Genomic DNA, 46,284 nt, shown 5'->3' with positions numbered 1-46,284 from the left:
GCCGGGATGGCCACCGGCGAGGGCGCATACGAGGGTGCGCAACGTGCCCCCGTACCGGCGGCCGAGGGGGTCGGCGTCGTACTCCTGGAACGGCTGAGCGACGCCCGCCGCAACAACCACCGGGTGTACGCGGTGCTGCGCGGCACGGCGGTCAACCAGGACGGCGCGAGCAACGGCCTGACCGCCCCCAACGGGCCGTCACAGCAACGCGTCATCACCCAGGCCCTCGAGGACGCCCGGCTGCGGGCCCGGGACGTCGACGCCGTGGAGGGGCACGGCACGGGCACCACGCTTGGCGACCCGATCGAGATCGACGCGTTGCAGGCGGTGTACGGACAGGACCGTCCGGCCGGGCGCCCGCTGCGGCTCGGCTCGTTGAAGTCCAACATCGGGCACAGCCAGGCCGCGGCCGGTATCGGCGGCCTGATCAAGATGGTGCAGGCCCTGCGGCACCAGGTACTGCCGCGCACCCTGCACGTGGACCGGCCCACGGACAAGGCGAACTGGTCCGGGGGCGGTGTCCGGCTCCTCACCGAGGCGCGGCCCTGGCCGCGCACCGGCGACCGTGCCCGCCGGGCCGGGGTCTCGGCCTTCGGCGTCGGCGGCACCAACGCCCACGTGATCGTCGAGGAGGCACCGGAAGAGGCGCGGCCCGGCCCCGTACCTGAGCCGACGGGGCCGACCGGGCCGACCGGCCCGGTGCCGTGGCTCCTCTCGGCGAAGTCACCGGCCGCGCTGCGCGCGCAGGCCGAGCGGCTGCACAAGGAGCTGACCGCCCGCGGCGAGCTCGCTCCGGTGCGGGTGGGCGCCGCGCTCGCGCTGACCCGCGCCCGCTTCGAGCACCGGGCGGCCGTCACCGGCAGCACCCTCGACGAACTCCTCAGCGGGCTACGGGCGTTGGTTCGCGGCGAGAGCGACGACACGACGCGCGGCACCAGCGACAGCGGCGGCACCGCCCGTACGACCCGTACGGCCCGTACGACCATCGGCCAGGCGCGCACCGGCCGTACCGTCTTCGTCTTCCCCGGCCAGGGCTCCCAGTGGCTCGGCATGGGCCGCGAACTCGCCGCCGCGCACCCCGTGTTCGCCGCCGAGCTCAAGGCCTGCGCGGACGCGCTCGCGCCGCACACCGACTGGTCGCTCGACGACGTGCTGCGCGGCGCCCCGGACGCGCCGCCCCTGGACCGGGTGGACGTCGTACAGCCCGCCCTGTTCGCGGTGATGGTGTCCCTGGCCGCCCTGTGGCGCCACCACGGGGTGCACCCCGACGCCGTCATCGGCCACTCGCAGGGCGAGATCGCCGCCGCGTACGTCGCCGGGGGCCTGTCGCTCGAGGACGCCGCCCGCATCGTGGCGCTGCGCAGCCGCGAGATCGCCGCCATGGCGGGCGGGGGCGGGATGGTGTCCGTCACCGCGACTCCCGAGCGCCTGCGCCCGATTCTGGAGCCTCTGGCCGAGCGGATCTCGGTCGCCGCGGTCAACGGCCCCGCGTCCACGGTGGTGTCCGGCGACTCCGATGCCCTGGCCGAACTCCTCGAGGCGTGCGCGCGGGACGACATCTGGGCCCGGCGCATACCCGTCGACTACGCATCGCACTCCCCGCACGTCGAGCAGCTGCGGGAGCGCCTGACCGAGGTCCTCGCCCCGGTCGCACCGCGCACCGGCGCCATCCGCTTCCACTCGACGGTCACCGCGGCCGAGTTCGACACGGCCGGACTCGACGCCGGGTACTGGCACCGCAACCTGCGTCGGCCGGTGCGCTTCGAGGAGACGGTGCGCGGCCTGCTCGACTCCGGCTGCACCGCCTTCGTCGAGATCAGCCCGCACCCGGTGCTCACCGTCGCCGTGGAGCAGATCGTGGAGCAGATCCCGGCGGCCCTCGTCGGCCCCGGCGGCGTACCCCCGGCGGTCATCGGCTCCTTGGAACGCGGCGACGACGTACGGCGCTTCACCGCTGCGCTCGCCGAGGCGGACACGCGGGGCGTGCCGGTGGCGTGGGACACCGTGTTCGACGCGGCCGACGCGCGCGGCGTCGAGCTGCCCACGTACCCCTTCCAGACGCGGCGCTACTGGCCCGCTCCGCGCCCGGACACCGGCATCGGCACCGGCAGCGGCCTGCGCCCCACGGGGCATCCGCTGCTCACCGCGCAGACCGAACTCGCCGACGGCGAGGGCCGGTTGTTCACCGGGCGCCTCGACCGGCAGACCCACGCCTGGCTGGACGACCACGCCGTGTACGGCACGGTCCTGGTGCCGGGCACCGCCTTCGTCGACCTGGCCGCGCTCGCGGCCGCGCACACCGGCTGCGGCACCGTCGAGGAGCTGACGCTCCAGGAACCCCTTGCGCTCGGCGCGGAGGACCGGGTCGACGTACAGCTGACGGTCCGGGCCATGGGGGAGGGCGGCCGGTACGGGTTCTCGGTGCACTCGCGCCCGGCCGAGGACGGCGACCCACAGGCGGCCCACGACGGACAGTGGACCTGCCACGCCACCGGGTCCCTGGCCCCGGCCCCCACCGTCCAGACCTCTCCCCAGCCCTCTCCTGTCAACGCCCCCTTCCCGTACGCCTCCTGGCCGCCCCCGGAGTCCACTCCCCTGGACCTCGGCGGGCTCTACGACCGGCTCGGGGAGCGCGGCTTCGGCTATGGCCCCGGTTTCCGGGGGCTGCGCGCCGCCTGGCGGCACGGCGACAGCGTCCTCGCCGAGGTCGAGCTTCCCGAGACGGTCGACCGCGCGGGCTTCGGCATCCATCCGGCGCTCCTCGACGCCGCCTTCCACGCCCGGCTCACCGAACTCACCGGACCACGGGGCGGACCGGACACGGCCTGGCTGCCCTTCACCTGGTCCGGAGTGCGCCTCGCGCAGTCCGGCAGCACCCGGCTCCGGGTCCGGCTCAGCACGCTCGGCGAGGGCACCTTCCGGATGACGGCCACCGACGAGCGGGGCACCCCGGTGGTCTCGGTCGACTCGGTCGTGGCCCGTCCGGTGGACCCGTCGGCCCTGGCCTCGGCCCGTACGGTCGGCGACTCCCTGTACCGCCTCGAGTGGACCGCGGTGCCGGACCCCGCGGCCGCCGCGGCGCCGTCGACCTGGGCGGTGCTCGGCGGGGACGGGCACGGCCTGCCGGACGCCAAGACGCATCAGGGCCTGCCGGACGCCAAGACGTACCCGGACCTGATCGCGCTGACCCAAGCGCTCGACGCGGGCGCCCCCGTCCCGGACGCCGTCCTCGTGCCCGGCCCAGCGGCGGGCGGCGTCCTCGACGCGGAGACGATACGCGCCCGGGCCCGGCAGGACCTGGAGCTGCTGCGGAGCTGGCTCGCCGACGAGCGCCTGGCCGCCGCCCGCCTCGTGTTCCTGAGCCGGTGGACCGTGGCCACCGAGGCGGACGCGGTCGCGGACCCGGCGATGGCACCGCTGTGGGGCCTGGTGCGCAGCGCGCAGTCCGAGCACCCGGGCCGGTTCGTGCTCGTGGACCTGGAGAACTCCGGTACCGAACTGCTGCCCGCCGCCCTCGCCACGGGCGAGCCCCAACTGGCCGTCCGCGACGGCGTCCTGTACGCACCGCGCCTGGTCCGGGCCCGCGACGCCGGAGGCGGCCCCCTCGCCTTCGACCCGGACGGCACCGTCCTGATCACCGGAGGCACCAGCGGCATCGGCTCCTGGACCGCGCGCCACCTGGTGGCCACGCACGGCGCCCGGCACCTGCTGCTCGTCAGCCGACAGGGGCGTGCGGCAGCGGGCGCGGCGGAGCTCGAGCGCGAACTCACCGCGCTCGGCGCCGAGATCACCGTCGCCGCCTGTGACGCCGCCGATCCGGAGGAGATGAAGGCGCTCCTGGAGTCCGTACCCGCGGCGCACCCCCTCACCGCGGTGATCCACTCCGCGGGCGTGCTCGACGACGGCCTGATCGAATCGCTCACGCCCGAGCGCCTGGACCGCGTCCTGCGGCCCAAGGTCGACGCGGCGCTCCTGCTGCACCGGCTCACCGAGGATCTGCCGCTCTCCTCCTTCGTCCTGTACTCCTCCGTCGCCGGTACGTTCGGCGGCCCCGCACAGGGCAACTACGCGGCGGCCAACACCTTCCTGGACACGCTCGCCCAGTGGCGGCGCGCCCAGGGCCTGCCCGCCGTATCGCTCGCCTGGGGCCTGTGGGAGCAGGAGAGCGACATGACCCGGCACCTCGGCGGCGCGGACGTGGCCCGCCTCGGCCGCTCGGGACTCGCGCCGCTGGCCACCGAGGAGGGGCTGCGCCTCTTCGACGCGGTGCACGGCGCGGGCCCGGCGCTGCTCGTTCCGGCCCGGCTCGACCTGGGGATGCTGCGGGCCCAGGCGCGCGAGAGCACCCTTCCCGCGGTGCTGCGGTCCCTCGTCCCCGCCGCGGGACCGGCTCAGGCGCCGGGCGAAGACCTGGCAGCCCGTCTGACGGCCCTCGACGAGGAGCAGCGGGAGGCGCTGCTCCTGGAGACGGTCCTGGCCAAGGCGGCCACCGTCCTCGGGTTCGAGAGCGCCGACGCGGTGGACCCCGGCCTGCCGTTCAAGGACCTGGGCCTCGACTCGCTCGGCGCGGTGCGGCTGCGCAACCTGCTGAGCCGGGCCACCGGCCTCGCCCTGCCCTCCACGCTGGTGTTCAGCCACCCCACCGCCGCCGACCTGTCCGGACATCTGCGCTCCCTGCTCCCGTCGAGCGGCCTCCCGTCGCGCGACCCGGACCGCGAGGACGTACGTACGGCAGCGGATGACGTACGTACGACGGCGGGCGTCCTGGCGGAGCTTGACCGGATCGCCGCACAGCTGCCGTCGATCGCCGAGGCCGAAAGCGCCGAAAGCGCCGACATCGGCGAGCGGCTGCGGTCCCTGCTCGCCCTGCTCGGCGACGACGGGACCGGGCCCGGCGCCGGAACCGACGGGCTGGCCGACCGGATCGGCTCGGCCACCGCCGAAGAGGTCTTCGACCTGATCGACAACGATCTAGGAGTGCGTTGAGCCATGCCGGACGACAGAACTCTGCGGTACCTCAAGCGCGTCACCGCCGAACTGCAGTACACCCGCGAGCAGTTGAGCAAGGCGGAGCGGCGCGGCCAGGACCCGATCGCGGTGGTGGGCATGGGCTGCCGCTACCCGGGCGCGGTGGCCTCCGCCGCCGACCTGTGGGACGTGGTGGCCACGTGCCGTGACGTGGTGTCGGACCTGCCGCGCGACCGTGGCTGGGACCTGGAGGCGTTGTACGACGCGGACCCCGACCGCCCGGGGACGGCCTACGCCCGCGCGGGCGGATTCCTGGACGGCGTCGCCGAGTTCGACGCGGACTTCTTCGGCATCGGGCGCACCGAGGCGACGGCCATGGACCCGCAGCAGCGCCTGCTGCTGCAGACGGTGTGGGAGACCCTGGAAGACGCGGGCGTCGACCCGGCGGCACTGCGGTCCTCGGCCACCGGCGTCTATGTGGGCACCAGTGGCCAGGACTACGAGGTCCTCGCCCGCTCCGGGGGCGGTGACCTCGAGGGCTACTGGGGGACCGGCACCGCGGGCAGCGTCCTCGCCGGACGGGTCGCGTACGCCTTCGGCTTCGAGGGCCCCACCCTGACCATCGACACGGCCTGCTCGGCGTCGCTGACGGCCGTGCATCTGGCGGCTCAGGGGCTGCGGCAGGGGGAGTGCTCGCTGGCTCTCGCCGGTGGTGTAACTGTCATGTCCACGACCGGGGTGCTCACGGAGTTCAGCCGACAGCGCGGCCTGTCCCCGGACGGCCGCTGCCGGGCGTACGCCCAGGCCGCCGAGGGCACCGGCTGGGCCGAGGGGGTCGGCGTCGTACTCCTGGAACGCCTCAGCGACGCCCGCCGCAACAACCACCGGGTGTACGCCCTGATCCCGGGCACGGCGATCAACCAGGACGGCGCCAGCAACGGCCTGACCGCCCCCAACGGCCTTGCGCAGCAACGGGTCATCACCCAGGCGCTGCACAACGCCCGGCTGCGGGCGCGGGACGTGGACGCCGTGGAGGGGCACGGCACGGGCACCACGCTTGGCGACCCGATCGAGATCGACGCGTTGCAGGCGGTGTACGGCCAGGACCGTCCGGCCGGGCGCCCGCTGCGGCTCGGCTCGTTGAAGTCCAACATCGGGCACAGCCAGGCCGCGGCCGGTATCGGCGGCCTGATCAAGATGGTGCAGGCCCTGCGGCACCAGGTGCTGCCGCGGACGCTGCACGTGGACCGCCCAACCGACAAGGCCGACTGGTCCTCGGGCGGCATCGAGCTCCTTACCGAGCCGGTCCCCTGGCCGCGCACCGAAGGCCGCACCCGGCGGGCCGCCGTCTCGGCGTTCGGCATCAGCGGCAGCAACGCCCACGTGATCGTGGAGGAGGCCCCGGCGGAGGACGCGACGGAGGCTCCGGCACAGGCCCCGGAAGAGGCGTCGCGGCCCGGCCCCGCACCCGAGCCGACCGGCCTCCCGGTGCCGTGGGTCCTCTCGGCGAAGTCACCGGCCGCGCTCGACGCACAGGCCGCACGGCTGCACGCCTGGCTCGAAGACCGCCCGCACGCCACCCCCACCGAAGTGGGCGCCGCGCTCGCCCTGACCCGGTCCCGCTTCGAGCACCGTGCGGTGGTCATGGGCCGTACCCGCCCCGAACTGCTCGACGGCCTTGCGTCGCTCGGCCGTGGCGAGCTGCCCCTTGGCGTCGTTCGCGGCACGGCCCCGCGCCGCGCCAAGGCGGCCTTCCTCTTCACCGGGCAGGGCGCCCAGCGGCCCGGCGCGGGGCGTGAACTCGCCGCCGCCCACCCCGAGTTCGACCGGCTCCTCGACGAGGTGTGCGCCGAGCTCGACCGCCATCTCGACCGGCCGCTGCGCCCGGTGCTGTTCGCCGCCGACGGCACCGAGGAGGCGGAGCTCCTGCACCGTACGGACTTCACCCAGCCCGCCCTGTTCGCCCTCGAAGTCGCTCTGTACCGCCTGGTCGACTCCTGGGGGTTCCGCCCGGACTTCCTGATCGGGCACTCCGTGGGCGAGCTCGCGGCCGTGCACGCCGCCGGAGCCCTGTCCCTGGCGGACGCCAGCGCCCTGGTCGCCGCCCGCGGCCGGCTCATGCAGGCGCTGCCCGCCGCGGGCGCGATGGCGGTGGTCGAGGCGACGGAGGAAGAGGTACGCGAGAGCCTGCGCCACGGCGGTGCCGAACTCGCCGTAGCGGCTGTGAACGGACCGGAATCCACGGTCGTGTCCGGGCCGCGCGAGGAGCTCCTCGACTGGCAGCGGCAGTGGCGCGAACGCGGCCGCCGCACCCGCCGCCTCCGGGTGAGCCACGCCTTCCACTCGCCGCTGGTGCGGCCCATGGTGGACGAACTCGCCGCCCTGGCCGCGAAGCTGGAGTTCCGCGCCCCGGCCGTGCCCGTGATCTCCAACGTCACCGGCGCGACCGCCGATGCCGCCACCCTCGCCAACCCCGATTACTGGGCCGCCCAGGCCGAACAGCCGGTCCGCTTCCACGACTCCGTACGTCACGTGGAGCGCGCGGGAGCCACCGCCTACCTGGAACTGGGGCCCGACGGCGTCCTCACCGGCATGGCCGAGCACTGCCTGGAGGACCCGGCCAAGGCCGTACTCGCCACGGCCCTGCACCGCCGCGGTCCGGAGCCCGAGACCCTGCTCACGGCCCTCGCCGAGCTGCACGCCCACGGCGCGGGCGGCGACCTCGCCGGGCTCTTCGAGCCCTCGGCGGCGCGCCGGGTGCCCCTGCCGACCTACCCGTTCCAGGGGCGCCGCTACTGGGTCGAGGGCCCGGGCGTACGGCAGACGCCACAGGCCCGGCCGCAGCCCGAGCCGCAATCCGAACCGGAGCCCGAGCCGCAGTCCGAGCCGCAGGCGTCCGGACGGCTCGGCCCCGCGGACGCGCTGACCCTGGTCCGGACCCAGACGAGCCTCGTGCTCGGCGAAGCGGCGGACGCGGACCTCGACGAGCAGGCGACCCTGCGGGAGCTCGGCGTCACCTCGCTCGCCGCCGTACGGCTGCAGCGCCGCCTGTCCGTCGCCACCGGCCTCGAACTGCCCGCGACCCTCCTGGTCGACCACCCCACCCCGGCCGCGCTCGCCGAGCACCTGCGGCACCTGCTCGCCGACCGTTCCTCCGACTGCCGCGCGACGCCTGGCACGCACGCTCGCGGCGTTGCCGAACCGCCCACGTGGCTCCGCCACGAGGACGCTCCGGCGCCTTGCGATCGCACGCACCAGACGCCGCGCGGCCGCCCTTCGAGCGACGGCGGGAGCGTGACGACAGGCCCTGGCCAGTCCGCCGCCGAAGGCACGTACACCCGGTTCCTTCGCGACGCCCACGCCCGGGGCGAACTGCCCGCTGCCGTCCCGCAGTTGAGCGAGGCCGCCCGGCGCCTGCCCTCCTTCACCTCCGCCCCGACACGGCCCGACGAACAGCCGGAGGCCGTCCTCGTTTCTGATGGCTCCGCTGGATCCGCTGGCTCCGATGCGTCCGATGGGTCTGGTGGCTCCGGCGGTTCCGGTGGCTCCGAGGCGCCCGTCGTCGTCTGCGTCCCGTCCTTCCTGGCCGGGTCCGGGCCCCACCAGTACGCGCGGTTCGCCGCGGGGTTCGCGCGCAGGTCACGGATGTGGGCGCTCAACCTGCCCGGGTTCGGCCCGGCGCAGCCGCTGCCCGCGACCTGGCGCGCGGCCGTCGACAGCCTCGCCGCCGTCGCCGTGCGGGTGGCCGACGGCGCCCCCGTGCTCCTGGTCGGCCATTCGATCGGCGGGGCGCTCGCCCACGCCGTGGCCGCCTGCCTGGAACGCGCCGGGCACCGGGTCGCCGGTGTCGTGCTCATCGACACCTACGAGCCCGAAACCGGCCCGGCCGCCCAGGTGTTCGGCTGGGCGATGGGCAGCATCCTCGCCCGCGAGAGCGCCGGTGTCGACCTCCACGACGGCAACGTCCTGGCCATGGGCGGCTATCTCGGCCTGCTCGACGGATGGCGCCCCGACCCCGTGCGGGCCCCCACGCTGCTCCTCACCGCGAAAGACCGGCCCGACGCCCCGGGCAGCGCCGCCTGGCCGCTGTGGCGCACGGCGCACCGCGTCACCACGATCCCCGGCGACCACTTCTCGATCCTCGAAGAGCACGCCACCGACACCGCGCGGGCCATCGAGGACTGGCTCGGACCTGGACACGGACCTGGACTCGGACTTGGAAAGGAAACGCCATGCAGCCCGTCGGCATAGTCGACTTCGGGAGCCACCTGCCCGAAACCGTGGTGGGGCCCGAGTTCTTCCTGGACGAGGAAGCGCCGGTGGACCCGCTGGCGGACTCGCCCCTGTTCCGGGTGCCGCCCACCCGCCACCACGCGGCCCGCGACGACAGCGCGGCAGAGATGATCGAAAAGGCGGCCCGGCCGATCTTCGAACGGCTCGGCCGGGAGCCGTACGGCAACGTCGACATCCTCATCACCAACGTGCTGCTTCCGGACGAGCTGTTCACCGGCATCGGCGCACAGGCCGCGCACCGGCTCGGCATCGACCCCGAGTGGATCGTGGACCTCCACAACGGCGGCTGCGCCTCCTTCATGTACATGGTGCGGCTGGCTCAGAAGATCATGGCCGACGGGGCGGCGCGCACCGCCCTGATCGCCAATGTGCAGAACATCGCGGGCCGGATGTTCACGCAGTCCGAGGTCCGCACGCGCTCGCACGCGTCGATCCCCGGGGACGGCTGCGGCGTGGCCTACCTGGCGGCCGACGCCCCCTCGCCGGTGCTCGGGGTGCGTACCCGCAGCATTCCCGAGTACGCCTTCGACCTCGGCCTGAAGACCCCCGACGGACGCAAGTTCTGGGAGCCCGGCACCGGCCAGATGGACATCGAGTTCGACCCGACGAAGACCACCGAGATCCTCGAGCGCGGCAACTCCCTGGTGCCCGAACTGGTCCGGGAACTCTGCGTGGACATCGACGAACGCCCCGCCGACATCGACGTACTCGTCACCAACCAGCCCAACCGGATCTTCCTGAAGAACTGGCGCGAGGCCCTGGACCTCAAGCCCGAACGCCACCTCGACACCTTCGACCGCTTCGGCAACCTCTACGGCGCGGCCGTCCCCATCACCCTCGACCAGGCGGCCCGCGCCGGCGAGCTGCGCGAGGGCGACCTCGTGATGATGTCCGGGTTCGCGCACGCCGGGGACTTCGCCGCCGCGGCGGCCGTGCGCTGGGGAGGCACCCCATGAGCCCCAAGTCCTCGCCCCCGACCGAGGACTTCGACGTAGTGATCGTCGGCGCCCGCTGCGCCGGGTCCTCGCTCGCGGCCCTCCTCGCGGCCCGCGGCCTCAGGGTGGTCGTGGTCGACAAGAGCGCCACGATCGGCCACACGCTGTCCTCGAACATCCTGCAGGCCGATTCCCTGTCGTTCCTGGAGCGATTGGGGGCGATGGAGCGGCTGCGGGCGGCCGGGGCGCGCACCATGAGCCATATCGACATCCGCCTTGAGGACTTCCACTGCCGTACGGCCCTGCCCCAGGAGCCCGGCGACGTGGGCGGGGCGGCCTGCATCCGGCGCGAACTCCTCGACCCCGTCCTCGTGGAGACGGCCGCACGGCACGGCGCCGAGATCCGCCTCGGCACCAAGGCGGTCGGCCTCGTCGAGGAGCACGGCCGCGTGGCGGGCGTCCGGGTCGTGCACGGCGAGCGCGAGACCGTCCTGCGGGCCCGCCTCGTGGTGGGCGCGGACGGCCGGAACTCCCGGGTCGCCGAGGCCACCGGCGCCCGCCGCTACCACGTCGTACCCGGCGAACGCAGCTACTACTGGACCTACTTCGAGGGCGCGGACCCGGGCCACGACCCGGCCTTCGTCTTCCACCGCTTCGGCGACCGGCACATGCTGGGCGGCCCCGCCGACAACGGCCTCTACATCCTGGGCGCCTCGCCGCAGCGGCACGAGCGGGCCCGGTTCCGCGAGGACCTCGAAGCCAACCTGCGCGCCCACGTGGACCACTGCCCCCCGATCGCCGAGGCCCTCGCGGGCGCCCACCGGGCCACCAGGATCTACGGCATCCGCAGCTTCTTCGGATACTTCCGGGAGGCCGCCGGGCCCGGCTGGGTGCTGCTCGGCGACGCCGGGCACTTCAAGGACCCGGCGGGCGGGCGCGGCATCGGCGACGCCTTCCACCAGGCGGAGCACCTGGCCCCGCGCATCGAGCGGGCCCTCGACCGCTCCACCGCCGAACTCGACCGTATGACAAGGGAGTTCGTGCGCTGGCGGGACCGCACCTACGCCGAGTACTACGGGCTCGCCGCCGACCTGGGCGTGGCCGGTCCGATCTCCGGCCTGGTCCCCGAGGCCGTACGGAGACTGCACGCCAAGGGCGGGATGGACGAGCTGCTCAACCTGCTCAGCCACCGCTCGTCCGTCCTGGGCGTCCTCAGCCCGGCCCGCGTCCTGCGCGCCACCGGAAGCCTCCTGCGGCACGGCACCGCCCCGCGCACCGCGGTCCTCGGCGAGCTCCGGACGCTCGCCGCCACGGAGATCGCCCGCCGCCGCGCCATGCGCAGGCCCGTCCACCAGAGCGGCCCGGTGCGACCCGCCGTACAACCGGACCTTCCCGAACCGGAGTTGAGCCGATGACCCACAGCCTGCCCACCGCCTTCCCGCCACCGCGACCACCGGACGGCGTCGCCCCGGAGGTCGCCCTGGAGGCCGCCCTGGAGTACGAGCAGACCGTGCCGCGCGCCCTGGCCCACCGCAGTCAGGTCGGCGAGGTCTTCGTCACCGACTCGGCGCAGCTCTCGCCCACGGAGTTCTGTCTCGCCTTCCAGGTCCCCAGGGCCCACCTGCTCTGGTCCGACCAACTGCGCGGCCACCACGACCCGTTGGCCGCCGCCGAGGCCGCCCGGCAGTCCATCTTCGTGCTCCTGCACCGCTACATCGGGGTGCCCGTCGGGCTGCCCTTCAGCCTGCAGCGCGTCGCCCTGCGGGTCGGCGATCCCGCGGCGTACGCCCATGACGGCACCGGGCTGCTGCAGGGCCAGGTGCGCTACCGCGTCGTGAGCCGTGAGGACCGCGGCGGCGACGTGGTGAGCATGGCCCTGGAGGGGACCGTCACCGTCGGCGGCCGTACGGCGCTGACGCTGGACACGGACCTCGCCTTCATGACGCAGGAGGACTACGACGTCCTCCGCTCCTTCCAGCGCGCCCAGAAGCCGGTGGACACCGCCCGCCCGACCGCCGCCCCCGCCCTCGCCCCCGCCCTGGTGGGCCGGGCCGACCCGCGGAACGTTGTGATCGCGGCGGCGGCGGACGAGGCGGCGGACGAGGCGACGGACGGTGACGGTACGGCTCGCTACCTGCTCGCCATCGACCGCACCCACCCCGCCTTCTTCGACCACGATTACGACCACGTCCCCGGCCCGCTCATGGTCGAAGGCATGCGGCAGGCCGCCGTGGCCGCGGCCTGCCGGAGCGGGGCCCTCCGCTCCCCGGACGCCCTCGCGGTCGGCTGCGAGGCGGCCTTCCTCGACTTCGCAGAGTTCGAGGCAGACCTCACCTACGAGGCCACGCCGGGACGTCCCGACGCCGAAGGGCGGATCCAAGTCGCCGTCGCCCTGCGGCAGTTCGGACAGGACGTCGTCCGGGGCCGCATCGAGCTCCTTCCCGACCCTCAGGCGACCCGCGTACCCGGAGAGTGAACATGGCTGGCGCACGAACAGCACAATGGACAGCACGACGGACCGGAAGCGAGCCGCGGATCGCCGTCGTCGGCTCGGGCATATCCGGCCTGAACGCGGCCCTCCGTCTGGCGCTGCTCGGCTACTCCGTCGAGGTCGTCGAGGCGGCCGACACCCTCGGTGGCCGCTTCGGCGTGGACCGCCTCGGCGACCGGCAGGTCATGACCGGCGGAAAGAACATCGGCCGCCGCTACACGGAGTTCCGCCGCTTCACCGCCGAACTCGGCGTCGACGCGTACGACTCGTTCGGCTACAACGCCTCCCGCCTGAAGAACGGCAAGATCCTCACCCTGGACAGCGAGCGCCGCGGCCGGACCCTCGCGAACATCCGGAAGATGGGCTCGACCCGGGACTTCGCCCGCCTGGCGGCGATGGCCGCCCGCATCCGGCTCGACGACACCAACCGCTTCCTCGGCTCGCGCTACTTCTCCGCGCTGTCCCGGCGGCACGACCACGCCCCGCTCAGCTCCTTCTTCGGGCCCGAGCTGACGGACATGCTGATCCGGCCCATGGTGATCCGTAACAACGGCGCCGAACCCGACGAGGTCAACCCCGGCACCTTCGGCACCAACCTGGCGATGCTGATGGACCACTACGACCAGCTTGCCGACGGCATCCAGCCCGCGCTCGACGCCTTCGCCAAGCGCGTCCCCGTACGCCTGGGCACGCGCGTCGAATCCCTGGTCATCCGCGGGGGAGAGGTCGCCGGACTGCGCCTCACCCGCAACGGGGCGCCCGCCGAGGACGTCGCATACGACGGTGTCGTCATCGCCACGCCCGCCTACGCCACCGCCGACATCCTGCGCGGCACCCACCCCGCGCTCGCCCGCAGCCTCTCGGGCGTCCGCTACTTCCCGTCCACCGTCGTCCTCGTCGAATACGACCGGAACATGTTCAACGAAGAGGTACGCGCCCTCGCCATGGACGACGGGCCGTGCAGCAACGCCGGTTCGTACGGCAAGAACGAGCGGCACATCGTCCGCTACACCTACAGCGGACGCAGGGGGCGGCTCACCGACCTGAGCCCCGCCGCCATCGACCGCCTGACCAGCGACACCGAAGCGACCCTGCGCCGCCACCTGGGGGCGCCGCGCGCCGAACGCGTCCACACCCTCGTCAAGCACTGGCAGGCCGCGTACAGCGGATACGTCCCCTACCACGCCCAGTTCCTCGCGGAGGTCCGCCACGGCGTCGCCGCCGTCCCCGGGCTCGAACTCGCCGGGGACTACATCCAGGGCGTCGCCATCGAAGCGTGCGCCAGGACGGGCGGCGCCGCGGCCGTCCGCCTCGCGGCCCACCTCGGCGCCCCCGCCGCGGCGACGTCGGCCCTGTCCGGCACTCTGCCGGTGGCGTCGTCGGGAGCCGTCTCATGAGCGCTGCCCGTCCCTCGGCTGCCCGTCCCTCGGCCGTCGTCACCGGTGCCTCGTCCGGCATCGGCGCCTGGCTCGCCCGCGGCCTGGCCGCCCGCGGCTTCGACCTGTGGCTCATCGCCCGCTCCACCGGCCAACTGGAGGCTCTGGCCAAGGAGCTGACGGACACCTGTGCGGCCGAGGTGCGCGTGCGGACGTGCGACCTCGCGGACCCCGAGGCCCGCGGCGACCTCGCCCGGGAACTGGCGCACGTGCCCGTGTCCGTGCTGTGCGCCAACGCGGGCTTTCCCACCTGCGGCCCGCTCACCGAGAACGACCCGGCCGCCGAGGCCGCCGAGGTGCAGGTCAACGTCGTCGCCCTGCACGAGGTGATCCACGCCGTCCTTCCGGGCATGCTGGCCCGCGGCACCGGCCGGATCCTGGTCACCGGGTCGACCGCAGGCTGCCAGCCCGTGCCGACCGCGGCCACGTACGCGGCGACCAAGGCGTTCGCCAACACCCTCGCCGAATCCCTGCACGCGGAACTGCGCGGCACCGGGGTGACGTGCACGCTGCTCGCGCCCGGCCCGGTGCGCACCAATTTCTACGACGTGGGGGGCATCCCGGACCTGCAGCGGCAGAAGCTGCTCGCCTGGCTGTCCCCCCAGCGGGTGGCCGAGTCGGGCCTTGGGGCCATGACGCGCGGCCGCCGCCTCGCGGTGCCGGGCCCGGTCGCCAAGGTCCAGTACCTGGCGGGCCGCCATATGCCGCGCGGCCTGCTCTTTCCCCTGTTGCGCGGAGTGTTCCTGCCCCGGCTCAGAGGAGCTCGCGACACCGCCGCCGCCCCCGGACGCCAACTCCATTACAAGAAGTAACTCCGTTACGAGAAGTGAGGGTCACATGGACGGCAGAGAACACCGCTGGTTCATGCTGGGCGCATCCATCGTCCCGCTCGTCGCCGTCATCGGCGCCATGGTGCTGCTGTGGAACAGCGTCTTCGGATGGTCGGACCTCGTGGTCCTGGTCATCATGTATTCGATCTCCATCTTCGGCATATCCGCCGGTTACCACCGCATGCTCACCCACCGCTCCTTCGAGACGCCGGGGCCCATCCGGGTCGCGCTCGCCACGGCCGGGGCCATCGCCGGGCAGGGCCCGCCGCTGATCTGGGCGGCCCACCACCGCAAGCACCACCGCGTCGCCGACAAGGAGGGCGACCCGCACAGCCCCCACCTCGACTTCGAGCCGGGGTTCAAGGGCGCCCTCGCGGGCCTGTGGCACTCCCACCTGGGCTGGCTCTTCAACGAGGACCTCACGTCGGAACCCATGCGCTACTGCCCGGACCTGGTGCGCGAGAAGCCGCTGCGCTGGCTCAGCGAGCACCTGCTCCTCGTCACCGTCGGCGGCGTGCTCTTCGCGGGCGTGCTCGGCTTCGCCATCACCGGCGGTTCCGTCCGGGGGGCGCTGACCGCGCTGCTCTGGGGCGGCCTGGTCCGTATCTTCCTGGTCAACCATGTGACGTACGCGGTGAATTCGGTCGGCCACTACTTCGGGCGCCGACGCTTCGACACCACCGACGAGTCGCGCAACGTGGCCTGGCTGGCGCTCGCCTCGTTCGGTGAGGCCTGGCACAACAACCACCACGCCTTCCCGCGCTCCGCCCGGCACGGCATGAAGTGGTACGAGGTCGACCTCACCGCCATCGCCATCTGGGCCATGGAGAAGACGGGCCTGGCCAGGAAGGTCATCCGGATCGACCCCGAGCGGGTCACCATGCGCGAGGCCGGGGTCAGCCGCGTCACCGGCACCTCCCTGAGCAACCGCGAGCTCCTCGAAAGCCAGCAGAACCTGGTTCCCATGGCGGAGCGCTCCCGCAGCGCCCGCAAGGACGACCTGTCACTCGTCGACGTGGAGTGACCGACGTACCGCACCCGAAATGGTTCACCTGCCACGAGACAGAGAATGCGAGGAGCGCACCCATGCACCTCTTCGACGCCCTGACCAACGGAACCTCCCGCGGCGTCCTGCACGAGTGGACCGGCGACGCGTTCACGCACACGCCGTGGCGCGAGGTCGTCAAGGAAGCGCACGGCATGGCCGCGGAGCTGCGTCGGCTAGGCGTCACGCCGGGCACCCGAGTCGCCACCATCCTCACCAACACCCCCGACGTGGTCCGCGGCCTGCTCGCCGTCTGGCTGGCCGGCGGCGCCGTCGCCTCCCTGCCCCTGCCGACCCGCGGCCAGAGCTCCGAGGAGTTCACCGCCCAGCTCACCGCCCTCGCGGCCCGCCTCGACCCGACGCTCGTCCTCACCGACGAGTGGCTGACCCCCCTCGTACCGGAAGAGCTCAGCAGCCAGCTCCCGGTCCGCAGCTGGTCCTCCCTGCGCGGCTCCGGCCCTCGACCTCGACCCTTCGAGCCGAGCCCACCGGGCCCCGACGACCTCGCCTTCATCCAATATTCCTCCGGCAGCACCAGCACCCCGAAGGGCTGTGCCCTGACCACCCGGAGCATCGAGGAGCAGATGGAGATCATCCTCCATCTGACGGGCGGGCGCCCCGGCGCCGACGTCTTCTCCTCCTGGCTCCCGCTCTCCCACGACATGGGGATGTTCGGCGCCCTGCTCTACCCCTGGGCGTACGACTTCGATCTGGTCCTGTCGACCCCGGAGCGCTTCGGCATGGCGCCGCGCAGCTGGTTCCGTGACATGTCCGAGTACGGGGCGACGATCACGACGGCCACGAGCACCGCCCTCTACCTCGCCACCCGCGCCCAGGGCCGCGCGGACCTGCCGCGCGAGCTCAAGCTCCGCACCGCGGTGGTCGGCGCGGAACGCATCGGCTGGGACGTCCTGACGGCCGCGACGGAGAAGTTCCGCCCGTACGGTCTGGCGGCCACCGCCTTCCAGCCCGCCTACGGCATGGCGGAGGCCACCCTCGCGGTCACGGCGAAGCCCTGGGGCCGGCCCGCCCGCTCGCTGGCCTGCGACGGCGCGGCACTGCTCGACGGAAAGGTCGTGGAGGTCGACCCGGACAGGCCCGGAGCGACGATCCTGGTCTCCAACGGGGTCGCGCTTCCGGGCATCGAGGTGGCCGCAGGCACTCCCGGCACGGTCGGAGAAATCCGAGTGTCCTCCCCAAGCCTCGCCGATGGCTATTACGGCGACCCGGAGCGCACCGCCGACCGCTTCCAGGACGGCTGGTTCCGCACCGGCGACTTCGGATTCATGCACGACGACGAGCTCTATGTCATGGGGCGCGCCGACGACATGCTGTCCGTGGGCGGCCGCAAGGTGTACGCCGCCGAGATCGAGGCGGCGATCGACTCGCTCACCACGGTGCGCAAGGGGTGCGCCGCGGTGGTCGACGCCGGCGGCTCCGGCTCCTCGCGCTTCGTCCTGCTCCTGGAGCCCAAGGGCGCATCCGGCGACTTCGCCGCCATAGCCGATGAGGCGGCCGCCCTGGCCCTGGAGAAGGCCGGCCTGGCCCTCTCCGAGTGCCTCTTCGTCCGCCGCGGCGTGCTGCCGAAGACCCCGAGCGGCAAGCTCCAGCGCTTCCGCTGCCGGGCGCTCCTGGACGAGGACCGCCTGGACACGGTGGCACGGGTCGCTTTCGCCTGACACTTCGCCGGACGCACGGCCCGGACACACGGCCCGGACACAGGAAAGGCCCTCGCGCACGCGAGGGCCTTTCCCCATCTGCCAACTCATCTGCCAACTCATGTTGAGCCAGGCTGAATCGGGCCTGGTCCAGCGAGAATTCGCATGTCGAACTCAAAGGGAACCGCGGGGTGCCCGAAGTGGTAGCGACGCAGGATGATGTCCGCGCCGTTGAAGGGGAGTTCGGCGGCAGAACGGCGCGTTGGGTCGACGAACTCGTGGAACCGGCCAACGTCCTCACGCGTTGCCGGACTTGAGCGCGGGCCGCAGCATGCCCACGTCTTATCCAGCCTGGAGTTGCGGACCGTCTCCACCAGCAGCACACTGCCAATTGGACCTGGACAAATCCCATGGTTGCAGACAGGAGCACTCTTCGCGTCTTTTGCTCACCCACCGGAGGCGCCACGGCCGGAGCAGTGGGCGCAGGCCTTCGCTAGTGGTCGGCAGGGCGGTCAGGGAGAGGGTTCCTGCCCCTGTTCCTGACCGCCCTGGGGGTGGTGGGTGGACTTCATCCATATGTGGTTGTGTGGTGTGCGGGCAGGAAATGCCCTCGGCTGTCGGTCAGTTGCAGAAGTTGAGGATGGGCAGGAGGCCGTTACCGCACTGGAGCTCGTCCCCGCCCCCGCCACCGTGCCCGCCGCCACCGTAGGCCGGGGTGGCCTTTGTGGCGACGTGCGCGGCGGGGGTCGCGGCCACGGCGGATGTGGCAGTCGCCACCCCCGTCGCACAAGCGATGCCCACGGCGGCACTCACCGCGAATACTCGCGGCATCAGGGAAACGGCCTTCTTGAGGTGAGGTGTGTTGTTCATGAACTCACCATGCCCACCCTCGCGATGAGTTGGCTCGCCGAGCGCATCCGAGCGGGTGAGCACCCTCACAGGGCCGGATCGGAAATTCGCTTCCAGGAATACGCGGGCCTCGGCTGATCGCGATACACAGCACATCGCTCGGGGGGCTCCCACAAGCGGGGCCGACCGGTCAGGGCGAGCATCGGCATCCAGGCCACCAGCTCAGCTCCAGCGCGATCCGGACGATCTGGATGGACGACTGCCGTCGTCGTTGGTGAAGCCAACTGGGCGCCGAAGTACGGGCGTTCCTTGTATACGGTCAGCCGCATCCCCTTCGGCGGCCCTTCAACAGTCGCCGTCGAGCTCGGCACCCAGCCGCTGTCGCGGATCTCGCCTCCGGGTTCGACGGCTACCGCCCCGGCCGAGGAGGGGAACCTTCAACGGGAGGAAGGTGTCGTGGAGTTCGCGGCGTCGTTTCCCGTGCATGGCCAGGCGCTTGGGTGTTTGCTGCCTGTCGCCAGCCGGTCGACCGGCGACGGCCGGTCGCGGCCCACAAGGACTAAAGCAGGACCCTTTTACGAGCTCACTTGGCCCCCTTCTCAAGGGACTTCGCAAGGTCCAGGTCGGCTTTCGTCGCTTCGCGGAACACGGTGTCGGCCATGTCGGCCAGTCCGGACAGCTGCTTGTCGATGTCGCCGCGGCCGTCTTCCCAGTTCGACTCGAAGCTCTCCATGGATTCCACGACGCCGCCGTCACCGACGTCGTCCGCGAACAACCAGCTTACGAGCCTGCACCACCACCGCACCACCACACCACCGCAATCCTGCCCGCCCGTAAGGTGGGCAGTCGCCCCGGCGACGAGATCGGGCCGTGGAGGCGAAGGGGAGCAGACGATGAGCCGTAGAAGCGAAGCACAGACCATCGAGCGCAACGGATTCCACATCAAGGTGCCGCAGTCCTGGTGGGAGTTCGACATCCGCCCCGCATCACGCGACCAGACCATCCGGGAGCTGGTCAACGAACGCGTCCGGCAACGCCCGGAGTTGGCCGACCATCGCGACGCCTTCACCTCGTTTCTCCAGAAGGCCGCCCGCGACGCCTGGCAGTCCGGCTCGCTGTACTGCGGCTGCATGGCGGAGTCCTTCGGCGGCGAAGCGCCCGTCACCGGCTCGGTGACCGTATCGGTGATCGGCGCCCGCACCGACGACGGCGAAATCCTGCCCACCGACCCTCAACTCATCGCCCAGCAGATCAGCCCCCGGGAAGCTCGGCGCGAAGGCGACGCATGGCGCAAGGTCACCACCGTCGAGATCCCGCAAGTGGGCGCCGTGGCACGGACCTACGGAATCGAGGACGTCACCATCCCCGGCGACGAACGCACCGTGCGGGCGGTCCTGATGCAGACCTTCATCCCGGTCCCGGAACAGGAGGGCATGGTGGCGCTGGTATCCGGCAGCAGCCAGGTCCTGGACCTGGCAGACTCCTTCTTCGACATGTTCGACGCCATCACGTCCACCTTCCGCTTCGTGTAACAACTCCGCCGCATCGCGGGCCGTCCCGCGCCTGGCTGACCACCCCTCCCGGCTCCGGCCGCTCGGTGCCCACGACGGAATGGGAGAACGCGGTACGAGCACGACGGCTTCGAGATCCACGAGGCGGCTCGGCATTTCCTCACCGAATTCGGTGGGTTGGCGATCCAGCAGCAGGGGCCTGGCAAGACCATGGCCCGGGTGCCGTTCCGACTCGACCCCCTCGCAGCTGAGTGGGACTACGAGATCTTCGAAGTGCTCAGCGAGGAAGCCGACCAGGCGCAGTTGACCGAGTAGGAAACGGGATGCATCTCCCCTCTCCCGCTGTGCCGTCGGTCACTTGACCCGACAACCGGCGCCTACGTCACTTCTGACCCGCTAGGACTTGCCCGGCTGCACCTTGGGAGATTACGCCTGATGGATAACCCAGAACTGATTAGTCGCCTGGACGATTGGTATGCGGATCAATGCGATGGCGACTGGGAGCACGAGTTCGGCATGCTGGATTCCGCCCTCAAGAACGTCCTCGGCATCTTGGGAGGACCCGTTAAAGGCACCGAGCCCGCAGTTCCGGGTTAGGGCCGGACCTAGTGTCCCGAGTCGTCATTCATTGGCCGGTTCGTGTTACATGGTGCGGAGATGTGTCATGAAGGCCGTCCAGGTGGTGGGGCGGATCTGGATGGCGGGGCCGGTGGGGTTCTTGGAGTCGCGGACGGCGACGCCGGGTGCTAGGTCTGCGACCTCGACGCAGTTCAGTTGCGGTTCGCTGTAGGAGGACTTGCGCCAGGTCCGCTGGGCGATGGCGGCAGTGTCGTTACGTGAAGGCATGTGCTTAGAGCTCCCGTTCGAGTTCATGCAGAATCTTTGGGGTGTCCTCTGGAGGGCGGGCATTGGCGACCATGGCGTCGAACCTCCGGTTGAACCGGGCGACTTCACGAGGCTTGTCCGACGTGGCAACCATGCCCCACGCGTTGTCAACTTGAATCTGTGGTGGGAACCGGTCGCCGAAGTCGAGGATCGCGAAGTCATAAGTGCTCCGGTAGCCCGATGTGAATGGCAGCAACTGGAGCGTCACATGCTCCCACGCTGCCACCTCGGCGAGTTTGGCGTATTGCTCGCGCATCACTTCTGCACCACCGACGTGATAGCGCAGGGCGGCTTCCCAAAGGATCGCTCGCAGCCTCACGGGCTCCTCTCTGGTGAGCACCTGCTGCCGTTTGAGCCTGAGCGCGATGCTGTTCTCGATCTCCTCCCAGGTTGTGTCCTCGATGGGCTTCTGGCGCGTGTGGAGCGCCCGCATGTACCGCTCCGTCTGGAGCAGCCCGTACACCAGCGTGGGGTGGTACGCCTTCATCTCGACGGTCTCCGGCTCCAGGCCGACGAACGCTGGCATCCCGGCAGGCATGAGGCCCAAGTACTTCGTGAGCCAGTCCCGCTGGCCGGACTCGCGGTTGAGGTCGACCAGGTAGTCGATGAACTCCTCGTCGGTGACTCCGTACTTGTCGAGGAGCTTCTTCAGGTCCCCTACGTTGCGGAAGTTGAGGGCGCCTGTCTCGACCCGCTGGAGTGCGGCCTCGGAGAGCCGCGTCCCCTGGATCGCCTGCTTCCTGGTAAGGCCCCCGCCCCGGTCGCCAAGACCGCAGTTTTCGCGCAGCTGACGTAGCTGTAGGCCGAGTTCGAGGCGTTGGGCTGTGCGCCCGCGTTTGGCTGCCATGTGCACCGCCTATGCGCTGTTGTGCGTCCTGCTTGCCGCTCTGCTTGGAGTCTGGCACCGCGCGTGCGGGCGCGGTGGCGGTTTGCGCAGACGTGCGCATAGTCCACTTTTGTGCTCGGTGAATATTCGTTGCCGATTCGATTGTGATCGAACGTGCCTGTTGTCCACGGTGGTTGGACGACCCAGCACCCAAGGGAGGAACCCCTCATGCTCCTCACCCCCACCACCTGGTCCGCCGGCTACCCCCTGACCCGCTGCAGCCCCCGCCTCGCCCGGCTCCACACCCGCAGCCGACTCACCCTCTGGGCATGGCCCGGGGACATCGACGACGCCGTGCTCGTCGTCTCGGAGCTCGTCACGAACGCCGTGCGACACGGCTGCCTGCCCGGGCACGAGCTGCGGCTGCGGCTGACGCGGTCGGAGGTGGAGGGTGACGGCGGGCTGACCGTCGACGTGTCGGACCCGGTGCGGGACTTCCCGGGGTTTCCGGCCGCGCGGATCCGGCCGCCGGGGCTGGTTCCGGAGCGGGGGCGTGGGCTGCTCCTGGTTGCGGGGCTCGCGGAGGAGCTGACCTGGTTCGTACGGGACGGGGTCGGCAAGACCGTACGGGCGCGGCTGGGAACCAATTCGCCCGCGTAGCCGTTCTGCTGGGCAGGACAACTAGGACAACTACCGGTCTACGGGGGAGAGTTCGGTATGCAGATGAACGACGACGCGAGCAAGGTCGAGACCACGCTGCCCGACGGCCGCCGTATGACGCTGTCGCTCCCGGCGACGGGCGGCGCGAGCGGCGCACCCTGGGCCGCCGACGGCATAACGGCCCTGCGCGTCGTCCCGGCCACGCACACCGGCCGCGGCGATGAGCCCCAGCCCCTCCCCGCAAGCCCCGTACTCCCCTTCCGGACGGCCCTCCTCGGCCTGGCCGCGCTCTAGATAGCGTCCGAATAGCGTCCGGCGGGTCATGAACGAAGTCGCTTGCTAAGGACCTTCCCGGCGGATCGCGTGCGGAGACTGCCTAGGTCAGATCCGCGGCCGCCGGGCAGGAGCTCCGCCCGCGACCAGCTGGCCCCACCACCGACGCAGCCCCGGCGCACGGACCCATCCCGGCCCCATGCGCGATCACCCAGCCGCCCCCGGGGACGCGAAAAGGGCCCCTCGGAAAACCGAGAGACCCCAGGTCAGCGACCTAATCGCGTAGTGCGCCGCCAGGGACTCGAACCCCGGACCCGCTGATTAAGAGTCAGCTGCTCTAACCAACTGAGCTAGCGGCGCCTGCTGACCGGAAAATCATACCCGGTCCGGAGGGGTGCTCCTGACCACCTCCCGTGCTGCCGCCCGGCTGGTTGCCTAGAGCGCCAGCGAGAGCAGGACCGGGGCCGCGCCGCGGTTCAGGGTGTCCGCGGCCTGGCGTAGGCGGTGGGCGTGTTCGATGGGCATGGACAGGGCCAGGCAGCCGACCGAGGCGCCCGCGGTGATCGGGACCGCGGCGCAGACCGTGCCGACCGCGTACTCCTGGAGGTCGAGGACCGGGACCGTCGGTGGCTGGGAGTCGAGCTTGCTGAAGAGCAGCCGCTCGTTGGTGATCGTCCGGGAGGTCAGGCGGGCCGGCTTGTGGCGGGAGAGGTGGTCGCGGCGGCCGTTCATGTCGAGCTGGGTGAGCAGGCTCTTGCCGACCGCGCTGGCGTGGGCCGCGGAGCGGAAGTCCACCCACTCGTTGACTGCGGGCGTGCCGGGTCCGGCCGCGTACTGCGTGATCTTGACCTCGCCGTCGATGTACCGGCTGATGTAGACCGCCGCGCCGACCGAGTCGCGCAGCCGGTCGAGGGTGGCCTGGAGCTTCTCCTCTATCGCCTGGTCGTGGCCCGATGCGGTGCCGAGGCGGTTCAGGGTGTCGCCGGTGACGTACGCGCCGTCGGAGACCTGCTGGACGTACCCCTCGCGGCGGAGCATCAGGAGCAGGGATCGGAGTGCCTTCGGTGGCAGGCCGGTCTCGCGGGCGATCTGGGCGTCGATCACACCGGTGCGGTGCCGCGACACGGCTTCGAGCACTCGCAGGGCCTGTTGCACCGAGTGGTACGGCGCGGTCGGGTCTGGCTTCAGCGCCACGGTATCCCCCTGCATGGACCGGTTCCGGACAGCTGGGCTCACTACCACGATAGCGTCCAAGGGCTCGCTGTGGAGGGGCCGTTGACGAGATTGATGACGCGAGTCGACTTCATGGACACCCTGTCAACAGGCACGTACCACCATGGCATATGCCTTTGTCATCGTCCGTGTTTGAGGGAATGGCGGAGGGTCACGCTCGCTCTGGCGTGAACGTGGCCCCCTTGAGTGCGATGGCCCAGCTTATGCGGGGCGCTATGGCCCGCCTATAGCTGTCTCGTTGTGGCCCGTCTGCCGCTGCTGTGGATTCTGCTTCGGGCATATCACGTCGTGGTGCACGACGGAGATCACCGCTGCTTCATATGCGGGTGTGCAGCCCCAGCTTCCCGATGATGTGTGCGATATGCGCCATTGGGGGTACGCGAAGGCCCGCCGGGAGCACCAGCGACCGGCGGGCCTTCGTGGAGACGGTGGGGCGGACGGGTCAGGCCTTGATGCAGACCTTCGCCTCGCTGCGCTTCGGGTTGGAATCGACCAGCGGGTGGTTGACCCAGCCGAAGGCACAGATCTTCTGCTCGCCCTTGGGGTTCTTCAGCTTCACGGCCTTGGTGTAGACGTGCTTGGAGATGCCCCGCTGGGTCGTGTGCTTGATCTTCTGGTTGTTGATGGACACCGCGGCTACGACCACCTGGGCGCTCTTCTTCTTGCAGTGGCCCGAGCCCGCGGCGTTGGCGGTCTTCTTGCTCACGCCGAGCGCGATGTAGAAGCGGCACTTGGTCTTGCCGGCCGTGACCCACTTGCCGTACTTGTGCTTGCCGACGACCTTGTCCGCGGCAACGGTGTCGGCACCGACGGAGGGTGTGGCGGTGGCGGCCGGGGCGGCGGCGCCCATCAGGCTGATGGACGCGGCGGCGGCCAGGCCCATGGCCGCGGCCCGTGCGGCGCGGGGGCGGCGGGTGGCGGGGCGGTGGGTGAGGGTCGACGTCACGAGGAAGTCCTCCGCGGAATCTCGGGCGGGAAGGGAAGCTTTTCGATGCCGGCCCTGAGATTCTTCAACAGCCCCTTTCCCGGTCGCTATTGGACCTAAGGGAGTTGTTCCTAAGGGAGTTGTTCTTAAGGGCAATGCCCTGAGCGGAGCACAGCAGCACAGCACAAAAAGGGCCGGGCTCCCGCCCATCGGCGGGAACCCGGCCCCTGGCATTGCGGCATAAAGCGGGTGAACTGCGGCCGCTCGGCCCGGTGTTCGTTACAGCACGGCGCTCAGGAATTCCCGGGTCCGCTCGTGGTCCGGCTCGCCGAAGATCTTCTCGGGCGGGCCGGACTCGATGACCCGGCCCGAGTCGAACATCAGGACCTGGTCCGAGATGTCCCGCGCGAAGTTCATCTCGTGCGTGACGCAGAGCATCGTGATGTCCGTGGAGTGTGCGATGTCGCGCAGGACGTCGAGCACACCGGCCACCAGCTCCGGGTCGAGCGCCGAGGTGACCTCGTCGAGGAGCAGCACCTGCGGGCGCATGGCCAGGGCCCGCGCGATGGCGACGCGCTGCTGCTGGCCGCCGGAGAGCTGCGTCGGGTACTTGTCGAGGTGCTCGGTCAGGCCGACCATCTCGAGCAGCTCGCGGGCGCGTTCGTCCGCCTCGTCCTTGGACAGGCCGAGCACCTGCGCCGGGGCCTCGGTGACGTTCCGCAGCACCTTCATGTTCGGGAAGAGGTTGAACTGCTGGAACACCATGCCGATGTTCTTGCGCACCTCGCGGATGTGCTTCTCGGTCGCCGGGACGAGCTTGCCGGCCCGCTCCTCGTGCGTGAGGTACTGGCCGGCGACCTTGATGGTGCCTTCCTCGGGCTTCATCAGGGTCATCAGGAGGCGCAGGATCGTCGTCTTGCCGGAGCCCGAAGGGCCGATCAGCGTGACGTGCTTGCCCGAGTCGACCGAGAAGTCGAGCTGGTCGAGGACCGTGTTGCTGCCGAACCGCTTGGTGACCTTGTCGAAGCGGATCAGCTCAGTGCCGTCCGCCGCGGGGCTGGGTGTTTCCTTCGAGAGATTGCTGTCAGCGGACAAGGCGACGCTCCAGGGATCGGAGGAGTACGGAAGCCGGGTAGGCGATGAGGATGAAGGCGATGCCGACGATCGTGTAGGCCTCGACATAGGCGGCGGATTCGTTGGCGAAGGTGCGGCCCTCGCCGAGCATTTCCAGGGCACCGACGACGAAAATCATCGGAGAGTCCTTGAGCATCGCCACGACGTAGTTCCCCAGTGCGGGAATGACGCGGCGGATCGCCTGCGGCAGGATCACCGCCCGCCAGGTGTGGCCGCGCGGGAGGCTCAGCGCGGTAGCGGCCTCCCACTGGCCGACCGGCACGGCGTCGATGCCCGCCCGGTACACCTCGGCGGTGTAGGTCGAGTAGTGCAGACCGAGGCCGACGATGCCGGTGGTGAGCGGGGACATCGACGGCCCCCACTCCGGCACCACGAAGTAGAGGAAGAACAGCTGCACAAGGAGCGGCGTGTTCCGGATGAACTCGGTGAACGCGGTCACCGGCCAGCTGATCCACTTCTGTGTGGACCGCTGGGCGATGGCCCAGACCAGGCCGAGCGTGAAGGCGATCAGCGTGCCCCACAGCAGCGCCTGCAGGGTGACGAGTACGCCGTCCCAGAACGTCGGCAGGAAGGCGTCTACGGCGCTCCAGTCCCAGTTCACTTGACACCTCCCGCGCCCGTGACGACATCGGTCGAGGGCTTGGCCCGCAGACCGGCGAAGAGGCCGGTCTTCTCGGGCGCCTGCCCGATCTTCGACTTCGCGTGCCGCTCGAGCACCCGCATACCCCGCGTCAGGACGAAGGCGAGGATGAAGTACAGGACAAGCAGGATGGTGTAGACGGGGGCGCTCTCATTGGTGGCGAGCCGCCAGAGGTTGCCCGAGAAGGTCATGTCGGCGACCAGGATGGTCGACACCAGGGCCGTACCCTTCAGAAGCTCGATCAGCAGGTTATTGAACGCCGGAACCATCTCCGGCCAGGCCTGGGGCAGTTCGATACGGCGCAACCGCTGCATCGGCGTGAAGCTGAGGGCGATGCCCGCTTCCCGCTGCGCCGGGGCGACGGCCGCGAGCGCGCCGCGCACCACCTCGGAGCCGTACGCGCCATAGGTGAGGCCGAGTGCCAGGACACCGGTGGCCATCGGCATGAACTGCCAGCCGAGCATCAAGGGCAGGGCGAAGGCCATCCAGAACATCAGGACCAGCGCCGAGGTGCCGCGGAACAGCTCGAAGTAGATACCGGCCACGAACCGCACGACCCAGAAGCGGGACGAGCGCAGTATGCCGATCAAGAAGGCCATCGCGAAGGCGACCGCCGCGCTCAGCACCGTGACCTGGATGGTGACCCAGATTCCTGGCAGGAACCACTCGGTGAGGAACTTTGACGTCATCATCAGCCGCACAGCTCCTCTGCGGTCAGGTCCGTCATCTCGTCCTCCGTGAAGCCGAAGGGCCGGACGATACGCAGGAGCTCACCGCTGCGCTTCAGCTTGTGGAGCTCCTCGTTGAACGCGTCCCGCAGTCTCTTCTCGGACTGCCGGAACGCGAATCCGCCCGCGCCGTACGCCGGTTTGCCGTCGACGTAGGGCTGGAACGGCTCGGTCGACTCGACGCGGGGGTTTCCCTTGACCACGCCCTTGACGGTCACGTTCGTCCCGGCGAAGGCGTCCACCCGGCCCTGTTTCACCGCGTCGAGACCTGCCACCTGGTCGGGCAGCGGCAAGATGTCCTTGACCCCGGCCGCCTCGGCGTACGCGAACTCGGCGTACGAGGAACCGGTGGCCATTTTGAGGCCCTTCTTGACGATGTCCTCGTAGGTCTTGATCCCCTGTGGATTCCCCTTCTTCACGACGAAGGCATCCAGCATCAGGTAGTCGGGGTCCGAGAACAGCACCCGCGAACAACGGTCCGGCTGGATGTACATCCCGGCGGAGATGACATCGAACTGCTGCACCTGCAGTCCGGGAATGAGCGCCCCGAACTCCGTTGGAATGGCCTTGATGTTCGGCACTCCGAGGCGTTTGAAGATGACGCGGGCGATCTCCGGCGCCTGGCCGGTGGCCTGCCCGTCCTTGTCGACGTAGCCGAACGGCGGTTCGCTGGCGATGCCGACGCGGACGGTCTTCGCGTCCCGGAGCCGGTCGAGAAGGTCGCCTCCCTCGATCGCGCCCGTGGCTGACACACGGCTGCACCCCGCCGCGCCCAGCGCCCCCGCGGCGCCGAGCACGGCGGCGCCGGTCAGCAGCGACCTGCGCCGCAAGTCGGGGCGTAGCTTTCTCGTGCTCTCTGAGTCGTTCCCAAGTCGTGGAGCCATGGCCGCGCGGCTACCCGAGTTGGCCGAAGTTATTCGCTCGTTCCAGGAGGGCACGCGAAACGCCCGGCGTCCGTCCGTTTTGCACGGATAAGACACCGGGCGTCGCTGGCTGCGTTTATACGCGGCCTGTCACCACTTCATGGAGATAGTGGTGCCCTTGCGGTGCGGAACGGTCAGGCGCAGCTTTCCCTTGGGCATGTTCTTGCACTTGAACGTCTTGGTCTTCCAGTGTTCCCGGACCTCGCCCCAGCACTTGATCTTTCCCTTGTGGCGGATGTCCCAGCCGTACAGGTAGTTCTTGCTGTGACCCCAGTTGTTGACCTTGACCGTCACCGTTCCCTTGCGGGGGTGGTACTTGGTGAGCACACAGTTCGCGGGCCCGCTGCGGCACTTCTTCGTCGCCGTGGCGGCTTCCGCGGGCGTCGCGCCGAGGCTGAGCGTGGCGGCCGTGACGACGGTGAGGACTCCGACGACGGCTCGCCGGGCCGTACTGGTGGCGCGGTCCCTCCGGGGGGCGATGGGCAGAGCGGAAGACGTCATGAGTGTGGGCTCCTCGGCAGCTCGATCACGCATATTTGCAGGACCACTTGATGGTGCTCTTTCCGGCGAGGAAGAATTCAGCGCGAACGCACCACTTCTGACTCCCCTTCCGGTCCTTCACCGCCTTGGTGTAGACGCCACAGCGGTTCTGCGTCTTGCAGTCCTTCCGCCCCTTTTCCGGACCCCGGGCGACCTGGTCGTCGTATCCCTTGCCGTTCTTGAAGAGAATCGCCTGGATCTGGTGGCGCTTCCACTTCTTGCAGCTGATCTTCGCGCCCCCGGCGACGGCCTTCTTTTTCTTGGAGATCTTGACCACGGCCTTCGCCTTGCAGTCCCGGGGGATGTAGGCGGGCTTGACGTCCTGGGGCGCGGCGGCTGTGCTCACCGTGCCGTGCTCGGCCTTGACTCCGGTGTCGGCGTCGGCGTCGGCGTCGGCGGCGGTGGCGGTGCCGGTCACGGACAGTGTGGTGAGTACGCCCGCGGCAAGAGCGGCGGCCGTCGTCGTACGCATCGCATTGGTCCTCATGCCTGACCCCGCTTCAGCTCTTGACCTTCTTGGACCACTTGCTCTGGCTGCCGTTCTCGCCCACGCGGTACGCATCGCCCTCGGCCTTGGCCCACCAGGTCTGCTTTCCCTTGTACTGCACCTTCAGGGCGCACTTCTTGGGCAGGCCGGACGCGGTGACGTCCGCGGTCTCGACGGCGGTGACGTGGCTCCGCGCGGGCGCGGGCGCGGGCGCGGAGTCGGCGGCGAGCGCCGGAGTGCTCGCGGCCAGGGACGCCGCGGCGAGCGCCGCCACGGCGAGGGTCCTGGGTGCTGAACGCCGCACCCGTGTCTCGTTCATCGGCACCGTTTTTCCCCGTGGTTGTCGACCAGTGGCCCGGCTTCACCGCTGAGAGGCCCAAGAGCACAGCGGAGCAGGCCGTGCGGTATGTCATGAGTCTCGTGACTCGCGTCGGCCGCGACAATTGACCTTTGGGGAGGTGGCCCGAGGGGCAAGTACGAGGGGTGGGCGCAACCAACTGATCAACGCAAGGGAGCAGGAAGGCGCATGACCGACCGCCACATCGAAGTGTCCCTCGACAAGCGCGGTGTGAGCTGCACCGCGAAGCTCCTCGACGACCGGGCTCCGATCACCTGTCAGGCGGTGTGGGACGCGCTCCCGCTCGGCTCCGACGTCTACCACGCCAAGTACGCGCGTAATGAGATCTACGCACTCTTCCCGGCCTTCGCCCCGCAAGAGCCGCCCCTTGAGAACTCCACCATTACCCCGATTCCGGGCGACCTCTGCTATTTCACCTTCTCCGAGACGCACTTGGGCACCAATGCGTACGGCTACGACAAGGAACAGCGCGGCACGATCGTCGACCTCGCCCTGTTCTACGAGCGGAACAACCTGCTGATCAACGCCGACGTCGGCTGGATCCCCGGCATCGTCTGGGGCCAGGTGGTCGACGGCCTCGACCGGATGGCCGAGGCCTGTCAGGACCTGTGGCGGGCCGGAGCCCTGGGGGAGACCCTCAACTTCCGGCGGGCGTAACCGTCTCCGGGGGCGGAATCTCCGCCGCCCCCGCCTCGTACAGCGCGTGCGAGGCCCGCAGCACCACGTCGTCCCGGTGCCGCGCGGCGACCAGCTGCACCCCGATCGGCAGTCCCTCGGCGTCGACCCCGCAGGGCACCGACGCCGCGGGCTGCTGCGTGAGGTTGAAGGGGTACGTGAACGGGGTCCAGCCCGTCCAGCGGCGGTGCCCCGAGCCCTTGGGCACCTCGACGCCCGCCTCGAACGCGGTCAGCGGCAGCGTCGGCGTCACCAGCAAGTCGTACGTCTCGTGGAACAGGCCCATGCGCCGGCCCAGATCCATCCGTACGTCCACGGCCGCCAGATAGTCGAGCGCGCTGTACCGCGCCCCCCGGTCGCAGATCTCCCGCAGCCCCGGGTCGAGCCGCCTCCGCTGCTCCTGCGTGAAGTGCTCCGTCACCCGGGCCGCCCCGCTGAACCACAGCGTGTGGAAGGCGTCCACGGGTTCGCTGAAGTCGGGGTCGGCCTCCTCGACGTACGCCCCGAGCGCCGCGAGCCGCTCCACCGCCCGGCGCACCGCGGCCGCCACCTCCGAGTCCACCGCCACCTGCCCGCCCAGGTTCGGCGAGTACGCGACGCGCAGGCCCCGCACCCCGTCCGCCCCGTCGGCGATGGCGTCACGGAAGCTGCCCGCGGGCGGCGCGAGTGCGGACCAGTCCCGCGGGTCCGGGCCGCTGATCACGTCAAGGACCAGAGCGGCGTCGGCCGCGTCCCGGGTCAGCGGGCCGACGTGCGCGAGCGTGCCGAAGGCGCTCGCCGGGTACAGCGGCACCCGGCCGTACGTCGCCTTGAGCCCGTAGACCCCGCAGAACGACGCGGGGATGCGCACGCTCCCGCCGCCGTCCGTGCCGAGCGACACCGGGCCCGCGCCGAGCGCCACCGCCGCCGCGCTGCCCCCACTGGAGCCGCCCGCGGTGCGCGCCGGGTCGTACGGATTGCCGGTCACGCCGCTCACCGGCGAGTCCGTGACACCCTTCCAGCCGAACTCCGGCGTCGTCGTCTTGCCCAGGAACACCGCGCCGTGCTCCCGCAGCCGGGCCACCGAGGGCGCGTCCTGGTCCCACGTGCCGTGCCGGGAGATCCCCAAGGAGCCGCGCAGCGTGGGGCCGCCGCGCTGCAGCAGGATGTCCTTGACCGACACCGGCACCCCGTCGAGCAGTCCCTGTGGCTCGCCGGCCTGCCAGCGCCGCTCCGAGAGCTCGGCCTGCGCGAGCGCGTCCTCGGCGTCGACGCGCACGAACGCGTTGACGGCGGGCTCGGTCTCCTCGATCCGCCGCAGCGCGGCGCGGGTCGCGTCCACGGGGCTGAGCTCGCCGGCGCGGTAGCCGTCGAGCAGCTGGTTCGCGGTGAGCTTGCAGGGGTCGGTCATGCACTCTCCCGAGGGTCGAAACCGTGCAACAACAGATCACTGGGGCCCGTCCGGCCTTGACCGCCGTCCGGCCCTAATGCCCGGGTACGTACCCACGTTTCTTGTCGATCACGTTCGGGAGTGGCTTGCCCGCCTCCCACAGCTCGTACAACTCGACGAACTGGGCCCCGAGTTCATCCCGCCAGCCGATGACGTCGCCGCTCATGTGCGGGGACACGAAGAGCCCCGGCGCCTGCCACAGCGGGCTGTCGTCGGGCAGCGGCTCCCGCTCGAAGACATCGAGCGCCGCGCCCGCGATCCACCGCTTCTCCAGGGCTTCGGCCAGGTCGGACTCCACCACGTGCTGACCGCGGCCCACATTGATGAAGTACGCCGATGGCTGCATCAGGCCGAAGCGGCGGGCGTCGAACATCCCCCGCGTCTCGTCCGTCAGCGGCGCCGCGCACACCACCCAGTCGGCCCCCGCGAGCAGCCGGTCCAGATCCTCCGGGCCGTGCACCCCGCTCCGCGCGGTGCGGCCCACCAGGGCGGTCTCGATGCCGAGCGCCTTCAGGGTCTGCTCGATCGCCCGCCCGATCGGGCCCGAACCCACCACGCACGCGCGCGTCCCGGACACCCGCCGGGTCTCGCGGTGCTGCCAGCGCCGCTCCCGCTGCAGCTCGAGGGTGCGCGGCAGCTGCTTGGCGTGGGCGAGCACGAGGCCCGCGACGTACTCCGCGATGGGCCCGTCGAAGATCCCCCGAGCGTTGGTCACCACGGTGTCGGATTCGACGAGTTCGGGACAGAGCAGATGGTCGGCGCCCGCGCTCGCGGTGTGCACCCAGCGCGGCCGCGGACCCGGCCCCGGCCAGGCGTGCCGGACCGCGTGCGAGGTGAAGTCCCAGACGAGCAGGACGTCGGCGAGGGGCAGCTGTTCGGCGAGGGTGGACTCGTCGGCGTGCAGGATCCGGACGCGTCCGGTGAGGCTGCCGAGCCGGGGCGGAGGGTCCGCGTCCAGGACCAGAAGGGTGACGTCGGACATCGGTGGGAAACCGTTTTGCAATGCGTATCCGCTTCCCTGGTAGAAATCGGCCGGACCCGTATGAGATGGGCGATTGACCACGCTGGCAGCCGAATCTACCTTCGTCAACAAGGGCACAATTGAAGTGTCCGAAGACGTCGTCCCCGACGTCCGCGCAGCCTCTGTCCCGACGTCCCGGCGCGCGCCGGCACCCATCGATCCATCCCGGCCCCCGGCCGGCCCTTTCAACCGCCTCATCTTCAGAAACAGGGCCAGTCATGGACGTCTCCATCTTGGGTGGTCCCCACCCACAACGCGGCATCGGCATCGTCGCCCCTTTTGACTTCGCGCTCGACCGGGAGCTGTGGCGCTGGGTCCCGGACGAGATCTCACTGATGCTCACGCGCACGCCATACGTCCCGGTCGAGGTCAGCCTCGACCTGGCACGCCTGGTCAGCGAGCACCAGACGCTGCACGAGGCGGTCCGCGCGCTGCGCGCGGCCGAGCCCGAAGTGATCGCGTACGCGTGTACCTCGGGCAGCTTCGTCGACGGCATGATCGGCGAACGCACCATGAGCGCGGCCATGGAAGCGGCCGCCGAGGTGCCCGCCCTGACCACCTCCGGCGCGCTCATCGAGGCGCTCGAGGAGCTCGACGCGGCGCGCATCGCGCTGGTCACGCCGTATACGGAGTCGGTGACCCACGCCCTCGAGGAGTTCCTGGCCGAGGCCGGGGTCGAGGTCGTGGGCCGGTCGAACCTGGGTCTGACCCGGCACATCTGGAAGGTCTCGTACCGCGAGGTCGTGGACATGGCCCGGTACGCGGTGCCGAAGAGCGCCGACGCGCTCTTCATCAGCTGCACCAACCTGCCGACGTACGACGCCATCCCGCAGCTGGAAGCGGAGCTGCGAATCCCGGTGATCTCCGCGAACCAGGTCACCATGTGGGCCGCCCTGCGCCACCTCGGCGCCACCGCGGTCGGGCCCTACCAGGCCCTGATCGACCTGTCGGCGCGGCGCATGCTGGCGGCGGATCGGCTGCGCGACCAGTTCCCGGAGCAGCTCCCCGAGCAGCTTCCGGAACACCCGCTGCCGGAACCGCCGGCGCCGCAGGATTCCACGGGGTTCCCCGAGCCGCAGACGGTCCCGCAGGAACCGCCGACCGGTTTCCCGGAGCCGCAGTCCGGCTTCCCGGAGCCTCCGACCGGACTGCCCGAGCCCCCGACGGCCGTACAGGATCCGCCGACGGCGATCCAGGAGCCGCCCGCGTTCCGGGAGTACCCGGAGTCACCCGGCTTCCGGGAGTACCCGGAGTACCCGGAGTCGCCCGGGTTCCGCGACTACCCCGAGTACCCGGAGTAGGAAGGGCACGGCAATCGCGAGCGAAACAGCGCCCGCACGGGTAGAGCGTCAACGCACCGCACAGCGCATCGGACACACGGAGGCCGCCAGATGACCGCACTCGGATTCCTCTACCCGGGCTACTCCGCCGAGGACGAGTACCCGCGCATCGAGCAGCTGCTCGCCAGCGACATCCGACTCGCCCTGGTCCACACGGACATCGGTGAGGACGCCCACCGCGTCGACGCGCTCCTGAAGATGGGCGGACCGGAGCGCCTCGCGGCCGGGGTCGAGGAGCTGCGCCTGGCCGGGGCCGAGGCGGTGGTCTGGGCCTGCACGAGTGGCAGCTTCGTCTTCGGCTGGGAGGGCGCGCACGAGCAGGTGCGGGACCTGGCCAAGGTGGCGGGGATGCCCGCGTCCAGCACGTCGTTCGCCTTCGTCCACGCGGTACGGGAGACCGAGGCCACCCGGGTCGCGGTGGCGGCGACCTATCCGGAGGACGTGGCGGAGCACTTCGTGGAGTTCCTGGGCGCCGCGGGCATCGAGGTGGTCGGGATGCGCGGAAGCGGCATCATCACCGCTGCGGAGGTGGGCACTTGGGGGTACGACGAGGTGCTCGCGCTCGCCCGTGGCGGCGACCATCCGGACGCGGAGGCGGTGCTCCTGCCGGACACGGCGCTGCACACCGCGGCGTACCTGCCGGACCTGGAGAAGGCCCTCGACAAGCCGGTCCTGACCGCCAACCAGGTCACGGTCTGGGAGGCCCTCCGCCTGGCCGACCGCCGCGTGCACGCTCCCGCTCTGGGGTCCTTGTTCACTCGGGAGCCGATCGTGCAGGTGCGGGACTGACCACCTGATCGCCGGACCCCGGGCCCCGGGCCCCGGCTCCCCGGGTTCCCGGACCGCCCGGAATAAACGGAGAGTGCCTCCTGTTCTGCGTACGTCCTCGGAGACGAGCAAGGCGTACGCACCCACAGGAGGCACCCCGGTGAGCAACGGAATCCACGGCCGGACCCACGGCGAGGCCCCCGTCCCCCTCTCCGTCCTGGACCTGACCACCGTCGGTGCCGGAACCACCGCCTCCGAGGCGCTCCGCACCGGCGTCGCGCTCGCCCGGCTCGCAGAGTCCCGCGGCTTCCACCGCTACTGGGTCGCCGAGCACCACTCCATGCCCGGCGTCGCCTCCTCGTCCCCGGCCGTGATCCTCGCCCACCTCACCGCCCACACCGACCGCATCCGCCTCGGCTCGGGCGGCGTGATGCTGCCCAACCACGCACCCCTCGTCATCGCCGAACAGTTCGGCACCCTGGAGGCGCTCGCCCCGGGCCGGATCGACCTCGGCCTAGGGCGCGCCCCGGGCACCGACGGGGCCACCGCGGCCGCGCTGCGCCGCACGGACCGCCTCGACGAAGGCGCCGACGAATTCCCGGAGCAGCTCGCGGAGTTGGCCCGGTTCCTGGACGACGACTTTCCCGACGGCCACCCGTACGCCCGTATCCACGCGGTGCCAGGACCGGTCCAGGCCACCGCGCCCGGTGGGGTGCAGTCCCCGGACCGCGCCTCCGTGTGGCTGCTCGGCTCCTCCGGCTTCAGCGCCCGCCTGGCCGGGATGCTCGGCCTGCCGTTCGCCTTCGCGCACCACTTCTCGGCGCGGAACACCATCCCCGCGCTCGACCTCTACCGCGAATCGTTCCGCCCCTCGGCGGTCCTCGCCGAGCCGTACGCCCTGATCGGCGTCTCCGCGCTCGCCGCCGACGACGAAGCCGAGGCGCGGCGCCAGGTGCTCACCGGCGCCCTGTCGATGGTCCGTCTGCGCACCGGACGGCCCGGCCTCATCCCGACGCCGGAGGAGGCGGCGGCGTACGACTTCAGCTCGATGGAGCGGGAGTTCGTGGACAGCTGGCTGTCGAACGTCGTGCACGGCACCCCGGACGAGGTCCGCACCGGCCTCGACGACCTGCAGAAGCGCACCGGCGCCGACGAGCTGATGCTGACCGCCAACGCCCACAGCGGCGCGGCCCGCGTCCGCTCGTACGAACTGATCGCGGACGCCTACGGGATGCCCGCGCTCACCGCCGACTGACGCCTGCGGCGGACGGCTCCCGGCTCACCGCAGACCGGCCAATCGCGCCGCGGACGCGAGCAGCCGGGAGATACGATCCGGTGGCACCGCCCGCGAGTACAGCCACCCCTGCCCGGTGTCGCAGCCGATGCGGCGGAGCCGGTCCGCCTGGTTCGCGGTCTCCACGCACTCCGCGGTGACCGTCAGGCCCAGGTTGTGGGCGAGCTGCACCAGGGCCTCGACGATCATCTCGTCCGCGGGGTTGGGGTGCCCGTGCTCGTCGGCCGTCTCGTACTGGAAGCCGCGGACGAACGACCCGTCCAGCTTCAGTACGGAGACGGGCAACCGGCTCAGATACGCGAGGTTCGAGTAGCCGGTGCCGAAGTCGTCGATGGCGATGCGCACGCCCATGTCGCTGAGCTCCTGGAGAGCCTGTAGCGGGCGGCCCGCGGAGCCCATTAACGCGGACTCGGTGAGCTCGAGCTGAAGCAGGTGCGGGGCGAGCCCGGTCTCCGCCAGGATCTCCGCGACGTCCGCGACCAGGTCGGAGTCCCAGACCTGGCGCACCGCCACATTGACGCTCACGAACACCGGAGGCGCGTCCGGGTGTTCGAGCTGCCAGCGTCGTGCCTGGTGGGCAGCCGTGCGCAGGACCCAGCGGCCGAGCTGCACGATCGAGCCGTCCTCCTCGGCCAGTGTGATGAACCGATTCGGCGCCAATGTGCCGAACTGCGGGTGGTGCCAGCGCACCAGCGCCTCGACCCCGCTGACCCCGCCGTCCTCCATGCCCACGAGCGGCTGGTACTCGAGGGCGAACTCGCCCCGCTCCACGGCCGGGCGGAGCGTGGAGGCGAGCGCCTGTCGGGTCATCCGGTGCGCGTTCCGCTCCGGGTCGAAGAGCGTCCAGCGGGACCTGCCGTCCTCCTTCGCCCAGTACAGCGTGGTGTCGGCGGCCTGCATCAGGGCGGTCGCGCTGGTCCCGGCCGCGCGGCGCTCCACCACGCCGATGGACGCCGACAGCGAGAGCCGCTGCCCGGACAGGTCGAACGGCTGCTGGAGCTGCTTCAGGACCGTGTCGGCCAGGTCCGCGACCTGCTCGGTGCCGGTGGAGTCCTCGACGAGCAGCGCGAACTCGTCGCCGCCGAGCCGGGCGACCAGCGGGGTGCCGTCCCTGCCGTACCCGGCCAGCTCCGCGCAGCGCAGCAGGCGCCCGGCGACGGCGGTGAGCAGCCGGTCGCCGGTGCGGTGTCCGAGCGTGTCGTTGATCGCCTTGAAGCCGTCCAGGTCGAGGTAGCACAGGCCGATCCGGCCGGTCGTCGCCGTGTCCTCGTACGAGGCCGTCTCCAGGGCCGCCGCGAGCCGCTCGAAGAACAGCGTCCGGTTGGGCAGCCGGGTCACCGGGTCGTGCATCTGGAGATGGCGCAGCTGGGCCTGGAGCTCGCGGCGGGCGCTGATGTCCGCGACCGAGAGCAGCACCGTGGCGCTGCCGGGCACCGGCACGACGGTCACCTGGGCCCACAGGGCGTGCCCGTCGGGGTGCTTGAGGCGTCGGGTGCAGCGCAGTCTCGCCCGGCGGCCGCGGAGCACATCGCGGTACGCGTGCCAGGTGAGCGCGTCCGAGGTCAGGTCGACCAGGTCGGCCGCGGGCTGTCCGGCGAGCTCCGCGGCCGGGGTGCCGAGCAGCGCGCCGAGGGCATCGTTTGCGGACGTGACGTGTCCCTCGCGGTCCAGGACGGCCATGGCGAAGTGGGCCACCTGGAACGCGGCGCGGTAATCGTGCAGCTCGGCCGCGCCGGGGCCGACACATTCTGGGCTGTGACGCTCCGTGGTCGCCGGCCGCTGTGCAGGCTTCGGCCGGGTCGGGGTCGGCCCGACGGCATCGGTGGCCGCCGCTGCCGTGGGCGCCGGTCCTTCGGACGTTCCGCTCACCGCTCGCTCCCGCAGGGCAGTTGGTCTCGCACGGGTCGTACAGGTCGTACAGCTCTGGCAGTTGGGGCAATTGAGGCAGGCCTGGTCGGGAGCTCCGGGGCAGTTCCCGGGGCGGCTCCCGAGGCGGGTCGGCCGCAAAGTGTGCCAACCATAGAGGCTGGTCGGAGAGCCGATCCAGCTTCGCCACAGCAGTCAGCACTCCGGAGGTACCCGCCCCCGTCCGTGTTGCCGATGGGGGCGTGCGGCGCCGGACCGCTTCTGCCCGACTCGGATTCCAGTCGTGCCGTGAACTGGCGGAACATGATCCATTTTCCTCTCGCTTTCCTTTCCGTTTCCGCTAGTTATGACTCTCGGTGACATCTGGGGTTGCGCGTCGCTCACTCGGTTGGGGCACCGAAACAGGGCGAACTTCAACAAACCGCAACAGGCTGGGTGGGCGTTCCGCCGCCAGTGCCCGGAGGTCCACGTGCTGCGTCAGCTCCCCCTCGGAGGTCACCCTCGTGAAGAGGATTCTTCCCACCGTGAACCCCGAGAAGCAGAGCTCTCCCCGCGTGCCCACAGACTCGCAGCGGTCCTCACCTCCCTCACGGCCCTGGCGGCCACCTCGCTCGCGGCCGGACCGGCGAACGCCGAGCCCGCCGATGGCTGCGTGCTCGAGCGCACCGCGGCCCACCACTCGGAGGGCACCGACACCTGGAACAGCGCCTACCCCAGGCCGGACCGGAGACTCGACGCCCTGATGGTCTTCCTCTCCTTCCCCGACGCCGAGCCGGGCATCTCCACCCTGGAGCTGACCGACGACTACTTCCCGGAGACAAGCCGCTTCTTCGAGCGCGCCTCCTACGGCCGGTTCCAGCTGCGCGCGCACCCGCGACACTGGTGGATCGAGATGCCGGCCGACTCGCACTCGTACGGCATAGCGCGGGACTGGGACCCGGAACAGCGCGGCCGCTATGTGCGCGACGCCGTCGCCGCGGCCGACCCGCACGTGGACTACGGCAAGTACGACGTCGTGTACTTCGTCGCCGATCCGGACGCACCCGGGGTGGACTCGGACGCCACCAAAGTGGTCAATTTCGAGCAGCCACTGAGCGCCGACGGTACGGAGCTGCGCCGGATCGTGACCGTCTTCGAGCAGCACCCGCCGGACCGCAATGTGCTCGCCCACGAGACAGGGCACGTGTTCGACCTGCCCGACCTCTATCACCGGCCGACGGACGGCAAGGGCGACTGGGATACCCGTGTGGGCGACTGGGACCTCATGGGCAGCCAGTTCGGCCTTGCCCCCGACTTCTTCGGCTGGCACAAGTGGAAGCTCGGCTGGCTCGGCGACGACCAGGTGCACTGTATTCGGGGCGACGGGGACACCCTGGTCACCCTGGAGCCGCTCGCGGCCCAGCCCGCCCACGGCCACAGCGGCGGCTCCAAGCTCGCGGTGGTACGCACCGGCCGCGGCTCGGTGATCGCCATCGAGGCCCGCGGCCCGGTCGGCAACGACAAGGCGACCTGCACCGAGGGCGTCCTGGTCTACCGGGTACGGAACGAGCCGACGCCCGGACACGGCCCCGTCGAGGTCCTCGATGCCCACCCGGACTCCGAGGCGTGCTGGGAGAAGTCGGTCTACCCGCCGCTCGCGGACGCACCGGTGCGGGAGGGCGAGAGCTTTACGGTGCCGGGCGAGCCCATCCGCGTACAGGTGCTGAACCGGACCCCGTCGGGCGCGTGGACGGTGAAGATCACGCCGGGGGTGCGGGTGAGGGAGGGGTAGGCGATGGGCAGCCTGCCTGATGCATGGCTTTCCGGGGGTGTGGTGGCGGAGCCCTCACTTTGCGCGGCGAAGCCGCGCCAGTAACGACGATGGCGAGACAGATTCGCGCTTTCCGCGAACATGCCTCGCCATCGTCATCGTGCGCCGCCAGGGACTCGAACCCCGGACCCGCTGATTAAGAGTCAGCTGCTCTAACCAACTGAGCTAGCGGCGCCTGCCGACGTCGTAGACATTAGCACCCTGATCCGCGCCAGGAAAAATCGATACCCGCACCGCGGCCCCGGCCTGCGCACGCGCCGCCCGCACGCTCGCCCACAGCACAACCTCGGGCCCCGGAAGCCAGGGCTCCAGCGTGTCCGGGGCGACCAGCCAGCGCGAGCCGGGCCGCCCCGAGGTGGCCGGATCCGCCGTGACCTCCGTGCCGACCAGCGGCGGAACCGTCACCGCGTCTCCGATGCCGTGGCACAGCGGGGCCGGTACGGCGGGCCCCCACTCCTCCCACGCGAGCAGCGACGGCAGGCGGTGGGCCGTGCCGGGCGCGCTGAAGAGCAGCATCCGGCCCCGGTGCACAGCGACCGGCCCCGAGCCGGGACCGTCCGCCCATAACCGGTCGACCATCCGGCGCCCGAACAGCGCGGGCACGCTCACCACGTCGAAGGTGGTCCCGCACGGCAGGACGACGGGCGCGGCCGGGCGGGTGTCCCAGAGCGCGAGCGTGCTGCGCGGGTGCGAGGTGGCGGAGGCGAGCCAGGCGGCGCCCTGAGGCGTGACGAGGGTCGCGTGGTCGCGCGGGGTGGCGACCGGCGACGCGTCCGGGCGCCCGCTGCTGATCTCGTACGGCGGCGCGCTGTTGAGCTGGCGAGTACTCATGCCGATTAGATCTACCGGCAGCGACGGTTCCGCTTCCGTGAGTTACGAGAAATCGGGACAGCGCGGGGTGTGGTGGAGTACCTTGCCCCTCCCTCCGGCATATGCCAGGGGTGCCTTGCCTCGAGAGGGCTCCTGGAGAGGGCCCCAGAGGCGGCCTCGAGCGAGGGCCCCTGGAGGGTTCAGCTCCCCAGCCCGTTCCGCAGCAGCTCACGGCCGAACTCGACCATCTTCACCGCGTAGTCCTCGGACCACTCGGCCCGCTCCGCGATCGCCGCAGGCGTCAGCCGGTCGAACCGCTTGGGGTCGGCGAGCTGCGCCGCGGCGATCGCCTGGAACTCGATCGCGCGGTCGGTCGCGGCCCGGAAGGCGTGCGTGAGCTCGGTCGCGCGCGCCAGCAGTTCCCGTGGGTCCTCGATGGACTCCAGGTCGAAGAAATGCTCCGGGTCGGCGGTCGCCTCCACCGGCTCGAACAGCAGCGGTGCGGGCCGTAGTCGTGGCTTGCTCCGGTCGGACTCCGCCATCCTTATCCCTCTCAATCGCTCTCCGTACCGCGTCGAACCCTCTCCGTACCGCGCGGTTCCCGGCACTCCCCGGCTCCTCCATTCTCCGCCGCCCCGCAACCCCGCATTCCTTCCCCCGGAGGGGCACAAGTCTTCGGGCCCTCGGTCTGACGGGCGGCCGCTCTCAGGGGCAGCTCTCAGGGCAGCTGACTCTGTGGCGTTCGAGATGGGCCAGGACCGCCTGGTTGGCCTCCCAGCCGTCCGGGAACTTCAGCGTGACGCCCAGCTGCACCGGCTCCGTCGACGGATACGCGTCCAGGAGCTCGGGGATCCCGGCACGGCCGACCACGATGCAGGCGTGCCGGTGCCGGGAGGCAAGGACGCACAGACGACCCGTCTCCAGATGGAACGCCGTCGCGTCCGGGCGGCCGGACAGCGGGTGCAGGACCACCGTGACGTCGTACTCGCGCCCCTGGAGCCGGTTCGCCGTGTCCACCGTCACCTCGGTCACGCTGAGCTCGGCGAGCCCGGCGCGGACCGCGGCGGCCTGGTCGCGGTGGGCCGTCCCGACGGCGATCCGGTCGGCGGTGAGCGGCGTCCGGGGCGTCGTCCCGTCGGAGCGCTCGTCCGTCGTGGCGCCGCCGCGGTCCAAGAGGCGGCGGACCACCTGGGCCACCGCCCGGACCGCCTCCGGGTCCGTGCGCGGGGTGTGGCGCGCGGGCAGTTCGAGCAGGCCCCAGCCCGAGGCGGCCGCCTCGTCGATCACCCGGTCCGCGGGCCTGCCGTCCGACGCGACCTCGAACGACAGGCTCCGGTCACCCTGGCCGGTGCCGCTGCGGAACGGCGTATACGGGTAGAACGCCTCGCTCACCAGCGGCGCGGCCGAGGCCGGGAGCCGCCAGGAGACCGGCAGGCGGTGCTGCGGCAGCTCCGGGTTGTGCGCGAGGAGCGTGCTGACCGCGCTCGCCGACGGGTCGTACGACAGGCCCGCCCACTGCTCGCTGCCGACGATCGCGAACGGGTCGAGCTGGCCGGGATCCCCCACGAACAACGCCCGCTCGAACAGGCCCGCCACGGCGAGCAGCGCGTCCGAGCGCATCTGGTACGCCTCGTCGACGATCGCGTGCCGCCAGGGCTCCACGCCCTTCACATGCGCCCACTTCGCGGCCGTCGAGATCACCACGTCGAGCCCGGCGAGCTCGGCGGCCTTCGCCGACTTGCGTACGTTCTCCAGCTCGTCCAGGGCCGGGTCGTACGGGTCCGGATCGCTGCTGTGCAGGCGGCCGACGGGCAGCTCGGGATTCTTCCCGGCAAGCCGCAGGACCAGGTCGTCGACCTGGGCGTTGGTCTGCGCCACGATCATCAACGGGCGGCCCGCGGCGGCCAGTTCGAGTGCCGCGGTGACCACGAGCGTGGACTTCCCGGCGCCGGGCGGCGAGTCCACGACGACGCCACGGGCGGTGCCGTGCAGCGTGTCGTGCAGGATCCCGGCGGTGGCGCGGGCGGCCGCGTCCGAAGGGCTCGGGGTGGGCTCCATTTGTGCAGCTTGTGCAGCGGAGTTGTGCCCGGTCTTGGGGTCGAGGGCGGCGGTCACAGCAGGTCCTCCTCGGTCACCGGGTCGGGTGCGGGCGCGGTGGCCTCGCCGGGCGGGCCGCCGTGGGTCCACGGGGTGTCCTCCGGGTCGGGCAGTCCGGGCCCGCCCCGGGGCTCGTGCTCGAAGAGGGTCCACGCGACCGTGTCGCCCGCCTCGGGGACCGAACCCTCGGCGGGTTCCTTGCCGCGGCCCATCTTGTCGAGGAGACGTAGGACGAGGGTGGCCTTGCCGTCGTCGCCGTTGCCGTTGCCGTTGCCGTCGCCGTCATCGCCGTCGGAGGCGGGCCGGGTGTCCGGGGCGGCTTCGGTGTCGGTCCCGGCGTAGCCCACGAACTCGGCTGCCTGCGGCTTTCCGTCGAGGGAGCGGTAGACCTTCGTACGCTCGCCCAGGTGTGGCCGGTCCGTGGTGCGCACGGTCACCAGAGGGCGGGGGCTCGGGCGCTTGCTCTCGCTGTACGCCATCACCACATCCGTGACCTCGCCCGCGAACGCCTCGCCGGTGAGCCGGCGCCCGGCAAGGACCAGCGGGTCGTCGAGGGCTTCCTGTGCTTCCAGGCGGGCCTGCGCGGTCTCGCGCGTGGCCAGCTTGTTGGCCGCGGTGACCGCGTCGTCGTGGCGGGGCTGCGGCGGCTCGCCCGCCAGGACACGGTCCCGGTGCCCGGTGTACGACCAGCGGTCCCGGGTCCAGCGGTCGGTGGCCCGGGGCGCTTCCGGGAGCGTCCGCAGCAGGTCGAGGCCGTGCCACACGGCGTCCCAGGTGGGCCGGGTCACGCGCTCGACCAGGGCGCGGATCTCCCGCTCGGCGGCGGTCAGTTCGTCCCGCCCGTCTCCCGCCACCGCCCTGCCCGACGCGCTGCGCGCGGCACCTTTTGATCCCAGCGCCTCGGCGGCGGCGCCGTCCTGCGCGGCCGCGACCGCCACGCGCGCGTGGTCGTAGCGTTCGATCGCCGGGGCGAGCAGCGCGTTGTCGAACGCCGGGTCCGTGGCCGGGCCCGCGGGAGGGCAGAGCAGCTGGCCCCGCTCGTCCCGGGCCAGTTCCGCGCGGTGCGCCGCGGCCGCGCCCGTCGTACCGTCCGGCGGGTCGATCCAGGCGAGCAGCGCACCCAAGTGCTGGTCCTCCAGGCTCGACTGACCCGTCGCCCAGTGCCGCCCGAGCAGCTCCGTCATGGCGAGCAGCAGCGCGGACCCCGGCACCCGGGCGCGCTCCCCGAAGTGGGTCAGCCAGCGCCCGAGCAGCGGCACGCGCGGCGGCGCCGGGTAGGGCGTGTCCGGGTCCTGCTCGGCCGTGCGGCGGAAGCGCATCGAACGGCCAAGGAGGCGGACGAGGTCGAGCCCCGCGCGACTCGGCACGATCAACTGCGGGGCGTCCGCGCACAGTTCGACCTCGACCTTGACCCGCTTGCCGGTCTCCGGGTCGGTCTCGTTGCGCTCGGCGGGCTCGGTCTCGGCGGCGTACGACTCGACGTACGGCAGGACCGACTCGGCGAGGTCGGAGAGGAACGCGAACCGCAGATCGCGGTCGCGCGGCTGCGGCACCACGAGCAGCCGGGGCCGCTCGCGGTCGGTGCCGACCAGGGCACCGAGCGGGGCACCGGTCTCACCGGCCGTCGTGAGCGGCACGAGCACCAGCGGCCGCTCGGCCAGGTGCCGGTGGCGCACGGTGGCCAGCGGCTGCGCCCGCCCGGCGGCCACGGCTTCGAGGCGGGCGAGGGTGGCCATCAGGGACATGGCGCCTCCGACCAATTCAGCCCGTCCGGCGTTTGAGGACGAGCGCGTTCAGCGAGACATGGGCGGGGGTCTGGGGGCCGCAGGCCCCCAGTTTCGGGAAGGGGTGGGACTGGGGCTAGCAAGAGGCACCCCCAAGCGCTTCCGCACGCAGCACCGCCGCACGCCGCAGCGCCACCACCGCCGGGTCGTCCGGGTCACCGTCCTCGCCCCGGGCGGACGCCAGCACTCCGGCCACCGTCGTGAGCCCGCCCAACTCCCCGCGCGCGGCGCGGCCGAGCGCGGCCACCTCACCGCTCGCCCGCGCGCGATCCCGGCAGTGGAAGGCGAGTTCGCAGGTGGACAGGCACTCCGGGGCATACGCGGCGGGGACCGACTCGACCGCGGCCGTGAGCTCCTCGGCGGGGCGCTCGACGTCGAACGTGGCGCCCTCGGGCAGCGTGGCGGCGATCTCCTCGATCCGGGTGAGGCGGCCCAACTGGCGGCGGGTGACGGAGAGTTGCTTGCGTACGTCCACCGCCGATGCGGTCGGCAGGTTGGAGAAGTCCTTGGGGCATACCAGGAGCACCCGGTCCCGTACCGGAGGAGCCGGGTCGAGATGCCGGGCGACCTGCTCCAGGGCCAGGACGTACACCGCGGCCTGGCGGACGGCCGCGCCCACTTTCGCGGCATCGGCCGAACCGTCGATCATCGGGAAGGACTTGATCTCGACGACCGTCCAGCGGCCCTCCGGGTCCACCACCACCGCGTCCGGTTCCAGATACGCCGGGGACCCCGCGACGTCGAGGGCGAGCATCGGGTGGTCGAGCAGCGTCCACGCGCGCGTGGCGGCCGCCTCACGCAGGGCGAGCGCCGTGCGCGCGGCCCGCCCCTGAGGGCCCGCGGCGGTGAGGTCGGGTGTGTGCACCTCCGCCGCGCCATCAGGCTCCGCGCTACCGGGCTCCGCGCCACCGGGCTCCGGACCGCCGAACGCCTGGTGTGCGAGGCGCAGCAACTCGGCGCCGCCGTCCGCCTTCACGCGCGCCTCGAAGGCGTTGCCCCGGATCATGGCGAACTGGGACTGCCCGAACGCGGCCGGGGCGCCGAGCGCTCGCGCGAGCGCCGTCTTGTCCACACCCGCGCCGTCGAGCAGCGCGCGGCGGCGGCAGCCGGGGTTGGCGGCGAGCGCGGCCAGGGCGCGGGCGTCGAGGGCCTTCGGCGGGACCGCCGGGCCGCGCAGCTCGGCGAGCCTTCCCCAGGCTCTCGGCTCCGCTCGAGCAGGGGAGACCCCATTCCCCAGCGGTGTCGTCGGCACCGGCCGCACCGGCTGTTCCGTGCGCGTTAGTGGGACCGTCGGTGGTCCCGCGCTGATCGGGAATTCGCTCACCTGCCGAAGTCTCGCATCCACCACTGACAACCGGGGGACACGGGCCACAGCAGGCCCGGGCGGCCGGGTGGAGGGGCCGGGGAGAGGGGTCGGGGAGGGGGGTCGGGGAGGGGGGTCGGGGAGGGGGCGTTCGAGGGCCGTGAGAGCGGTGGGCGATGATGGTGGGGAACGATCCACAAGCTGTCCCGACATATCCGTATGGGGCCTGCACGCGACCCGGCACCGCCTCCGCGCGCGACGGATCAGCCGTACCGACTTCAGGGAGAGAGCCCCATGGCACCGCGCATCCTGCTGGCCCGCCACGGACAGACCGAGTGGTCACTGGCCGGGAAGCACACCGGCAGGACGGACATCCCGCTCCTGGAGGAGGGCCGGCGCGGCGCCAAGCTGCTCGGCGAGCGGCTGCAGCGGGCGCCCATGAACGGCCTGCCCGACGTC

General features: G+C 71.4%; 40 protein-coding genes, 2 tRNA genes and 1 pseudogene (1 of these 43 only partly in view). 20 read left to right on the top strand and 23 right to left on the bottom strand.

Going from position 1 to position 46,284, the window contains the following annotated elements; all coding sequences use genetic code 11:
* From ACWD10_RS14855 to ACWD10_RS14815, 9 genes are all read left to right on the top strand, one after another.
* A partial coding sequence (locus ACWD10_RS14855) for an SDR family NAD(P)-dependent oxidoreductase (RefSeq protein WP_451090759.1) occupies nucleotides 1–4,986 on the top strand: 4,986 nt, incomplete at its 5' end.
* A gap of 3 nt (nucleotides 4,987–4,989) precedes the next feature.
* The gene (locus tag ACWD10_RS14850; protein ID WP_451090757.1) at nucleotides 4,990–9,219 is read left to right on the top strand and encodes a type I polyketide synthase; all 4,230 of its coding nucleotides are present in this window, start codon (nucleotides 4,990–4,992) and stop codon (nucleotides 9,217–9,219) included.
* Entirely contained in the window at nucleotides 9,201–10,217 is a 1,017-nt protein-coding gene (locus ACWD10_RS14845) for a 3-oxoacyl-ACP synthase III family protein (protein WP_451090755.1), read from the top strand. Before ACWD10_RS14850 ends, ACWD10_RS14845 begins: the two co-directional genes overlap by 19 nt.
* Nucleotides 10,214–11,611, top strand: a complete 1,398-nt coding sequence (locus ACWD10_RS14840; RefSeq protein ID WP_451090753.1) for an NAD(P)/FAD-dependent oxidoreductase — start codon at nucleotides 10,214–10,216, stop codon at nucleotides 11,609–11,611. Before ACWD10_RS14845 ends, ACWD10_RS14840 begins: the two co-directional genes overlap by 4 nt.
* On the top strand, nucleotides 11,608–12,672 hold the full coding sequence (locus tag ACWD10_RS14835; RefSeq protein ID WP_451090751.1) for an AfsA-related hotdog domain-containing protein: 1,065 nt from the start codon (nucleotides 11,608–11,610) through the stop codon (nucleotides 12,670–12,672). Before ACWD10_RS14840 ends, ACWD10_RS14835 begins: the two co-directional genes overlap by 4 nt.
* Before the next feature lie 2 nt (nucleotides 12,673–12,674).
* Nucleotides 12,675–14,084 carry an FAD-dependent oxidoreductase gene (locus tag ACWD10_RS14830; RefSeq protein ID WP_451090749.1) on the top strand — a complete coding sequence of 470 codons (1,410 nt, stop codon included), beginning with the start codon at nucleotides 12,675–12,677 and terminating at the stop codon, nucleotides 14,082–14,084.
* On the top strand, nucleotides 14,081–14,935 hold the full coding sequence (locus ACWD10_RS14825; protein WP_451090747.1) for an SDR family NAD(P)-dependent oxidoreductase: 855 nt from the start codon (nucleotides 14,081–14,083) through the stop codon (nucleotides 14,933–14,935). The genes ACWD10_RS14830 and ACWD10_RS14825 overlap by 4 nt, the downstream gene beginning before the upstream one ends.
* Nucleotides 14,936–14,960: 25 nt before the next feature.
* Nucleotides 14,961–15,977 carry an acyl-CoA desaturase gene (locus tag ACWD10_RS14820; RefSeq protein WP_451090745.1) on the top strand — a complete coding sequence of 339 codons (1,017 nt, stop codon included), beginning with the start codon at nucleotides 14,961–14,963 and terminating at the stop codon, nucleotides 15,975–15,977.
* Between the two features lie 62 nt (nucleotides 15,978–16,039).
* Complete coding sequence (locus tag ACWD10_RS14815; RefSeq protein WP_451090743.1) at nucleotides 16,040–17,677, top strand: AMP-binding protein; 1,638 nt, start codon at nucleotides 16,040–16,042, stop codon at nucleotides 17,675–17,677.
* Nucleotides 17,678–18,277: 600 nt separating this feature from the next.
* On the opposite strand, the gene ACWD10_RS14810 is transcribed toward ACWD10_RS14815, so the two are convergent.
* Nucleotides 18,278–18,526: a hypothetical protein gene (locus ACWD10_RS14810; protein ID WP_451090741.1), complete on the bottom strand. Its 249-nt coding sequence runs from the start codon at nucleotides 18,524–18,526 to the stop codon at nucleotides 18,278–18,280.
* A 562-nt stretch (nucleotides 18,527–19,088) separates the two neighbouring features.
* A complete protein-coding gene (locus tag ACWD10_RS14805) occupies nucleotides 19,089–19,280 on the bottom strand; it encodes a hypothetical protein (RefSeq protein ID WP_451090739.1) in 192 nt (63 codons plus the stop codon).
* Nucleotides 19,281–19,398: 118 nt separating this feature from the next.
* On the opposite strand from ACWD10_RS14805, the gene ACWD10_RS14800 reads away from it, so the two are divergent.
* The 3 genes and pseudogenes from ACWD10_RS14800 (at nucleotide 19,399) to ACWD10_RS14790 (ending at nucleotide 20,613) form a co-directional block, all read left to right on the top strand.
* Nucleotides 19,399–20,037: a hypothetical protein gene (locus tag ACWD10_RS14800; protein ID WP_451090737.1), complete on the top strand. Its 639-nt coding sequence runs from the start codon at nucleotides 19,399–19,401 to the stop codon at nucleotides 20,035–20,037.
* A 102-nt stretch (nucleotides 20,038–20,139) separates the two neighbouring features.
* Nucleotides 20,140–20,331 (top strand): annotated as a pseudogene (locus tag ACWD10_RS14795) (SUKH-3 domain-containing protein); the annotation flags it as partial.
* A 120-nt stretch (nucleotides 20,332–20,451) separates the two neighbouring features.
* Nucleotides 20,452–20,613 (top strand): Imm53 family immunity protein, encoded by a 162-nt coding sequence (locus ACWD10_RS14790; protein ID WP_451090735.1) that lies wholly within the window; start codon nucleotides 20,452–20,454, stop codon nucleotides 20,611–20,613.
* Nucleotides 20,614–20,658: 45 nt separating this feature from the next.
* On the opposite strand, the gene ACWD10_RS14785 is transcribed toward ACWD10_RS14790, so the two are convergent.
* Both ACWD10_RS14785 and ACWD10_RS14780 read right to left on the bottom strand, forming a co-directional pair.
* A complete protein-coding gene (locus ACWD10_RS14785; protein WP_451090733.1) occupies nucleotides 20,659–20,862 on the bottom strand; it encodes a DUF397 domain-containing protein in 204 nt (67 codons plus the stop codon).
* 4 nt (nucleotides 20,863–20,866) lie between these two features.
* Nucleotides 20,867–21,748, bottom strand: a complete 882-nt coding sequence (locus ACWD10_RS14780; protein WP_451090731.1) for a helix-turn-helix domain-containing protein — start codon at nucleotides 21,746–21,748, stop codon at nucleotides 20,867–20,869.
* A gap of 207 nt (nucleotides 21,749–21,955) precedes the next feature.
* Here ACWD10_RS14780 and ACWD10_RS14775 point away from each other — a divergent pair, with 207 nt between their 5' ends.
* Both ACWD10_RS14775 and ACWD10_RS14770 read left to right on the top strand, forming a co-directional pair.
* Nucleotides 21,956–22,387, top strand: a complete 432-nt coding sequence (locus ACWD10_RS14775; RefSeq protein WP_451090729.1) for an ATP-binding protein — start codon at nucleotides 21,956–21,958, stop codon at nucleotides 22,385–22,387.
* Nucleotides 22,388–22,444: 57 nt separating this feature from the next.
* Complete coding sequence (locus ACWD10_RS14770) at nucleotides 22,445–22,681, top strand: hypothetical protein (protein WP_451090727.1); 237 nt, start codon at nucleotides 22,445–22,447, stop codon at nucleotides 22,679–22,681.
* Between the two features lie 265 nt (nucleotides 22,682–22,946).
* Here ACWD10_RS14770 and ACWD10_RS14765 read toward each other — a convergent pair.
* The 10 genes from ACWD10_RS14765 to ACWD10_RS14720 all read right to left on the bottom strand — a co-directional run bounded on the left by ACWD10_RS14765 (nucleotide 22,947) and on the right by ACWD10_RS14720 (nucleotide 29,589).
* Nucleotides 22,947–23,020: transfer RNA gene (locus ACWD10_RS14765), tRNA-Lys, on the bottom strand.
* 75 nt (nucleotides 23,021–23,095) lie between these two features.
* On the bottom strand, nucleotides 23,096–23,854 hold the full coding sequence (locus ACWD10_RS14760; RefSeq protein ID WP_451090725.1) for an IclR family transcriptional regulator domain-containing protein: 759 nt from the start codon (nucleotides 23,852–23,854) through the stop codon (nucleotides 23,096–23,098).
* Nucleotides 23,855–24,335: 481 nt separating this feature from the next.
* Nucleotides 24,336–24,839 (bottom strand): hypothetical protein, encoded by a 504-nt coding sequence (locus ACWD10_RS14755; protein ID WP_451090723.1) that lies wholly within the window; start codon nucleotides 24,837–24,839, stop codon nucleotides 24,336–24,338.
* A gap of 258 nt (nucleotides 24,840–25,097) precedes the next feature.
* Nucleotides 25,098–25,913: an ectoine/hydroxyectoine ABC transporter ATP-binding protein EhuA gene (ehuA, locus tag ACWD10_RS14750; RefSeq protein WP_451090721.1), complete on the bottom strand. Its 816-nt coding sequence runs from the start codon at nucleotides 25,911–25,913 to the stop codon at nucleotides 25,098–25,100.
* Nucleotides 25,903–26,553: an ectoine/hydroxyectoine ABC transporter permease subunit EhuD gene (gene ehuD, locus ACWD10_RS14745; protein WP_451090717.1), complete on the bottom strand. Its 651-nt coding sequence runs from the start codon at nucleotides 26,551–26,553 to the stop codon at nucleotides 25,903–25,905. The genes ehuA and ehuD overlap by 11 nt, the downstream gene beginning before the upstream one ends.
* Nucleotides 26,550–27,284 carry an ectoine/hydroxyectoine ABC transporter permease subunit EhuC gene (gene ehuC / locus ACWD10_RS14740; RefSeq protein ID WP_451090715.1) on the bottom strand — a complete coding sequence of 245 codons (735 nt, stop codon included), beginning with the start codon at nucleotides 27,282–27,284 and terminating at the stop codon, nucleotides 26,550–26,552. The genes ehuD and ehuC overlap by 4 nt, the downstream gene beginning before the upstream one ends.
* A complete protein-coding gene (ehuB, locus tag ACWD10_RS14735) occupies nucleotides 27,284–28,204 on the bottom strand; it encodes an ectoine/hydroxyectoine ABC transporter substrate-binding protein EhuB (RefSeq protein ID WP_451090713.1) in 921 nt (306 codons plus the stop codon). Before ehuB ends, ehuC begins: the two co-directional genes overlap by 1 nt.
* A 129-nt stretch (nucleotides 28,205–28,333) precedes the next feature.
* Nucleotides 28,334–28,744: a hypothetical protein gene (locus ACWD10_RS14730; protein ID WP_451090711.1), complete on the bottom strand. Its 411-nt coding sequence runs from the start codon at nucleotides 28,742–28,744 to the stop codon at nucleotides 28,334–28,336.
* A 25-nt stretch (nucleotides 28,745–28,769) separates the two neighbouring features.
* A complete protein-coding gene (locus tag ACWD10_RS14725) occupies nucleotides 28,770–29,255 on the bottom strand; it encodes a hypothetical protein (RefSeq protein ID WP_451090709.1) in 486 nt (161 codons plus the stop codon).
* 28 nt (nucleotides 29,256–29,283) lie between these two features.
* Nucleotides 29,284–29,589, bottom strand: coding sequence for a hypothetical protein (locus ACWD10_RS14720; RefSeq protein WP_451090707.1), 306 nt, complete (start codon nucleotides 29,587–29,589; stop codon nucleotides 29,284–29,286).
* A gap of 207 nt (nucleotides 29,590–29,796) precedes the next feature.
* Between ACWD10_RS14720 and ACWD10_RS14715 the strand changes: the two genes are divergently transcribed.
* Nucleotides 29,797–30,285, top strand: coding sequence for a DUF3830 family protein (locus ACWD10_RS14715; protein ID WP_451090705.1), 489 nt, complete (start codon nucleotides 29,797–29,799; stop codon nucleotides 30,283–30,285).
* Here ACWD10_RS14715 and ACWD10_RS14710 read toward each other — a convergent pair.
* Both ACWD10_RS14710 and ACWD10_RS14705 read right to left on the bottom strand, forming a co-directional pair.
* The gene (locus tag ACWD10_RS14710) at nucleotides 30,266–31,693 is read right to left on the bottom strand and encodes an amidase (protein WP_451090703.1); all 1,428 of its coding nucleotides are present in this window, start codon (nucleotides 31,691–31,693) and stop codon (nucleotides 30,266–30,268) included. The two genes, ACWD10_RS14715 and ACWD10_RS14710, sit on opposite strands and share 20 nt — an antisense overlap.
* Nucleotides 31,694–31,766: 73 nt before the next feature.
* On the bottom strand, nucleotides 31,767–32,714 hold the full coding sequence (locus ACWD10_RS14705; RefSeq protein ID WP_451090701.1) for a D-2-hydroxyacid dehydrogenase: 948 nt from the start codon (nucleotides 32,712–32,714) through the stop codon (nucleotides 31,767–31,769).
* 257 nt (nucleotides 32,715–32,971) lie between these two features.
* On the opposite strand from ACWD10_RS14705, the gene ACWD10_RS14700 reads away from it, so the two are divergent.
* The 3 genes from ACWD10_RS14700 (at nucleotide 32,972) to ACWD10_RS14690 (ending at nucleotide 36,116) form a co-directional block, all read left to right on the top strand.
* Entirely contained in the window at nucleotides 32,972–34,054 is a 1,083-nt protein-coding gene (locus ACWD10_RS14700; protein ID WP_451090699.1) for an aspartate racemase/maleate isomerase family protein, read from the top strand.
* 90 nt (nucleotides 34,055–34,144) lie between these two features.
* Nucleotides 34,145–34,882 carry a maleate cis-trans isomerase family protein gene (locus ACWD10_RS14695; protein WP_451090697.1) on the top strand — a complete coding sequence of 246 codons (738 nt, stop codon included), beginning with the start codon at nucleotides 34,145–34,147 and terminating at the stop codon, nucleotides 34,880–34,882.
* A gap of 139 nt (nucleotides 34,883–35,021) precedes the next feature.
* On the top strand, nucleotides 35,022–36,116 hold the full coding sequence (locus ACWD10_RS14690) for an LLM class flavin-dependent oxidoreductase (RefSeq protein ID WP_451090695.1): 1,095 nt from the start codon (nucleotides 35,022–35,024) through the stop codon (nucleotides 36,114–36,116).
* 24 nt (nucleotides 36,117–36,140) lie between these two features.
* Here ACWD10_RS14690 and ACWD10_RS14685 read toward each other — a convergent pair whose 3' ends face one another.
* The gene (locus ACWD10_RS14685) at nucleotides 36,141–38,024 is read right to left on the bottom strand and encodes a putative bifunctional diguanylate cyclase/phosphodiesterase (RefSeq protein WP_451090693.1); all 1,884 of its coding nucleotides are present in this window, start codon (nucleotides 38,022–38,024) and stop codon (nucleotides 36,141–36,143) included.
* 343 nt (nucleotides 38,025–38,367) lie between these two features.
* Here ACWD10_RS14685 and ACWD10_RS14680 point away from each other — a divergent pair, with 343 nt between their 5' ends.
* On the top strand, nucleotides 38,368–39,792 hold the full coding sequence (locus ACWD10_RS14680) for a M6 family metalloprotease domain-containing protein (RefSeq protein ID WP_451090691.1): 1,425 nt from the start codon (nucleotides 38,368–38,370) through the stop codon (nucleotides 39,790–39,792).
* Nucleotides 39,793–39,932: 140 nt separating this feature from the next.
* Here ACWD10_RS14680 and ACWD10_RS14675 read toward each other — a convergent pair.
* The 6 genes from ACWD10_RS14675 to ACWD10_RS14650 form a co-directional block, all read right to left on the bottom strand.
* Nucleotides 39,933–40,006 (bottom strand) — tRNA-Lys (locus tag ACWD10_RS14675).
* Nucleotides 39,997–40,662: a bifunctional DNA primase/polymerase gene (locus ACWD10_RS14670; RefSeq protein WP_451090689.1), complete on the bottom strand. Its 666-nt coding sequence runs from the start codon at nucleotides 40,660–40,662 to the stop codon at nucleotides 39,997–39,999. Before ACWD10_RS14670 ends, ACWD10_RS14675 begins: the two co-directional genes overlap by 10 nt.
* A 179-nt stretch (nucleotides 40,663–40,841) precedes the next feature.
* Nucleotides 40,842–41,183: a hypothetical protein gene (locus ACWD10_RS14665; protein WP_451090687.1), complete on the bottom strand. Its 342-nt coding sequence runs from the start codon at nucleotides 41,181–41,183 to the stop codon at nucleotides 40,842–40,844.
* Nucleotides 41,184–41,346: 163 nt separating this feature from the next.
* Nucleotides 41,347–42,699, bottom strand: a complete 1,353-nt coding sequence (locus ACWD10_RS14660; RefSeq protein ID WP_451090773.1) for an AAA domain-containing protein — start codon at nucleotides 42,697–42,699, stop codon at nucleotides 41,347–41,349.
* 53 nt (nucleotides 42,700–42,752) lie between these two features.
* On the bottom strand, nucleotides 42,753–44,483 hold the full coding sequence (locus tag ACWD10_RS14655; protein WP_451090685.1) for a hypothetical protein: 1,731 nt from the start codon (nucleotides 44,481–44,483) through the stop codon (nucleotides 42,753–42,755).
* 115 nt (nucleotides 44,484–44,598) lie between these two features.
* The gene (locus ACWD10_RS14650; protein ID WP_451090683.1) at nucleotides 44,599–45,846 is read right to left on the bottom strand and encodes a hypothetical protein; all 1,248 of its coding nucleotides are present in this window, start codon (nucleotides 45,844–45,846) and stop codon (nucleotides 44,599–44,601) included.
* A 273-nt stretch (nucleotides 45,847–46,119) separates the two neighbouring features.
* On the opposite strand from ACWD10_RS14650, the gene ACWD10_RS14645 reads away from it, so the two are divergent.
* On the top strand, nucleotides 46,120–46,284 hold the beginning of the coding sequence (locus ACWD10_RS14645; RefSeq protein WP_451090681.1) for a histidine phosphatase family protein. 432 nt of this gene lie beyond the right edge of the window; the window shows 165 of its 597 coding nt (coding positions 1–165); its start codon is at nucleotides 46,120–46,122; its stop codon lies beyond the right edge, outside the window.

The sequence above is a fragment of the Streptomyces sp. NPDC002851 genome (assembly GCF_053591935.1).
Note: the sequence above shows the minus strand (reverse complement) of the source record. Positions and strands in the feature narration are given on the sequence as shown.

Excerpts from the sequence above, each read along its gene's own strand:
- ACWD10_RS14850 (WP_451090757.1), top strand. The coding sequence starts at position 4,990 with ATGCCGGACGACAGAACTCTGCGGTACCTCAAGCGCGTCACCGCCGAA.
- ACWD10_RS14845 (WP_451090755.1), top strand. The coding sequence starts at position 9,201 with ATGCAGCCCGTCGGCATAGTCGACTTCGGGAGCCACCTGCCCGAAACC.
- ACWD10_RS14840 (WP_451090753.1), top strand. The coding sequence starts at position 10,214 with ATGAGCCCCAAGTCCTCGCCCCCGACCGAGGACTTCGACGTAGTGATC.
- ACWD10_RS14835 (WP_451090751.1), top strand. The coding sequence starts at position 11,608 with ATGACCCACAGCCTGCCCACCGCCTTCCCGCCACCGCGACCACCGGAC.
- ACWD10_RS14830 (WP_451090749.1), top strand. The coding sequence starts at position 12,675 with ATGGCTGGCGCACGAACAGCACAATGGACAGCACGACGGACCGGAAGC.
- ACWD10_RS14825 (WP_451090747.1), top strand. The coding sequence starts at position 14,081 with ATGAGCGCTGCCCGTCCCTCGGCTGCCCGTCCCTCGGCCGTCGTCACC.
- ACWD10_RS14820 (WP_451090745.1), top strand. The coding sequence starts at position 14,961 with ATGGACGGCAGAGAACACCGCTGGTTCATGCTGGGCGCATCCATCGTC.
- ACWD10_RS14815 (WP_451090743.1), top strand. The coding sequence starts at position 16,040 with ATGCACCTCTTCGACGCCCTGACCAACGGAACCTCCCGCGGCGTCCTG.
- ACWD10_RS14810 (WP_451090741.1), bottom strand. The coding sequence starts at position 18,526 with ATGAACAACACACCTCACCTCAAGAAGGCCGTTTCCCTGATGCCGCGA.
- ACWD10_RS14800 (WP_451090737.1), top strand. The coding sequence starts at position 19,399 with ATGAGCCGTAGAAGCGAAGCACAGACCATCGAGCGCAACGGATTCCAC.
- ACWD10_RS14790 (WP_451090735.1), top strand. The coding sequence starts at position 20,452 with ATGGATAACCCAGAACTGATTAGTCGCCTGGACGATTGGTATGCGGAT.
- ACWD10_RS14785 (WP_451090733.1), bottom strand. The coding sequence starts at position 20,862 with ATGCCTTCACGTAACGACACTGCCGCCATCGCCCAGCGGACCTGGCGC.
- ACWD10_RS14780 (WP_451090731.1), bottom strand. The coding sequence starts at position 21,748 with ATGGCAGCCAAACGCGGGCGCACAGCCCAACGCCTCGAACTCGGCCTA.
- ACWD10_RS14775 (WP_451090729.1), top strand. The coding sequence starts at position 21,956 with ATGCTCCTCACCCCCACCACCTGGTCCGCCGGCTACCCCCTGACCCGC.
- ACWD10_RS14770 (WP_451090727.1), top strand. The coding sequence starts at position 22,445 with ATGCAGATGAACGACGACGCGAGCAAGGTCGAGACCACGCTGCCCGAC.
- ehuC (WP_451090715.1), bottom strand. The coding sequence starts at position 27,284 with ATGATGACGTCAAAGTTCCTCACCGAGTGGTTCCTGCCAGGAATCTGG.
- ehuB (WP_451090713.1), bottom strand. The coding sequence starts at position 28,204 with ATGGCTCCACGACTTGGGAACGACTCAGAGAGCACGAGAAAGCTACGC.
- ACWD10_RS14730 (WP_451090711.1), bottom strand. The coding sequence starts at position 28,744 with ATGACGTCTTCCGCTCTGCCCATCGCCCCCCGGAGGGACCGCGCCACC.
- ACWD10_RS14725 (WP_451090709.1), bottom strand. The coding sequence starts at position 29,255 with ATGCGTACGACGACGGCCGCCGCTCTTGCCGCGGGCGTACTCACCACA.
- ACWD10_RS14720 (WP_451090707.1), bottom strand. The coding sequence starts at position 29,589 with ATGAACGAGACACGGGTGCGGCGTTCAGCACCCAGGACCCTCGCCGTG.
- ACWD10_RS14715 (WP_451090705.1), top strand. The coding sequence starts at position 29,797 with ATGACCGACCGCCACATCGAAGTGTCCCTCGACAAGCGCGGTGTGAGC.
- ACWD10_RS14710 (WP_451090703.1), bottom strand. The coding sequence starts at position 31,693 with ATGACCGACCCCTGCAAGCTCACCGCGAACCAGCTGCTCGACGGCTAC.
- ACWD10_RS14705 (WP_451090701.1), bottom strand. The coding sequence starts at position 32,714 with ATGTCCGACGTCACCCTTCTGGTCCTGGACGCGGACCCTCCGCCCCGG.
- ACWD10_RS14700 (WP_451090699.1), top strand. The coding sequence starts at position 32,972 with ATGGACGTCTCCATCTTGGGTGGTCCCCACCCACAACGCGGCATCGGC.
- ACWD10_RS14695 (WP_451090697.1), top strand. The coding sequence starts at position 34,145 with ATGACCGCACTCGGATTCCTCTACCCGGGCTACTCCGCCGAGGACGAG.
- ACWD10_RS14680 (WP_451090691.1), top strand. The coding sequence starts at position 38,368 with ATGACTCTCGGTGACATCTGGGGTTGCGCGTCGCTCACTCGGTTGGGG.
- ACWD10_RS14670 (WP_451090689.1), bottom strand. The coding sequence starts at position 40,662 with ATGAGTACTCGCCAGCTCAACAGCGCGCCGCCGTACGAGATCAGCAGC.
- ACWD10_RS14665 (WP_451090687.1), bottom strand. The coding sequence starts at position 41,183 with ATGGCGGAGTCCGACCGGAGCAAGCCACGACTACGGCCCGCACCGCTG.
- ACWD10_RS14660 (WP_451090773.1), bottom strand. The coding sequence starts at position 42,699 with ATGGAGCCCACCCCGAGCCCTTCGGACGCGGCCGCCCGCGCCACCGCC.
- ACWD10_RS14655 (WP_451090685.1), bottom strand. The coding sequence starts at position 44,483 with ATGTCCCTGATGGCCACCCTCGCCCGCCTCGAAGCCGTGGCCGCCGGG.